Source organism: Streptomyces sp. ISL-1 (assembly GCF_018614585.1).
Taxonomy (GTDB): domain Bacteria; phylum Actinomycetota; class Actinomycetes; order Streptomycetales; family Streptomycetaceae; genus Streptomyces; species Streptomyces maoxianensis.
The window spans coordinates 1-56,622 of sequence record NZ_JAGGOI010000010.1; the positions used below are offsets into that span (position 1 = coordinate 1).

Sequence of the window (56,622 nt, forward strand, 5' to 3'; positions counted from 1 at the left end):
GCTTTCGATACAGGCCCTAGGGGGAAACCGTGGCGCTGAAGCCCGAGCCGACCGCGCCGTTCCACTCGGTGCAATATGTCTTGCGTGTCCTGGAGACGATCTCGAAGCACGGTGGCGGTGTCACCGACGTCCAGATCGCACGCGAGACGGGTCTGCCGACCGGCCACCTGGCTCCCATGCTGTCGATGCTGCGCCGCGAGGGCTATGTGGAGCAGGTCGCGGACGGCGCCTATGTGATCGGCGACTCTCTGATCCTTCTCGGCTCAGGGGTCACCCGCCAGCAGGCGCTGGAGGCGAAGATCCAGGAGACGCTCACCGAGCTGCGGGACTCGGTCGGTGCCGCGGTCTACATCAGCCGGTACATCGACGGCGAGGTCAAGATCACGCAGTACGCCGACGGTCCACGCGCCCCCAAGGTCAACGAGTGGGTCGACTTCCGCTCGGCCGCACACGCCAGCGCGGTCGGCAAATGCCTGCTGACCCAGCTGGACCGGAACGGCCGGCGTGACCACCTCTCCCGCCACAAGATCGCCCGCCTCACCTCGCGGACGATCACCAGCGAGAAGCTGCTCTTCTCCAAGCTGGACAGCCAGCCCCCGACGGTCCCGATCCTGGACCTCCAGGAGTACGCGGTGGGCACGGTCTGCGCCGCGGTCCCGCTTACGGCGGGCTCGGCGGTGGGATGCCTGGCGCTCTCGCTCCCGATCGAGCATGCCCACCGGCTGCGCGCGGCGGCGGACACGCTGAACCGCAAGGCGGCCCCGGTGGTGCTGTCGCTGGCGATCTAGCCGGGCGTCGGCGGGTGTCACGAGCACCGCTGCGGACCAGGTAGTATTTTCGAGTCGGCAGGCGCCGCTAGCTCAGTTGGTTAGAGCAGCTGACTCTTAATCAGCGGGTCCGGGGTTCGAGTCCCTGGCGGCGCACAGACGGGAAAAGCCCCTCGCGGGAGCGAGGGGCTTTTTCGTGCGCCTGCCGCGCTTGCCACGGCGGCCCCGGCCAGAGCCGCCGCGCCGAGCCGAGCCGTAAGAGTCCCGCCACGGTCATCGTCCTGGCATCGCCCTACAGCTCTCCATCTGTCAGAACTGGACGTCCGAGCAGGCGTAGAAGGCGTTCCCCGTGTCATGCACGGTCCACACCGCCAGGATCAGATGCCTCCCCGAACGCTGCGGGAGATTGCCGGAGTGGGACAGGGTTTCCGGCGGCTGGTTGCCGCCGTACGGGACGGTCAGGAACGGCTGCGACTCGAGCGCCGCCCTGGTCAGCGGCTGGTTGGGATTCCAGCCGCTCTTGGTGATGAAGTACTTGAAGTCGGTCGTCCGGTGCCTGGCCGTGAAGCGCCAGCTGAACGTGTAGTTCTGGCCCGACGAGACCTTGGTGGTGGGCCATGCCCCGCCGCGCGGATCGTCGAGCTGCGCGAACTGGCCGAGGCCGCCCGCGCAGATCCTTCCGTCAGCGGGACCCGCGCCCGGGAAGCCCTTGGGGCCCTCGACGCTCTGCGGTTCCCACTGGATGGGGCCGCAGTTGGTGACCGTACCTTTGGCACAGAGCTTCTGGCGGCTGATGGGGGACTCGGTGTAGCCGTGGCTGGTGGCGCTGCCGCTGGCGAGCACGGTGGTGCCCGCCACGACGAGGCCGACCACGGCCGCACTTATCTTCTTGCGCATGCTTCGCTCCAGGAGAACGTGGGGGTGTTCTGTGAGCCGTGCTGCACGCGTGCCTGTTGTGCGGGAGTACTCATTCCGGTCTAGACCAAGTCCCAATGTATTGACGCGAGTTCACCATGTCCAGACCAATAGCTATCCCTCCGCGGCCCCGGAGCGCCCGGTGCAGAAGGCGACGGTGAGGTCCCTGACCAGAGCCTTGCGCTCGTAGTCGTCGAGCTCGACGAGCCCGCGCGCGGTCAGCCGGTTCACCGTGTCGTCCACCGCGTCCACCACCGAGGTGAGCACGCTGTCCCGCTGCTTGGCGTCGATCGCCGCGATCCGCCGGCGCTGCATCGCGGACGCCACCTCCGGCCCGTACTCGATCACCGTCGGCTGCGCCGAGAAGACCTCGATCCCCGCCGGCACACACTCCGCCCACACCATCCGGGTCAGTGCGTCACCGAGCGCCTCGGCGTCGCGCAGCGTGGGCGTCCCCCCGGCGGAGCCAGGGGGAACGTCCTCGTGAAGCGCGTCGGCCGGCAGCTGCGAGACCACCCGCGCCATCGCCGCCTCGACCTGCTGGTTCAGATAGGCCTCGTGGTCCTCGACGCCGAGCACCGCCCGGGCGGTGTCCTCGACCCGCCACACCACGACCACGACGACGCGCAGCGCGGTGCCGTCCGCGTCGGTGACGGGCATCGGATCGCTGCGCCAGTGCCGCAGCCTTACGTCGACCCGGCGGCGCAGCATCAGCGGGCTCACCCACACCAGTCCGCTGCGCCGCACGGTCCCGCCGTAGTCGCCGCAGAGGGTGAGCACCCAGGCGTATCCGACGTGGCCGCGCCCGAGCCCGCCGAAGGCGAAGAGCGCGAGCATCACGCCGAGCGTGAGCAGACACCACAGGCCGATCCCGATGCCGTGGTACGGGTACGAGGTCAGCCCGAGCATCCTGGTCAGCCGGCCGGGCAGCGCCCCGGCACCCCACAGCAGCGCGCCGATCCCGGCGAGCGAACACGCCCCGGCGACCGCCCCGGTCCAGCCGGGCAGCGCGGGCGCGGCCCGCTCAGCCAGGTAGGGGTCGGCCGGCGGAGCGGACCGCTGCGGGAGGGGGCGGGCCGGCGCGGGTCTGCGGACCCCGATCTTCGGCTGCTCGCCGGTGCCCTGCCGCCGCGCCACGACGGCGGGGCGCAGGGCGACGGGCTGGGAGTCGTCGTCACGGAAGAGGAGATGCACCGGGATTTCGGTCGTCACCTCCTGGGCGATGACGGGGGTGCGCCGCGGGATGTCGGACGGCGCGCCGCCGTCCGGTTCCGACGTCGTGGGGTTCACTGCGATTCACCTCGCGAGAGTGGTCTGTTCAGCTCCGCCGGCCTGCTTTCGGCCGGGGGTCCGGCTGCTGCCTCCGGCGTTCGTTCCGTCATGCCGTCGCTCCGTGGATCCGTCATGCCGACGAGCGCCCCCGGGGCGCCGGGGGCTCAGGCGAAGAGCCGCCGCCAGGTCTCGGGCCCGGGAAAGCCGTCGGCCGCGCCGCCGCGCCAGCCCTGGGCCCGCTGGAATGCCTCGACATTGCGCCGGTCCTCCTCGCTCCAGCCCGGCACGGGGGTCGATGTGTAGTACTTGCCGAAGCCGCGCTTCACCAGCTGCCGGCCGAGCTGGGTGACGTACTCGTTGGACTGGCCGGGCCTGAAGAACTCGCGCCCCGGATACTTCGGCGCCGCCGCCCCAGTGGCGCCGGGAGCAGCCGCCCTCGTGCCGCTGGAAGCGGCCGCGGCCGGGATGTTCCCGCCCTGCTGGGCCGCCAGCCGCCGCCAGGTCTCCGGTCCCGGCAGCCCGTCCGCCTCCTTGCCGCTCCAGCCCTGGGCTAGCTGGAAGGCCCGGGTGGCCAGCCGGTGCGACTCGCCCCACTGCTGCACGGGCCCCGTGGGGCGGAAATGCTCACTGACGTGCGCGGCGAGCATCTCGGCGAGCTGGGCGATGTACGCGTTACTCGCTCCGGGGCCGAAGGCGGTCAGACCCGGATAGGTGCCGGCGGACGCCAATGCGCTCGCGGCGGCTGCGGCGGCGGTCCCACTCGCGGCTTCGGTGGCAGACCCGGTCGCGGTGGCAGACCCGGTCGCGGTTGCGGTCGTGCTCTCGGTGTCGCTCGTGGTGAGGCCCTTGTAGCGGTAGGGCAGATACCGGTCGGCGTTGGTCCAGTACCCCGTGGGCGTGGCCTGTTTACGGGTGTGCGGCTTCGTCTGCTCGTACGCGATGTAGTAGTCGTGCGTGTAGTCGGTCCAGCCGCCGAAGATCGTGACGTGCGAACCCTTGGTCGGATTGTCCGGGTTGTGGAAGAGCAGGATGTCGCCGGGCTGCAGCTCCTCGCGCGTGATCCTGGTGGCGAATGACGCGAGGCTGCCGGTCCACTCGTTGCCGGCCAGATTCCAGGCCATCGAGACATAGCCCGAGCAGTCCTGGCGGTACCCGTCGGACCAGTACTTCTCCATGCTGTACGGGACCTTGGCGGTCACCCATCGCTTGGCGCGGTTGATGATCTGGGCCCGGGTCATCTTGCGGAGCTGAGTGGGCGCCGTGCCCTGCGTGCCCGCGGAACCGGCAAGCGGCCCGCCGTGCAGCGGCTCGGCGCCTCCCTGCTCGGTGGCCGGCTCCGGGTCGGCGGCGCCGGGCGTGGGCGCGACGGCAGCCCCGGAAGCGGCGGTGGACGCGGGCGCAACGTTGTCGGCGGTCGTGCGCGCCGGGACAGTGGCCTCGGAAGCGGTGGTGCGCGCGGCCGGGGACTCGGCCGTCGTTGGAACGGGGGCCGGCGTGTCGGCGATGGCGTGCGGGCGCGCGTGCCCCGCCGGAAGGCCGGCCGCGGCGGCCACGCCCGTCCCCCCGCCACCGAGCACCATGCCCGCCGCTGTGAACAGAACGAGCGCGCGGCGGCAGCCGTGCGCCGTGGGGTGCCCTCCGGCGGCAAGAGCCCGTCGCTGCTGGGCGCACCCGGCGCAGTCGCAGTCGGCGGCAGGCTCGAACTCCTCGAATACCGGCACGGTCATGCGTAAACCCTTCGCAGTAATATCCCAACTGTCCCGTCTTGGCACATTTTGACGTTATGAAGGTAATAAAAGAGGATCCGACAGGCCGGAACGATCAGATAATGGTCAGGAGCACGCGTCGCCGTCCGGTAAACTTCTCCAGGTCAGCAGGCGCCGCTAGCTCAGTTGGTTAGAGCAGCTGACTCTTAATCAGCGGGTCCGGGGTTCGAGTCCCTGGCGGCGCACGCAGAGCCGAGGCCCCCTCACCACAGGTGAGGGGGCCTCGGCCGTTTCCGCGGTGATTTCCGCCCGCCGCCCCGCACTCCCGCACACCCCTTCGGCAAGGGTCTGGTAAATCGCTCTTTTGACCGATTACGTCCCCGTTTCACCCTTGCGGTCACAGCGGGGGTCGGAGAACCTGTCTGGGGGCCAATGCCACCAATAGGGCATCCGTTACGCGCAGTTGGGGGTGTTTGTGAACTACGCGGAATCGCTGCAACCGGCAGCGATGCGTTCCGTGTCTGTAGGGATGCCGGCCCGCAACTGATGCGTCCGCGGCAGCGGCTCCAGGGGGACCGCGGCCAGGACGGACCGACCGACCACATCACACGCAGACAGCATGCGTGCGGGGGGATGACTCATGACGTCGACGCGACGTGGCGCCCGGCAGGCCGACAACCCTTCCCTGACGGTTCAACTCCCGATACCCGCGCATCTGCGCACCGGCGGCCACCGGCCGCGCCCCGAGAAGGCGCTGTCCCGGTACGACTACGAGCATTACAGTCGGCTCGCCGGACCTCTCACCAAGCCCGACCCGGCCAAGCCGTACACCGTCCAGTACCGCTCGCTGCTCTCGCAGGAGCCCCACCGCATCCGGGCCGCACTGCTGCTCTGCGCGGCACCGCTGGTGTCACTGGGCCTGTTCGCCTGGCTGATGCAGCCCCAGCACTGGACCGAGCGCGACCCGAACCTCAAGAACGACACACTGCTCGTCCTCGACATCGTCATGCTCGTCTCGATCGGCCTGATCGAGCTCTTCCGCACCATGAACGTCCTGTCCAACGCGCACGCGACGCTCGTCGCGCGTGACCCCGTCCCTGTGGTGCCCGAGACCGGCACCAAGGTCGCCTTCCTCACCTCCTTCGTACCGGGCAAGGAGCCCCTGGAGATGGTGACAAGGACCCTGGAGGCGGCCGTCAAGCTCCGGCACCGCGGGCTGATGCACGTCTGGCTGCTCGACGAGGGCGACGACCCCGACGTCAAGGCGGTCTGCGCGCGCCTCGGCGTCCACCACTTCTCCCGCAAGGGTGTCCCGCACTGGAACCAGGCCAAGGGCGCGCACCGGGCCAGGACCAAGCACGGCAACTACAACGCCTGGCTCCAGGCGCACGGCGCCGACTACGACTTCTTCGCCTCCGTCGACACCGACCATGTCCCGCTGCCCAACTACCTGGAGCGGATGCTCGGTTACTTCCGCGACCCGGACGTGGGCTTCGTCATCGGCCCGCAGGTGTACGGCAATTACGACACGTTCGTCACCAAGGCCGCCGAGTCGCAGCAGTTCCTCTTCCACGCCCTGATCCAGCGCGCGGGCAACCGGTACGGCGCGCCCATGTTCGTCGGCACCTCCAACGCCGTGCGGATCAAGGCGATCAAGCAGATCGGCGGTCTGTACGACTCGATCACCGAGGACATGGCCACCGGCTTCGAGATGCACCGCGCCCGCAACCCCGAGTCCGGCAACAAGTGGCGCTCGGTCTACACCCCGGACGTGCTCGCCGTCGGCGAGGGGCCGACCGCCTGGACCGACTTCTTCACCCAGCAGCTGCGCTGGTCCCGCGGTACGTACGAGACGATCATCAAGCAGTACTGGAAGGGCTTCTACTCGCTGCCGCCGGGCAAGCTCTTCAACTACACGATGATGATCATCTTCTATCCGATGTCGGCCCTCAACTGGATCCTGGCCGCGCTGAGTTGCGCGCTGTTCCTGGGCGTGGGCGCCTCGGGTGTGCAGATCGACCCGGTGATCTGGATGATGCTGTACGGCAACGCCTCGGCCCTCCAGATCGGCCTCTACGTCTGGAACCGCCGCCACAATGTCTCGCCGCACGAGCCCGAGGGCTCCGGCGGACTCGCGGGCATGATGATGTCCGCGCTCTCGGCGCCGGTCTACGCACGCTCGCTGCTGGACGCCGTACTGCGCCGCAAGAGCTCGTTCGTCGTGACACCCAAGGGCGACTCGTCCAGTCCGGACACCCTCTTCGGCACCTTCCGGATCCACCTCTTCTTCATGCTCGTCTTCGGCGGATCGCTCGGCTCCTCCTTCTGCTTCGGCCACGACCATCCGGCGATGATCACCTGGGCCACGCTGGCGCTGCTGATCACGGCGGCGCCCATCGTCGCCTGGCGGCACGGCATCCGCGCGGAGAAGCGCGGCGAGCGGGAGGCCGACAGGCCGCCGCCGGCCGGCCACCCCCAGGCCCATGTGCCGCAGCAGCGGCAGGGCGACGCTGCCGAACGGACCATGCAGACCGCCCTTGGGGGACTCAAGAAGTGAACTCCTACCCTCCCAGCCGCCGCCGCGCCCGCCGCGTCGCGACAGTCGCGGCGGTGGTGGCGGCGCTGACCGCGTTCAACGGGCCCGCGATGTGGCGGTTCGGCTCGGAGAAGTACCACGACTTCAAGATCAACCAGCCGGACTACAAGGCCTCGAACGGCCATTGGGACTATCTCGACGTCCCCTCCGAGTACCGGATCAACACCATCCACGCGGCCCTGCTGCACACCGGCAAGGTGCTGCTGATCGCCGGATCGGGCAACGACCAGGAGAACTTCGACGCGAAGAAGTTCGAGTCGGTGCTGTGGGACCCGGAGACCGATGAGTTCAAGAAGATCCCCACGCCGAAGGACATGTTCTGCGCCGGGCACACCCAGTTGCCCGACGGGAAGCTCCTCGTCGCGGGCGGCACCAAGCGGTACGAGAAGCTCAAGGGCGATGTGACCAAGGCCGGCGGCCTGATGATCGTCCACAACGAGAATCCGGACGAGCCCAGGACACTGCCCGCGGGCACCAGGTTCACCGGCAAGAAGAACGGCAGGACCTTTGTCTCAAGGGACCCCGTCCTGGTGGAGAAGGCGAAGAAGATCTTCGACAGGAACACCGGCAGGTTCCTGCGGACGAAGGCGGGGCTCGGCCGGATCTACGTCGAGGCCGAGCAGTCGGGCAAGGAGTACGAGACCGGCACCGAGGACAACTACCGGGTGCAGGGCCTGAAGGGCTCCGACGCCCGCAATGTCTACGGCATCGCGCAGAAGCTCGCGCTCGACAAGAAGGACTTCCAGGGCATCAAGGAGGCTTACGAGTTCGACCCGGTGGCGGAGAAGTACATCACCGTCGACCCGATGAACGAGGCCCGCTGGTATCCCACGCTGACCACCCTCAAGGACGGCAAGGTCCTCTCGCTCTCCGGCCTCGACGAGATCGGGCAGATCGTCCCCGGCAAAGACGAGATCTACGACCCGAGGACCAGGACCTGGAAGTACACCGGGATCATCCGGAAGTTCCCCACCTACCCGGCGATCTTCCTGATGGACAACGGCAAGCTCTTCTACTCCGGCTCCAACGCCGGATACGGACCGGCCGACGTAGGCCGTGAGCCCGGTGTCTGGGACCTGACGACGAACAAGTTCGACAAGATCCCCGGGCTGAGCGACCCCGACAGGATGGAGACCTCCGCGACGGTCATGCTGCCGCCCGCCCAGGACCAGCGGTTCATGGTCATCGGCGGCGGCGGGGTCGGCGAATCCGAGAAGTCCAGCGAGAAGTCCCGTCTGGTGGACCTCAGGGAGAACAATCCCCGCTTCAGGGACGGCGCTTCGCTGCAGCAAGGCACCCGCTATCCGAGCGCCTCGCTGCTGCCGGACGACTCCGTCCTGGTCACCGGAGGCTCGTCGGACTACCGGGGGCGCGGCGGTTCCAACGTCCTCCAGGCGCGTACGTACGACCCGAGGTCCGGCACGTACAAACGGGTGGCCGACCCCCGGGTGGGGCGCAACTATCACTCGGGCTCGGTGCTGCTCCCGGACGGCCGCGTCATGATCTTCGGCTCGGACTCGCTGTTCGCGGACGACGCCGACACCAAGCCGGGCGTCTTCGAGCAGCGCATCGAGATCTACACCCCGCCGTATCGCTACCGGGGCTCCAGGCCCGAGGTGAGCGGCGGCCCGAAGTCGATCGGGCGCGGGGAGAGCGGCACGTTCAAGGTGAGGACGGGCGGCGCGGTGAAGTCGGCCAAGCTGCTGCGGCCGAGCGCCGTCACGCATGTCACCGACACCGATCAGCGCTCCGTCGCGCTCGGCATGAGGAGGACGGCGGACGGCATCCGGGTCACTGTGCCGGAGAACCGGGCGCTGGTGCCGTCCGGCTGGTACATGCTCTTCGTGACGGACGACAAGGGGACTCCGTCCGAGGGTGTCTGGGTCGAGGTCCCCTAGAACGTTGGGTCGGACAGTGTCAACGTCGGCCCCGCACGGCGACTGAGGAAGCGGGTCCGGGGCCGAGCCAACCCGAGCCCCGCCGGCGATTGAGGCGCGGGGTCCGGGGCGGAGCCCCGGGGGCCCGCCGCAGGCGCCCCCCAACCGCCGTGCACCGTCTCCTACTTCGTGGCGCGGGCCAGCCCCAGCGCGTACTCGGGCCACCACTCCCCCGCCCGCGGACCACCCCGGCACTCCCCGTCCGACTCCCCCGGCCGCTTGACCCACAGATACGCGTCGACCAGCGGGGCACCCGTCTGAGTGGTCGGCGCCTCGCCGAGCGCGCGGCCCGGCGGATTGCACCAGTTCTCCTTCGGATCGCCGCCGGTGTACGGGCCGTTGCCGTTGCGGCTGGTGTCGATGACGAAGTGCTTGCCGCCGACCTTCGCGGAGAGCTTCTGCCCGAACTCCTTGCTCGCGGCGGTCGGATAGAAGTTGGAGACATTGACGGCGAAGCCGTCCGCCTTGTCGATGCCCGCCCGCCGGAGCGGATCGAAGAGCGCGTCGGGCTGGGACCAGCCGGCATTCCCCGCGTCCAGGTACACCTTGGTGTTCGGCTGCCGCTTCAGCCGCTCAACAGCGCCCTTGAGCAGGTCGAACCGCTCCTCGTGGAACTCCTGCGGGGTGCAGGAGTCCACCAGATGCAACACCGCGTCCGGCTCCAGGATCACCGTGGCCCGCCTGTCGCCGATGCCCGCCGCGACCTGGTCGACCCAGGCACGATAGGCGTTGCCGTCGGCCGCGCCGCCCTTGGAGAACTGTCCGCAGTCGCGGTGCGGGATGTTGTAGAGCACCAACAGCGCGTCCCGGTCGGCCTTGGCGGCCGCCTCGGTGTAGCCCTTGGCCTCTGCCCGGGGATTGTCCGGGCCGATCCACTCGCCGACCGGCCGATCGGCGATCTTCTTGATCAGTTCGGCGTTCTTGTCGTCGCCGTCCTTGCGGTAGGCGGCGGCCTGCCTGGCGGCGTTGCCCTCGGGATTGACCCAGTACGGATCATCCCCCCCGGGCTGTCGGCTCACCGCTGGTTTCTCGTCCTTGCCGTCGTCGGATGAACAACCGGCGAGCAACAGCACCGCGCCCGCCGCGACCGCCCCCGCCCTGGCACGTCGGCCGGACCAACTGCCGTACATCCACTCCCCCTTGCAGCCGGACAAGTCAGGTCGAATCCATCGTGGCACACACTGACGGACGGTCACGAGCCTCTCCGGGAGCACCGTGGACAGGCTGTGACAGCGCGCCGGGCGGGGCTGTGGAAGAGGGCGGACGGGAGCGGACCGGACGGAAGGCGACGACTTCGCGACATGGCGTCACTCATCCTCTGGGCCCGGCCCGTTCGCGGCTCTAGAGTGTCCGGCAAACCGCCCCGCCCCCGGCGGGACCGCAACCGGATCTTCCCGCACCTCCCGCGCCGGCGTCGGGCTTCTCCCGCAGCCCGAGCACCCGCGGTTGAGGACCCGGCCCGGCCGGCGGCTCCGGGGGGAGCATGTCGTCGGCCGGGTCAGGTTGCGGACAGCGCCCCTGCGACGACGCACAACACCCGCTAGTCCTTGGTGACTCCGGTCAGGTAGGCGGACACGACCACATTGGCGGTGTACGCGCGGGCCGCACGGTCGAAGGTGCCGCCGCAGGTGATCAGCCGCAGCTCCGCGCGCCCGTCCTCGCGCGGGCCGTAGACCTTCTGCGGGTCGAACCGGTCCCGGCCGATGACCTGGACATCGTCGATGGTGAACTCGGCGACCGAGCCGTCGGCCCTGGTCACCAGGACCTTCTCGCCCGGCCGGGCCGCGCTCAGCGCGTAGAACACGGCCGGCTTCGTCTCGGTGTCGACATGGCCCACCAGCAGCGCCGTGCCCGCCGCGCCCGGCTGCGTACCCCTGTCGTACCAGCCGACCGCATGCGGCATGGTGTACGGCGGCGGATCCACGGCGCCCGTGGCGTCCAGGGCGCGGGGGACGACCGGAGCGTTGATCCCTATCGACGGGATGTCCACCTGGTCCGGCTTCACCGGGGCCAGCGGATCATGGGCGGGCGGCAGCTCCACGCCCAGCGGCCGGCCGACCGCGGCCACGTCGCCGGTGGTGGGTGCGGAGCTTCCGCCGGGGCCGGTCATCCCGCGGCCCCAGAGCCAGAGCGCGAGCAGGAGTACCGCCCAGGCCACTCCGGTGAGCAGCCGGCCGGACCCCGCCGGGCGATCAGTGGAGGGCATGTCAGTCCGAATCCGATCGGCGCCGCCGTGAGCTGCGGAAAGCCACGGCGACCGCTGCCACGCCCGCGAGGACCAGGCCGATCACGGCGTGCGGGATGCTGGGGCCGGCATCGGCCGAGTGCGCCGGACCATCGGCCGCGAGGGCGGCCGTACCGCCGCCGCCCGCGCGGACCGGGGCGTAGGGCGTCGAGTCGTCGGCCGGCTCGTACGGCTCCTCCGCGGCCTCGTCCGACTCGTCCGTCGAATGGTCCGACTGCTCCGTCGGATGGTCCGGCCGCTTGGTCGAATGATCAGGCCGATCCGCCGGGCGGTCCGCCCGCTTGGTGGGCTGCTCCGGACGCTCCGGCCGCTTCTTCGGCTCCTCCGCCCGCTTCGTCGGCTGGTCCGGCCGCTCCGCCGGACGCTCCGCCCGCTTCTTCGGCTCCTCCGCCCGCTTCTTCGGCTCCTCCGGACGCTTGGTCGGCTCCTCCGGACGCTTGGTCGCCTGGTCCGGGCGCTCCGCCCGCTTCGTCGGCTGGTCCGGCCGCTTGGTCGCCTGGTCCGGGCGCTCCGCCGGACGTTCCGCCCGCTTCGTCGGCTCCTCCGTCGGCTGGGAGCTGACGACCTGGACTCGGGCCGATCCCGCGTGCTCTCGGCCGTCACAGGTGACACCGATGTCGTACGTACCGGGCTTCACGGAAGTCTTCACGGTCGTCTCGCCGAACAACTGGGTGCCCGCGCCATTGCGGCTCGCGAGCGCGGCGTTCGCGACGAACCCCTGGGACCTGGCGCCCCCGGTCATGCCCGTGCAGCCCGAGACGCGGACCTCCACCTCGCCGCCGGGCGCGACCGTGGCCGGGACGACCGTGACCTTCACGGAGTCGGCGGCATACGCGGCCGTGGCAGCGGGCGCCAGGACGAGTACGACAGCCACCCCTGCGGCACGGAGAGTGATGAAGCCTGAACTCATCGTGAACCTCCTGATACGGAAAGATTCACGCGTCCGGGCCGTTTTCGCATCCGCAGGAGCGGTTCAGTAGTCCGATCGGGCCCTCTGACGTGCTCAGATGCGGTCGACGAGATCCGCGATCGAGTCGACGACGGTGGAGGGCCGGAAGGGATGCCGGTCGATGTCGTCGGGGCCGGTGAGCCCGGTGAGCACCAGGAAGGTCTCCATACCCGCTTCCAGTCCGGCCAGGACGTCGGTGTCCATCCGGTCGCCGATCATCGCGCTGGTCTCGGAGTGCGCGCCGATGGCGTTCAGCCCGGTCCGCATCATCAGAGGGTTCGGCTTCCCCGCGAAGTACGGTTCCCTGCCGGTCGCCTTGGTGATCAGCGCGGCGACCGAGCCGGTGGCGGGCAGCGGGCCCTCGGCGGAGGGGCCGGTCTCGTCGGGGTTGGTGCAGATGAACCGGGCCCCGGCGTTGATCAGCCGGATCGCCTTGGTGAGCGCCTCGAAGCTGTACGTACGGGTCTCGCCGAGGACCACATAGTCCGGGTCGAGGTCGGTCAGGACGTAGCCGATGTCGTGCAGCGCCGTGGTCAGACCCGCCTCGCCGATGACGTACGCCGTGCCGCCGGGACGCTGGTCGTCCAGGAACTGCGCGGTGGCGAGCGCCGAGGTCCAGATGTTCTGCACCGGCACGTCCAGACCCATCCGGGCCAGCCGTGCGTGCAGGTCACGAGCGGTGTAAATGGAGTTGTTGGTCAGCACCAGGAACGGCTTCTCGGTCTCCCGCAGCCTCTTGATGAAGGCGTCGGCGCCCGGGATCGGCACGCCCTCGTGGATCAGGACACCATCCATGTCGGTGAGCCAGGATTCGATCGGCTTGCGCTCTGCCATCAGATGGACTCCTGCCATACGCAGTGTGCTGGGGACGCCGGAGGCACGGCTCTGTGGGTCTCCGGCGTCCCCAGCCTAGTCAGGCTGCGCTGATCTTGACCCCGTCGGTGACGGGACCGGGTCAGCTGCCCGTCGCGGACTTCCAGGCTTCGACGTACGACTGGAGGTTGGTGTCGATGTCCTTCCAGTCCGGCTCGAAGACCTCGACGCCCTCGATCAGCTTGGCCAGCTCGATGGCGTTGGCGTCGGTGGCCTTGACGTCCGTACGGGCGGAGAAGCCGCCGCCGACCGCGCTGACCTGCTTCTGGGCCTTCTCGCTGAGCATGTAGTCGAGCAGCTTCCTGCCGTTCTCGGTGTGCGGGGCCTTGTTGACGAGCCCCGCGGCGTACGGCAGCGCGAAGGTGGTGGGCTTGCCGCCGTCCTTCGCCGGGAACCAGATGCCGAGGTTGGGCATGGACTTGGACTGCGCGAAGTTCATCTGCACGTCACCGTTGGCGACCAGGATCTCGCCCTTGTCGACCTTGGGCGCGAGCTTGGAGGTGGAGGGGGACGGGCCGACATTGTTGGCCTGGAGCTTCTTCAGATAGGCCATCGCCGGCTCCTTGCCGCCGAAGTCGTGCATGGCCTTGATGACGACGGCGGTGCCGTCGCCCGCGACACCGGGCGTGGAGTACTGCAGCTTGTCCTTGTACTTCGCGTCCAGCAGCTCCTCCCAGGTCCGGGGAGCCGTCTTCAGCTCCTTCTTGTTGTAGACGAAGCCGAAGTAGTTGTTGACGACAGAGGTCCACTTGCCGTCACCGGACTTGTCGGCGCCGTTGACCTTGTCGGCGCCCTGGGGCTCGTACGACTGGAGCAGCCCCTTGGAGTCGGCCTGCTGGATGAAGGGCGGGAGGGTGACGAGCACATCGGCCTGGGTGTTGGACTTCTCGCGGACGGCGCGCTGCACCATCTCGCCGGAGCCGCCCTCCACGTACTTCACCTTGATGCCGGTCTCCTTCTCGAAGTCCTTGAAGAGCTGGTCGTACCAGCCGTCGCCGTTCTCGCCCTTGAGGCCGTCGGCGCTGTAGACGGTGACGACCTTCTCGTCGGAGGCGGCGGAGGAGCCGCCGCAGGCGGTGAGGGACGCGGCGAGGACGAGGCTGCCGGTGACGGCGGCGATCGGCTTGAGGTAGCTGGACATGGCGTTGTGCACTCCCAGAGGTGATCAGCGGTAAGAGGCTTTGGTGCGGATACGGGACACGGCGAGGAGCACGAGCAGCGTCGTGCCCATCAGGACGACCGCGACGGCCGAGCCGGTGAACAAGGACCCGCGGTCGGTGGCGGTGAAGATCTGCACCGGCAGCGGCATCCAGTCAGGGGGATAGAGCATCATCGTGGCGCTCAACTCGCCCATGGACAGGGCGAAGCAGAGCCCGGCGGCCGCGTTCAGGGACGGCAGCAGGAGCGGGAGCCTCACCCGGAACAGGACGTACGAGGGGCGGGCGCCGAGGCTCGCCGCCGCCTGCTCGTACATCGGGTCGAGTCGGACGATGGCAGCGGCGACCGACTGGTGGGCGAACGCCGTGACAAGAACGGTGTGCGCCAGGATCACGATCCAGCGGGTGCCGTTGAGCAGCATCGGCGGCTTGGAGAAGGCGACGAGGATCGCCAGGCCGACGACGACCGAGGGGACGGCGACGGGCAGCATGAACAGCGCGTCGAGCGCGCGGCGGCCGCGTTTTTTGAGCGAGGCGGCCGCGAGGGCGGCCCAGCTGCCGACGGTGAGGGCGAGCAGGCTGGCGGTGACGGCGGTGATCAGACTGGTGGTGAGGGCCTGCAGGGACTCGCCGCGTACCGCCGCGCTGTAGTGCTCGGCGGTCGGTCCGGAGGGGAAGGCGCCGGACCAGTTCGTCGAGAACGACGCCGTGACGATGACGAGGAGCGGCAGCGCGAAGAGCGGCAGGAAGAGGACGAAGAAGAGTGCCCAGACGGTCCACTTCCCCTTGCGGCTATGCACCAACACGGCGGCTCACCATCCGGTAGAGGCTGTAGAGACCCACGGAGATCGCGATGTTGACGACGGCGACGACGCAGGCGGCCGGGTAGTCGGACTCGAGGATCGCCTTGCCGTAGACGAGCATCGGCAGGGTGGTGACGCCCTTGGCCCCGGTGAACAGGACGATGCCGAACTCGTTGAGGCACATGACGAGGACGAGGCTGCCGCCGGCGGCGAGGGCGGGCAGCGCCTCGGGCAGGATCACCCGCCGCACGATCCGGGCGGGCCGCGCGCCGAGCGAGGAGGCGACCTCGATCTGGGCGGTGTCGAGCTGTGAGAAGGCGGCGAGGAGGGGGCGCATCACGAAGGGCGTGAAGTACGTGATCTCCGCGAGGAGTACGCCCCAGGGGGTGGTGAGGAAGTGGAACGGGCCTTCGGCCGCGCCGGTGACGTCCGTCCACACGCCGTTGGCCATCCCGACGGTGCCGTAGATGAACAGCAGGGCGAGCGTGATCAGGAAGGAGGGGAAGGAGAGGAAGACGTCGATGAACTTGGCGACGGCCTTGCCGCCGGGGAACGGCACGAAGGCGATGACGAGGGCGAGCGTGAACCCGAGGACAAGACAACCGACGGTGGACCCGACGGCGAGCCAGACAGTGGTGGTCAGGGCGTCCCGGAAGGCCTCGGAGGCGAAGACGCCGGCGTAGGCGCCGGGGGCGAGGGACTCCTGGACGACGAGGGCGAGCGGATAGAGAAAGACGAGCCCGAGGACGGCGACGGGGGGAAGAGCCCAGACGAAGCGGGGCACGTGAGGGCCACGCGGGTGGACGTGCGCCCGCCCGACGGGCGGCGGGTCGCCGAGGACGGCCCCCGGCCGCTCGGGGGTGTGTGTGCCGCCGACGGTCGCCGGCGGCGAGACAGTCACGGCGTCCGGTTGCTCCGGGGGCCGGGAGCCACCGGCCGTCGGGGCACCGCCAACGACGGTCTCCGGCCGCCCCGGGGGCCGCAGGCCACCGGCAGACGAAGACGACGAGCCCGGGCTACCGGCAGTCGTCGACGACAAGGAACCGTCCACGCCGGGCCCCGGCGTTCCGGCCTCCGGTCCGGTCGGTTGGGGCGGCGGGTCGTCCGGGCCGGGGCCGCCCGCCACGGGATCCGCGGGCGTGGTGCCCGAGGCCCGGTGCGCCGGGGTCGCCGGGCCCGCGGGGGTCGCCGGGGTCGCCGGGCCCGCGTCAGGCATCGGACACCCCCGCGGCCAGCAGCACCGCGTCCTCCGGTGCGAAGTGCACCGTCACCTCCGCGCCAAGTGCCGGCGTCTCCCGCAGTTCGCGGACGTCCGCCTTCAGGCGGTGGCCGTCCACGTCCACGTACAGCCGGTGGGTGGAGCCCCGCCACTGGATCTCGGCGATCGTGCCGCGCAGCGCGTTCGGGCCGTCCCCGAGGCCGATCAGATGCGGGCGTACGCACAGCGTCGCGCTCGCGCCGGGCGGGACCTCGGCCGTGGGGACCTTCAGGTCCGCCCCGGCGAAGGACACGGAACCCGAACCGACCGTCACCGGGAGGAGGTTCGCGTTGCCGACGAAGGACGCCGTGAATTCCGTACGCGGCCGCCGGTACAGCTCCTGCGGCGTACCGCAGTCCCGCAGCCGCGCCCTGTCCATCACCGCGATCCGGTCCGCCAGCGTCAGCGCCTCGACCTGGTCGTGCGTGACGTACAGGATCGAGACGTCCGGCAACTCGCGGTGCAGCCGCGCCAGTTCCGCCAGCATCCCGGAGCGCAGCTGCGCGTCCAGCGCCGACAGCGGCTCATCGAGGAGCAGCACGCCGGGCCTGATGGCGAGCGCCCGCGCGATCGCGACGCGCTGCTGCTGCCCGCCGGACAGCTCGCGCGGATAGCGGCGCGCGTACGCCGCCATCCCCGTCATCTCGAGCGCCTCGGCGACCCGCGCCGCTATCCCCCGCTTCGGCGCCTTCTGCGCGCGGAGCCCGAACGCCACGTTCTCCTCGACCCGCATGTGCGGGAAGAGCGCGTACTGCTGGACCACCATCCCGATCCCTCGCCGGTGCGGCGGCAGCCCTGTGACATCGCGGTCGCCGATGAACACCCGCCCGGAGACGGGCTGCACAAAACCGGCGACGGCCCGCAGCGCGGTGGTCTTCCCCGATCCGGACGGCCCGAGCAGCGCCATCACCTCGCCCGGCTCGACGGTGAGGTCGAGGGAGTCCAGGACGACGCTCCTGCCGTACGCGACGGAGACGTTCTCGAAGCGGATGCCGCTGGTCATCGGTCCGCCCCGGCCAGCAGCCCAGGCAACTGGGCGACGGAGCCGAGCACATGGGTCGCGCCGTGAGTCTGAAGCTGCTGCTCGTCGTGCGCGCCGGTGAGCACCCCCGCGACGATCCCCGCCCCGGCCCGTACGCCGCTGAGCATGTCGTACGAGGTGTCCCCCGCCACCGCGATCTGCTGGACGCCGTCCACCGCGCCGGTGCGCAGGAAGGCCGCTAGCACCATGTCGGGGTAGGGGCGGCCGCGCCCCCCGGCGTCGGCCGGGCAGAGGGTGAGGTCCACCAGGTCGCGCCAGCCGAGCGCGTCGAGGATCGCGTCCTGGGTGGCGCGGGCGAAACCAGTGGTCAGGACGACGGTACGGCCCTGCGCGCGCAGCTCGTCGACGGCTTCGCGCGCACCGGGTAACGGCGCGATGAGCCCGCCGTCGACCAGCTCCCCGTACGCCTCCTCGAACGCGGCGTTCGCGGCCTGAGCCCTCGCCTCGTCGCCGAAGAGATGCCGGAAGACGGAGATCTTCGACTCGCCCATCGTGGCGCGGACGTAGTCGATCATCGAGGCGGGGTCCTCGCCCAGACGCTGGGCGGCCGCCGCGAAGGCCTGCTCGACAAGTCCTCCGTCGGCGACCGTCGTTCCCGCCATGTCCAGGACGACAAGGTTCGCCCGGGTCGTCTTCATCGTCGTCATCCTCGTCAACTTCTTCACCAGCCCAGTTCGTTCGCGGTTGTCTCGGCGATGGCGGGCGAGCAGGTCATGCCGCGCCCGCCGGGCCCCGTCACCAGCCAGACGCCGTCGCGCACCTGCTCCCGGTGCACGACGCGGCTCTTGTCGGTGCACTGCGCGTACACCCCGGCCCAGCGCCGGCGGATCTTCGGCAGCGGCCTGCCGAGGAAGGACTCGACGACCGCGGCGACGTGCTCGTAGGGGTCCTCGAGGGTGTCGAAGACGAAGGGATGCTCGTACTCGTGGGTGTCGCCGATGGTCAGCCCGCCGTCGCTGCGCTGCACCATCAACAGCTGCATCTTGTGCGCGGCGGCGGTCGGCGTCTGCGGCTGCCCGGAGTTGAGGAAGTCCAGGGCCTCGCTGGCGTACGCCGGGTAGTAGCGGAAGCTGTCGGCGTCGGCGACGGAGGTGGTGAGCGGCTCGCCGAGCGGCTCGGTCTGCATCATCTGCAGGCGTACGCGGCGCACGGGGAGGCCGGGGGCGAGTTCGCGGACGAGGCCGGAGAGCGATGCGCCCGGGCACAGGACGACGGCGTCGCCGGTGTGTACGTCGCCGTGGTCGTCGCGGACGGATCCTTCACCGGTCACCTCGCGGACCTCGCGCCCGCCGAGGTAGGTGTACCGGCCGGACGCCAGCAGGGCCTGCTTCAGGGCGAGTTGGGCGGGGCGCGGCTCGACGGCGGCGTCCCGCTCGCACCAGAGCGCGGCGGTGAAGGCGCCACGCAGGGCGGGGTTGATCTGCCGCGCCTCGGCGGGGGTGACGAGCTTGTAGCCGCGGGCGGCTGCGTCGGGCCGGGCGACGGCTGCCTCGGCGACGGCGAGCTCCAGGTCGCCTCGTACGGGAGTGAGCGAGCCGATGGCCCGGAAGCCGAGCTCCGGAACGCGCGCCCCGATGGACTCCCACAGCTCACGGGCGCGCAGGGCGGTCTCCAGCTCCTCGCCGCCCGCGCGGCCGCTGACCCATATCTGGCCGAAATTACGCAGGCTCGCGCCTCGTGCCTCGCTCTCGCGCTCGATCTGGACGACCTCGTGGCCGCGTTCCACTGCGTGCCAGGCGTGCATGGTTCCCACCACGCCGGCTCCTACGACGATGACTCTCACGGCGGCAACGCTCCTGGGGAGTGGTGGCCCGGACGAATCCGGGCGGCAACGGGATGGTGAACGAGCACCCAAGCTTGGACTAGACCCGTTACCTTCTCGTTATCAACGTGATGCGTCCAGAGCGCGTCGCGAAGTTGGAGCCGGCCGTCAGCCGCCGTTGCCCAGCAGGTGCGCGGAGAAGCTGAAGCGGTCGCCGCGGAAGAGCGTGCGGACCCGTTCCAGCGGCCTGCCCGCCGTGTCCCGCGAGACGCGGTGGATCAGCAGCATCGGCAGCGCCGGCGGCGTCCCGATCAGCAGCGCCTCGCGCGGCGTCGCCAGCACCGTCTCGATCCGCTCGTCCGCGTCGCCGAACGCGATCCCGAGCCGCTCGTGCAGATACGCGTAGAAGGACGAGTCCGGGTCGAAGTCGGCGTCCAGCCGTGGCACCCGGGCCACGGAGACGTACGTACTCTCCAGACCCACGCGTTCGTCGTCCGCGAGCAGCACCCGCTCCATGTGCCACACCGGCTCGCCGCGCTCCACGCCTGTCTCCGCGGCCAGTGCGTCGGAGCAGGGGAACCGGTCGAGGCTGATCAGCGAGCGGCCCGGCGTGCGGCCCTGGCGGCGTACGCCCTCGGTGTAACTGGCGAGCGACAGCGGCTGCTCCAGCTTGGGGCCGGCGACGACCGTGCCGCGGCCCTGGCGGCGCAGCCTGCCCTCCAGCAGGAGTTCGCGCAGCGCCTGACGCACCGTCTCGCGGGAGACCTCGTACCGTACGGCGAGATCGCGCTCGGTGGGCAGCAGTCCCCCTTCGCCCAACTCCTCGATCAGGACCGAGATATGGGCCTTGACGGCGTAGTACTTGGGGATGCGTCCGTGCTCCGGAATGCCGGAGCGGACAGGGGCGCCGGGCGCCTGGTCGTTCGGGTAGTCCACCTGGGGATGCTCGCAGACGTATGTGAACGATTCAGCGTCGGCCCGTACGCAGCCGCCGGGACGCGAGCAGCAGAACGCCGCCGCCCAGCAGGACCGCGCCGAAGGCGCCGCCGAGGCGCATCAGGGAGCCGTCGCCGGTGCCGGCTAGCTCGTCGGGGGTGACGCCGGCGTCGGTGCGGGTGCCGTCCGTACGGGAGGGGGCGATGCCGGAGGGTTCGGTGCCGGAGCCGTCGGCGCCGAGGACGGCGAAGCTGTAGTCGCCGGACTCCCCGACCCAGTCGCCGTCGTCGCCCTGCCGCTGGACTACCGCGGCGTTGACCGTGACCTGGTTGGGCGGGGCGTCGGCGGCGAGTCTGAACCTGACCTTGGCGGTGACGGACTTACGGGCCGGGACGGCAAGGCCGGGGAATCGGCCGTCGCCGTCGAGTACGCCGACGACCTCGCCCTCGGCGGTCGTCTCCAGGGCGACGGGGCGCCAGAGGGCGGCCTTGTCGTCGTAGAACTCCAGCGTGATCCGGGCCGGGGTGAGACCGGGGTCGTGTCCGGTGATGATGATCACGGGGTGGATGTTCTGGCATGCCTCGCCGGTGATGTTGGCGAGGTCGACGGACCACGTCTCGAAGCCGCCGCCGGCGTGATGGGTGGGCGGGCCGCCGTGGATGCGGGTGTCGATGGGGAAGTCGCGGTCGGGGGCCTTGCCGCAGGCGGGCTGCCGGTCGGCGGGGCGTTTCCCCGTCGGGGCGGGGAGGGTGGCGGCGGCGGACGGCCCGGCGGGCTTGTCGGTGGGCGGGGCGGGGGATACGGCCGCGGGGCGCACTGCCACGGGAGCGACCAGCGTCCGAGTCGTCCCGGCTATCGCCGCCGAACCGGTGAGCACGCCGCCCGCAGGGCGCACGGCCACAGGAGCGACCGCCGTCCGAGTGGTCCCGGCTACCGCCGCCGAGCCGGTGAGCGCGCCACCCGCTGGGGCGACCCCCGTCCGAGTGGTCGCAGCTACCGTCGCCGAACCGGCAAGTGTCGCGCCGCCCGCTGGGCGCACAGCCACCGAGGCCGCCGCCCGCACAGTCTCCATAGACATCGCGGCTGTTGCCGTCGACGCGGTGAGCACCGCCGGCGCGATCGTGGCTGCGGTGACGCCGACGGTGAGGGCATTGCGCAGTCGCATGAGGGGCCTTTGCTGATCGCCTACGGCCGGGGGATCACCCGGCCGTGCCCCAAAAGCCTCGCCCCGCGTGCGCACGACGGCATCGGCTCCAGCTCTCCTTAGGGCCGAACAGCCCCGCGACTCCCCACCATCAGCGTATTTTCGGTGCGGGAGGTGTCACCTCGGCGCGGCCGAACACCGGCGCGAGCACCAGCTGCGCGGCGCCCTCCGCCACGATGTGCGCGCCACCTCCGGCGAGGGTCACGGGGATACGGACGCGCCCGCCGACTCCCCGTACGAACGGCTCGGCCGCCGCCACGACGGCCCGGCCGCCGAGCAGAACCCGGTCGATGTCGAGCAGCTCGACGAGGTTCGCGGCGCCCGTCCCAAGGACACTCGCGGCCCGCTCGAGGTCGCCGCTCCTGACCGCGGCGAGGCAGAGCGCCTCGATGCAGCCGCGTCCGCCGCAGTTGCACTTGGGCCCGTCGAGCTGGATGACCTGATGCCCGAACTCCCCCGCCCCGGTGCGCGCGCCCCGGTACAGCGCCCCGCCGAGCACGAGGCCCGCGCCCAGCCCCGTACCGAGATGGAGATACGCGAACGAGTCGCCGGGCCCGCGCAGGGCGAGCCCCAGGGCGGCGGCGTTGGTGTCCTTGTCGAGTACGACGGGCAACCCGAGCCGCGCACCGAGAGCGTCCCGGACCGGAAACCCCTCCCACTCGGGAAACCCGGTGACGCGATGGGTCACGCCCGCGGCGTGGTCGAGCGGCCCCGGCATGGCAACCCCGACACCGAGCACGCTCCCGGCCGGCAGGACCGCCTTGATCTCCGCCGCGGCCGTCTCCAGCACCGCATCCGCCCCGGCCCCCAGGTCCAGCGGCACGGTGTGCGCCGCAACCAGCGTGCCCGCCATGTCCAGCAGGACCGTCGTCAGCTCGTCGCGGTCCAGATGCAGGCCCACCGCGTGCCCCGCCGACGGGACCAGCCGCAGCAGCGTGCGCGGCTTGCCGCCGGTCGACGCGCGACGGCCCGCGTCCGCCACCAGGCCCGCCTCGCGCAGGCGCGCGGTGATCTTGCTGACCGCCTGCGGAGTGAGCCCGGTGCGCTCGGCGAGTTCGAGTCGGCTGATACCGCCCTCCCCGGCCGTACGCAGCAGATCGAGTACCAGCGCCGCGTTGTGGCTGCGCAGCGCGGGCAGGTTCGCTCCACCGGTGGTTCTGTTCACAGACCCATTGTCACCTGCGCTTGCACTTTGGCAACAGCGTTGCTTAAGTAGAACCATGACTGGTACCGGCACCCGCGGCTCTCTCCGAGTCGGACTCGTCGGCTACGGCCTGGCGGGCTCCGTCTTCCACGCCCCGCTGATCGCCGCCACCGAGGGCCTCGCCCTCGACACGATCGTCACCTCGGACCCGGAGCGGCGGGAGCAGGCCCGCGCCGAGTTCGGCGACGACATGCGCTTCGCGGCCTCGCCCGACGAGCTGTGGAAGCGCGCGGGTGAGCTCGACCTCATCGTCATCGCCTCCCCCAACAAGACCCACGTCCCGCTCGCCACCGCCGCGCTCAAGGCCGGCCTCCCCGTCGTCGTGGACAAGCCGCTCGCCGGCACCGCCGCCGAGGCGCGCGAGCTCGCCGCCCTCGCCGACGAGCGCGGTCTGCTGCTGTCGGTCTTCCAGAACCGGCGCTGGGACGACGACTTCCTCACCGTCCAGCAGCTGATCGCGGACGGCGAGCTCGGCAAGGTGCAGCGCTTCGAGTCCCGCTTCGAGCGGTGGCGTCCGCAGCTCAAGGGCGGCTGGCGCGAGTCCGGCGACCCGCAGGAGATCGGCGGTCTGCTGTACGACCTGGGCAGCCATGTCGTCGACCAGGCGCTGACCCTGTTCGGCCCGGTCGTGCGGGTCTACGCCGAGGCCGACGTACGCCGCCCGGGCGCCGAGACCGACGACGACACCTTCATCGCGCTGACGCACGCGAACGGAGTGCGCTCGCACCTGTACGCCAGTGCCACGGCCGCGCAGCTCGGCCCGCGCTTGCGGGTGCTGGGTTCGAAGGCCGGATATGTGAAGTACGGCCTGGACCCGCAGGAGGCCGACCTGCGCGACGGCAAGCGCCCGAGGAATGGCTCGAGCTGGGGCGTCGAGCCCAAGTCGCTGTGGGGCCGGATCGGCGCGGGCGAGTCCCCGATGACCGGCGGCGGTGGCCCGGTCGAGACGGTGCCGGGCGACTACCCGGCGTACTACGAGGGCATCGCCACGGCCCTGCGCGAGGGTACGCCCCCGCCGGTCACCGCCCACGAGGCCGCGGCCGCGCTGGACGTCCTGGAGGCCGCGCACCGCTCCGCCCGCGAAGGCATCACCGTGGAGGTCTCGGCATGACCGCGCCCACACCCGCGCCGCTCACCGTCGACGAGCTGGTCGACCAGGAGCGCAGGCTGACGATGAAGCGGTTCACGCACGACGACGCCTGGCGGCTCGGCAGCATGCTGGTCGAGATGGCCTATTTGCGCCAGGCGCCGGTCGCCATCGACATCCGCCGCGGGGCGCAGCAGCTCTTCCACTGCGCACTGCCGGGGTCGAGCGCCGACAACGACGCGTGGATCGACCGCAAGCGCCGGGTCGTCGAGCGGTACGGCGAGAGCTCGCTGCTGGTCGGCGCCCGCCACCGCGCGAAGGGCACGACGTTCGAGGCCTCCTCGCGCCTGGACCCGAATCTGTACGCGGCCCACGGCGGATCGTTCCCGATCGCGGTCGACGGCCTGGGCGTCGTCGGCACGGTCACGGTGTCGGGCCTGCCCCAGGCGGAGGACCACGCGATGGTGGTCGACGCGCTGGAGCGGTTCATCGCCGTCTGAGACCAGGGGTCGCGAGTTCATCCCCCGTACCTCGCGGCCCCTTCCGCCGCATCCCGCAGCTCCCCCGCTGCGGGATGCGGCACCTTCTTCACGGCACCACGCCTCACGGCATGGCACCCCGCTTCAGGGCCCCTCCCGGGGAGGCGGCTACGCGTCCTTGAGCACCTGGCGCTGGCGGCCAAGGCCGTCGATCTCCAGCTCCACCACATCCCCGGCCCGCAGGAAGGGCTTCGGCTCCGGCTGCCCCAGCGCCACCCCGGCCGGCGTCCCGGTGTTGATGACGTCCCCGGGGTACAGCGTCATGAACTGGCTGACGTACCGCACGACCTCCGCCACCGGGAAGATCTGGTCCGCGGTCCTGCCGTTCTGCTTCAGCTCGCCGTTGACCCACAGCTTCAGGCTCAGCGCCTGCGGGTCGGGGACCTCGTCCGCCGTCACCAGCCACGGGCCCAGCGGATTGAACGTCTCGCAGTTCTTTCCCTTGTCCCAGGTGCCGCCGCGCTCCATCTGGAACTCGCGCTCCGAGACGTCGTGGGCGACCGCGTACCCGGCGACGTACGACAGCGAGTCCTCGTCGTCCTCCACATAGCGGGCCGTACGCCCGATCACGACCGCGAGCTCGACCTCCCAGTCGGTCTTGCGGCTGCGGCGCGGCACCAGCACGGTGTCGTTCGGCCCGACCACCGTGTCGGCGGCCTTGAGGAAGACGACCGGCTCGGCCGGTGCCGCCGCGCCCGTCTCGGCCGCGTGATCGTGGTAGTTCAGCCCGATGCACACGACCTTGCCGATCCGGGCGAGCGGCGCTCCCGTACGCAGGCCATCGGCGCCCAGCACGGGCGGCAGCTCGCCGGCCTCGGCCGCGGCCCGTATCCGGGCGAGGGCGGACGCGTCGGCGAGCAGCTCCCCGTCGATGTCCGTGACAAGGCCTGACAGGTCGCGCAGGGTCGTCCCGTTCTGGTCAAGCAGGGCCGGTCGCTCGGCGCCCGGTGTACCGACACGTAGCAGCTTCATGGTCTTTCTCCCCTGGTCGAGAGTGCGAGCCCGGGCGACGGGTAGCGGCCATCGAGGGATCGGAGGGTTGGCTGATCCTCCAAGACGTCGGACCACTCTGCAAGACCCCGTTCACAACCTGGACCTTTACGCGGTGGTAGCTAGCACACCCGCGACCGGCATGTCCCGGTACAGGAACGCCCGCTCGACCGCCGTCCAAGTGGTGCTGGTGACGACATAGAGCGCGGCGGCCAGCGGCACCCACGCCACGGTGAGGAGGGTCGCGAAGGAGAGCAGCGGCATGACCTTCGTCATCGCGCTCATCGCGCCCATGCCGGGAAGCTGCTGGTCCGTCGTGGCGCCCGCCATCTGCCGCTTCGTACGCCGGTAGTTGTACGTCGCCACGGCCGCGACGATCGCGAACAGCGCGACGTACACCAGGCCGGCGCTCCCGAAAGCCCCGCCGTGCGCGAGAGCGTCGGTCCACCGGTCCCCGAGCGGCGCGGCGAAGAGAGTATGGCTGAGCAGACCGTTCGGCTGGCCGCCGATCCGCGCGCTCGAGAACAGGTGGTACATCAGGAAGAACGCGGGCAGCTGCAGCAGGCTCGGCAGGCAGCCGGAGAAGGGCGAGACCTTCTCCTTCGCGTGCAGCTCCATGAACGCCTTCTGCATCCGGTCCGGGTTCTTGGCGTGCTTCTTGCGCAGCTCGGCGATCTGCGGCGAGAGCCTCGCCTTGGCCTTCTGGCCGCGGGCTGCCGCCCGCGAGAGGGGATGGACGGCGAGGCGTACGAGCGCGGTGAAGACGATGATCGCGGCGGCGGTGGCGGATGTGTGGAACAGCGGCTGGAGCAGGTCGGCGAGGTGCGCGACCAAGCTGGCGAAAACGGACATGGGTGAGCCCTCCGAGGGTCTCGTCGTGCCGGGATGAGGACATGGCGGCATGACGACCCGCGAGGGGCTGTGTGGGTGCTGTGGTGCGAGCGGGTGCCTCTACGCGGCCGTCAGGAGGGGACAACCGGGCGCTCGGGGCCTGGTCCGGCCCTTCGCGTCGGGATCGCGCTGCGGCAGGAAGGCCGTGCGCTGCTCACGGTCGCGGATGGCGGTGCGCACCCGTGTGCGGGGCACGGCGGGTGCGCAGCGCGCGCTGATGACGGCGCAGACGACGAGCGCGGAACCGGCGGCAGCGGTGGCGGTCGCGGCGAGCGCGACCGCGGCGGAGAGGCTGCCGCCGTCGATGAGCAGAACTTCGACGAGTTCGACGAGGAGGAGGAGCAGCAGCGCGGCGGGCCGAAGGGACCGCAACAGTCGACGCCCTTCCATGCCCAGCCCTCCTCAGATCGGTTCCTCGAACCCTTCAGCCGTTATACACGACGGGTCTCGGGGGCGGGATCCTCCACAAGTACGGCCTGCATGAGGGCGACGTTCATGCACGTCAGCGGCCCTGGCGCGGGCTCATCGACTTCAGCTTCCCCCACACGACGAGCCGGTACCGGGAGCTGTACTCGGGCGTGCAAGTGGTGAGTGTGAGGTAGTACCCCGGTTCGCCGTAGCCCGCCTCCGGCTTCACGATGCTGCGCGGCACGCGATCGATCACGCCGGTGTCCCGGGGCGAGGTCTGCGACACCCCCTGGTCCACCACGTACACGTACATCCCGTCGCGCGACTCGACCTTGATCTCGTCGCCGCCGCGCAGCCGGTTGATGTACCGGAAGGGCTCGCCGTGCGTATTGCGGTGCCCGGCGACGGCGAAGTTCCCGGCCTCGCCGGGCTGGGCGGTCTGCGGATAGTGCCCGATGTACCCCTTGTCGAGGACACCCTTCTTACCGATGCCCTGAGCGACGGGCGCGACGACGCCGAGGCGGGGGATGCGCAGGACGGCGTAGGCCTGGTCCCAGCGGGGCGCGGCTTTCCGCGCGGCGGGCTGATCACGGGCGGACGGCTCGGCGTCTTCGCCCGGCGCGGTCTCATCGACAACGTCCCCCGTGCCCTCTGAAACGTCCTCCCCGACATCGCCGGCAGGGCCCTCCCACTCCTGCTCCAGAGCCTCAACCCTGTGCTCGGCACCCTGCCGGGCCTGCCGGTTGGTCCACCACAGCTGATGTACGACGAGGAGGAGTAGGACGACCCCGAGGGTCACGGTGACCTCGGCCCCGGCCCACAGTCCATGGGCGAGCGTGGCCCGCCGCCGCGAGCTGCGCCCCTGCACCACGACCGGTATCCGCTCCCGCTGCCGCACGGCGGCACCATAGGGGCTGCCCCGTCAACTCACCAGACCCAGGACCTCCTACGACTCATACGATGGCGTCCCATGAGTCCCTTCTGGTTCCTGACCCTCGTGCCCTTCCTCGCAGGCCTGGCGATCTGCGCCGTACAAGGCACGAACTACATCCTGGCCGAGCTCGTCCGCAGCACCGGCCGCAGCGCACTGGGCACGGTGACGGGCCACATAGCCACGCGTGAGGCGTCGTACTCCACGGCCCATCCGATCGTGCGCTGGACCACGGACGAGGGCACGGAGGTCGAGCACCCGCTGATCGACAACTCCGGCAGCCCGCACCGGCTCCCCGAGGGCTCGCGGGTCCGCGTCCTCTACACCCCGCACAACCCGCAGCACGCGCAGGTCGACTCACCGGCCGCCCGCTCGAACGCGCTCCTCACGCTGGCTCTGGGAACGACGCTCTGGGTCGGATCGCTGGTGGCGGTACTCGTGAGAATCGGCTCATCCCTCTGAACCCCCGTACAGCAGTACGGTGTCCACCATGCGCCCCGACACGCCTGCCGATCACACCACCGAAGCCGAGCGCCTGCTGCGTACCGCCGCGCAGTACCCCGAGGACCATGAGCCACTGCTCCTCCAAGCCGTGGCCCATCTGGAGCTGGCGGGCGACCGCGAACGCGCCTCGACCCTCTACGACCGCATGCTCGCGGCCGGCCCCGAGCACCCGCTGCTGATCAAGGCCCTCCAGGCGGCGAACCTCTGGGAGTACGGCCACGAGGCGGAGGCCCGCGCCCTGATCAACGGCATCCGCACGGCGGCCCCGGCGGACGCGGCACCCTGGGAGATCATCGCCGAGACGCTGGAGTCACACGACGAGCTCGAGGCGTCCCACGACTGCTTCACGACAGCGCTCACCCTGCTCCTCCCCGCGGGCGACGACGAGCCAGTCCCGTACAACATCCAGTCCCTCCTCACGGGCCGCCACCGCGTCCGCCGCCTGCTGGGCCTGCCCCACGACGAGTGGGACGCCCTGGCCGACCGGGGCCACGCGTCGAACATCTCCCTGGACGAACTCCACGACCCGAATCGCCTGTGGGCCCTGGGCTCCGACAACCCGACCGAACTGAAGGCGGAAATCGCGCGCCTGCGCTCCGAACTGGGCTCGTACCGCTCGGCGTTGTCCCGCCCGTTCCCGGTGGCGGTCCTGCACTGGCCGGCGAACGAACTGACCGAACTGCTCACGGCCTACCCCGAGTTGGAATCGGAGTACCCGACCCAGAGGGCGCACCTGACGGACATCGAGGCCTCGCTGCGGGACCTGTCATCCACGGGCACGGGGAACCTGGGCATCGTGACGGCGACGGTGCCGTCGTACGAGGCGTTCGCAGCCTCGGAACAGTCATCCCCGGCAAACGCGGACCTGCTGCCGCAGTACGCAACGACGCTGGCGGCGAGGGGCAGGGCGGTGGCGTGGCCACCGGCGAGGGGGGCGGCTTGCTGGTGCGGGTCGGGGAGTGTGTACCGGGACTGTCACGGAGGCGCGGCTCAGGAATGAGCCCTCACCACCTCGCCGTGCGAGTTCATGGTGGAGACTGGTTCCATGCGCCCCACCGCATCGTCACCGGCCGTCGCCGCGCGCATGAGTCGTCAGGCGTCGCGTGACACGACGCAGGAGCTGGCCGTTCGTCGATTGCTGCACGGCGCCGGCCTGCGCTATCGGCTGCACGTTGCCGTCCCGGGAATGCCGCGCCGGAACGTGGACATCGCTTTCCGCAAGCTGAGGATCGCGGTGTTCCTCGATGGGTGCTTCTGGCACGGCTGTCCGGACCATGCCACGAGTCCGCGGGCGAATGCGGAATGGTGGCGCTCGAAACTCGACCGGAATATGGCGCGTGACCGCGAGACGACCGATCGCCTGCTCTCCGAGGACTGGTCGGTCCTGAGGTTCTGGGAGCACGAGTCGGCCGAGGACGTCGCGCGACGGATCACCGCCGCGGTGGCGTCCAAGCGGCGCCCCTCGGCGGAGCCTGACTGAAGGCTTTGGCAACGTTCGGGCTGTCCCCGGCCGTGTGTCGGATCGGCCAGCGCTAGCCCTCTCCGCCACGAATCGCACATCCTGTCGCGGTGCAGCCGATCGTGACGTTGTTTCGCTCACCAGCGCGCATGTCACCCAATAGTGTGTAGGCACTGCATATGAGGGGTGTGCCGGTCCCAGTCTGCATGCGTCGTTCACGGAGCAATCCGGGGTGACATCGTGGCCTGCGGAAACCGGTCTGGGCGAGCGAGGGCGGGAGACGGTCGACTTCCATGACCGAAGAATTCGACGAAATGTACGGGACGTTCAAGGCGCTCTTGGACTCGTTTCCCCCTGCCGAAGCAGTCAAGCGACTCGAACGACTCGGTATCAGCCCGGAAATCATCCAGCAGATCCGTGGACGCCACGAGCAGCAGACCATACGGATCAAGGAGCTCGAGGAACCGCACGCGGTGGTTCTGGGCAACCGCGACACCTGGTACACCGGTCCGCACGCCAAGGACAAATGCTGGCCCGCGATCGTGGATCTGCTACACAAGGACGGATGGCCTCAGGAGCCGGCGATCAAGAGCCTCGACGATTCCTCCACCCGCGTCGTCTCGCTGCTCAACCATCCCAAGGAGAAGGCATTCTCCACCCGAGGCCTCGTCGTCGGATACGTACAGTCCGGCAAGACGACCAACTTCACCTCGGTCATGGCCAAGGCGGCCGACCGCGGCTACAAGCTCTTCATCGTCCTGGCCGGCATCCACAACGGCCTGCGGCGTCAGACCCAGGCCCGACTGGTGCAGCAGCTCGTGGAGCCCAATCCTTCGATGTGGTCCCAACTGACCGGACTCGACAAGGACTTCACCCCGCAGGAGAACCCGGCATCGTACTTCGGGCGGAGCAACAAGACGCACGTACTGTGCGTGGTCAAGAAGAACGCCACGGTGCTCCGAAAGCTCGCCCGATGGCTCGACAAGGCGTCCGACTACCTCGGTGACTGCCCCGCACTGATCATCGACGACGAGGCCGACCAGGCCACCGTGGCGACGAAGTCGATCAATCCGTTGATCCTGAACATCATGAGCAGCCTGCCGCGAAGTGCCTACGTCGGCTACACGGCCTCGCCGTTCGCAAACCTGCTGATCGACCCCAGCGCCGAGGACCTGTACCCCAAGGACTTTGTCGTCAACCTGCCCAAGCCCGCAGGGCACTTCGGCACCGAGGTCCTCTTCGGTCGCTACGCCCTCGACGGTGAGGACCCGGAGCAGGTCGACGACGGATACGACATGATCCGGTCGGTGCCCGCGGACGACGTGTCGTGCGTACGCCCAGAGACGAGGGCCGACGTCGAAGGCTTCGAACCGATCATCACCGAGACCCTTCGCAAGTCGGTCGAATACTTCTGGCTGGTCACTGCCGCGCGGCGAGTACGCGGTACTGGCACCTCGCACAGCACGATGCTGATCCACACAAGCGTCAACACCGCCGTGCACAACAGCTTCGAGAGGCCTCTGAAGCATCTGCGCGACCGAACCGCGCGGTCCCTGACAGACGCCGAGCTCCTCGCCCGGCTCCGTGGTCTCTGGGAGCGGGAGACCGACCGCGTCCCGGCCGAGGACTTCGGTGAAGCGAAGGTGTCGTTCGAGCAGTTGGTGCCCGAACTCCCGGGTGTCCTCGACAGCTGCCGCGTCATCATGGACAACTCCAGCAGCGAGGACCGCCTCGACTACGAGAACGGTTCCGTCGTGGCGATCGCCGTGGGCGGCAACACACTCTCGCGGGGACTGACGCTCGAGGGCCTCTCGGTCAGCTACTTCGTCCGCGCGGTCTCGGCATACGACACCTTGCTGCAGATGGGCCGTTGGTTCGGCTTCCGGAACGGCTACGCCGACCTGCCTCGGATCTGGATGACGGACGAGCTGGCTGAATGGTTCCGGCACCTGGCCACGGTCGAGTCCGAGATGCGCCGGGACATCGACATCTACATGACCGAGGACGAGACTCCTCTCACCTTCGCTGTGCGGCTGCGCACACACCCGGCCCTGCGTGTGACCGCGGCTGCCAAGATGCGCGACGCCGTCACGGCGTCCTCGTCCTATGGCGGCAAGCGGGTCCAGACCCACTACTTCCACACCAACGCCGACTGGCTGCGCGGCAACATCGACGCCGCACGCGCTCTGGTCGCTGCCTCTGTCGCGAACGCAGTCAGGGTGTCGGAGCGGTCTGCGGAGGGCCGGTACGTCTTCCGTGGCGTCCCGCACGAAGTCGTGACCGACTTCTTGTCGAGGTACAAGTTCCACGAGGAATCACCGGAGAACGACGCGAAGCTGATCATCGACTACATCCGGAAGCGAGTTTCCCAGGCCAGATCGTTGGGGCGATGGAACGTCGCGGTCGTCGGCCTCCCTCCCAAGGGGGACGAGTTCACCTTTGCCCCTGGGGTGAGCCTCGGGCGGAACAACCGCGCCCGCCTCGATCTCCCCAATCCCGCCCCGGACTTCGCGGACATCAAGACTCTGATGAGCCGTCGCGACGCCGCGGTGGATCTGGCCGGGGACACGGCGAAGCTGAACGAGCAAGAAATCATGGACGAGCGTCGGAAGCACCTTCCCGACACCGGCCTGCTGGTCCTGTACCCGATCGACAAGGTGTCCGCGCCGAGCCCGTCGAAGAGGCTGCGTGCACCTTTGAACGCGGAGGAACACGTGATCGGCGTCGGCCTGGTCTTCCCCGCGCCGCAGCATGGTGACAGCACGGTGGAGAGTTACATCTCCGCGGACCTGTCCAGCGTCCGGATCGAGGAGGAGGACTTCAGCCTCCTCGACGGCGAGGGCGCATGAACGACGATGAGCTCCGCAGTCTCGTCGAGGAGCAGTGGACCGCGCTGGAGGCCGAGCAGACCACGGGGGAGCGTCGCCTGCGGGTCGCCGAGCTGACTGTTGTCACCGAGAGCGGGCCGTTGGCGGTGGCTGTCGACCATGACGGGCACCGCCACGTACTGGTGCCGATCCATGCACACCGCAAGGTCCGCCCTGGCCTGAACGGCCCAGTGCTCCGGTTGCGCAAGCGGCCGCTGGAGGACGCGGAGACCTACCAGACCTACGCCGATCTTGCCTGTCTGCGCGACGACCTCAGTGATCTGTTCACAGAGCTGTGCGTGGACGTATTGGGTGCTGTCGCAGAGCTTCCCAAAGATCCCGTCAAGGCGCTCTACCTTGTCCTGGACCGGTGGAAGGCGCTCTTTCGAACGCAGGGAACGCCGCTGGGGACCGAGCAACTCGCCGGACTCTTTGGTGAATTGACAGTGCTCCACCGGCTTCTTGAGCAGGATCCGAGTGCGCACCTGCTCTGGCGCGGACCTGAGGGCTACCGCCACGATTTCTCGGCCACGACCAACGCCATAGAAGTGAAGGCGAGCACCAATAGCGAAGGGCGAAGGCCCCGGATTCATGGGCTCGACCAACTCGAAGCGCCGGAGAGCGGGATGCTCTGCCTGGCCTGGTTCCGCCTGCACCCCACCGGCGTGAACGGTGTCGGCACCGCATTCACGGAGTTGGTCGAGCAGGCACTTCGGCTGTGCGACGACGAGGCCGCGTTTCTCGAACTGCTCGCGCAGGCCGGTTACCGCCTCTCCGACGCCAACTGCTACCACGGCGTGCGCTTCGCGATCGACGAGGAGAGGTGGTACCGGGTCGACGCCGACTTCCCCGGATTGACGAGCGGGGCACTCGTCGCGGCCGGCGTGCCGGTGTCGGTACTGGACGTCGAGTACACCATCGACCTCTCCGGTCAGACCCCCACTCCCCTCGCGCCCGGCCAGGTGTCCCGGTTGATCGACAGCATGATCCAGGAGTCCGCGTGACGGAGCCCCGCTGGTTCTCCCAGCCCTACCCCCCGGAAGGCGCGAGCGCCGCCGAGGGCATCCGTAATCAGCTCGGACGCCCGGAGCTCGACCTACTCACCATCCTGGTGCGCGAGTCCGCCCAGAACAGCTGGGACGCACGTCTGAGGACATCCTCCGCTCCGGTCGACTATCGCATCGACATCTGGACGGTCGGCCCGGCGCACACCGGCGTGTGGCGAGAACTTCTGCTCGACGGCGCACCCGTGGGCGCGGAGAAGTTCCCACTGCGCGAAACGCTCAAGCGCGGCCCTGCCCGGGTCCTGGCCATCTCCGACCGCTGCACCCGAGGACTCGGAGGACCCACGCGCGCCGACGACGCCGTGGGCCCCGACCGCGACTTCGTCTCCTTCATCCGCAACATTGGTGAGCCACGCGAAACTGCGCTGGGCGGCGGCACCTACGGTTTCGGCAAGGGCATCTTCTACTTGCTGTCCAAGTCCGGAACCGTCCTCGTTCACTCCCGCTGCCGCACCGCGCAGGGAGGCCACGAGACCAGGCTCATCGGCTGCACCCTCTGGAAGAGCTACGTAGCCGCCGAGCCCCAGGGGGACCGCCGGTACACCGGTCGACACTGGTGGGGCGACACCTCGGGAGACGTCGTCGCACCCCTGGTCGGCACTGAGGCGGAGGCCACGGCTCAGCGCCTGGGCCTCAGGCCCTTCGGGCCCGAGGAGACCGGGACGACCGTCGTTGTCATCGATCCGAACGTGGGCGAGCTCGAGCCTGCCGAGGTGGCCGACTATCTGGCCGAGACCATCACCTGGCACCTCTGGCCAAAGATGATCACTACGGGCGGCAAGCCTCCCGCCATGCGTTTCTCCGTCACCTGCGACGGCATCGACCACCCCGTGCCGGATCCACGGGAGATCCGTCCGCTCAACATGTTCGTCGCCGCCTACGAGACTATGAACGGCCCGGACGGCAGCGATCTGGAGTGCAAGAAACCCAAGCGCCATCTCGGTCGCCTCGGGCTGGTGAAGCGAATCATGCCGGCGCTCGAGCCGACCCGCGCCTCACGCATGCTCGACATCGAGGACGTCGTCCATCACGTGTGTCTGATGCGACCCGCAGAGCTCGTCGTCGCCTACCGTCCGGGGCCGAAGCCGCCGAGCGCGAACCAGGGCTACGCCGGCGTGTTCAGAGCCGACGAGGCCATGGACGAGATCTACGCGAGGGCCGAACCGCCCACGCACGACGCCTGGAACCCGCAGTCGCTGGAGAAGCCCGAGAGCACCTTCGTGCAGACGACGTTCACCCGCATCAGCGAAAGATTGGACGGACTGCTCTCCCTCGGTGGGATCACCCGTCCCGGGGCCAGCAATGTCGCGCTGGGCGCCGCCAGTTCGCTGTTCGCCGGGTTGGTCGGAGGAGCCTGGGGGATCGGCGGTGCCACCGCCTACTCCAAGCCAGGCAGCACTGCCGCCCGTGCCTCAAAGGATAAGGACGAGGAACAGAGCTTGCCCCGTCCCGACTCGGGCCGTCCCGTTCCGAACGGTGCACCCTCCGGAACGGAAGGGCCCGCCGCCGAAGGAACAGCCGGCCGGGGCGACTTCGGTGCCGACCGGGGGTCGTTCGGCGAAGGACCGGGGAACGGTGGAACCGGCACGCACCGTCGACCGCGCGTGCAATACGTCGGCGAGCCGTACTACGACGATCGCGGCGACGATTCGGTGCTCGTCCAGGAGTTCCGGCTACCCGTGGCCGGTCCGCAGCGGGTCCGGATCGATCTGGCCGTCACTCTCCCCGGCCACGGTGGGCGCGAGACCGATCCGCCCATCGGGGCGAGCATGCCCGTGCTCGTCGGCTGGGAGGACGGAGACGGCCGCCTGTACGCCCCCGAGGCATGCGTCATCGAGGGCGGCGAGTCCGTCTGGCGTGCTGTCGTACGTCCGGCTCCGGACACCATGACCGAGATCGGCGTCAAGGTCGAGGCGGTGAAGGGCCCGTGACTCGACGCGTTCTTCCGTATCGCATTCCGTCCGAGGACGTCGTCGCCACCGAGCCGTGGCGGCTGGTGACCGAGGACGGCGAGGTCGCCATGCCCGAGGCGCTGCCGGACTGGGACTACAAGATGGACCTGCACCTGCGCAGGACCGTCCGTGTCGAACTCGATCGAGCGCGATCGCAGTCGGGCCTTCCGACCGATGCAGCGCTCACGCTCGCCGTGGTGTGGACGGCCACCGGATCCAGCCTCAGCGGGCCGGCGGAACATGCGCGCTTGACCGACAGCGGCGTGATCACGGCAGAATTCGATGTCCTCCTGCGCGGTGCCGACCTCGGCGGGCTGCTCCTCCTCGACACTGCCCTCGTCTTGGCCGAGCGCCGCACCGACGCCCGCCCCTCCTCGCCCCGCCGGGCCGGCTCCGTGCTGTGGAGCGATCGAGAGTCACTGCGTCTCCAGGGCGACGCGCCGCAGTTCCCCATGACGGTGATCGACTTCGCCCGAACCTCCTTCCCCGACGGCGCGGCCTGGCATCTGCAGATCAGTGGGGGCCTGGAGAGCGCCACCATGGGGTCCCTGCTCCTGCTCGTCAACGAGCGAAACACGGTCACCGCCAACGCATTCGAGAATGCGGGGAGGCCACGTCCGGTGGACCGCATCGTGCTCTCCGCGGTGTATGCGGATGCCGCCCGAATCATGATCGAGCACGCACTCGGCAACGACGACTTCGCCGAGGACGCCGACTTCCCCGACGGCTCGCTGGGCGCCACCCTGCTGAGTCTGTTCGACCAACTCTTCCCGGGGCAGTCGGTCACCGACATCCGCCTGCGTCAACGACAGTCACCCGCCCTGTTCGCCTCGGATCTGCAGGCGGCGGTCAAGATCTTCGAGGTGTCGTGATGAGCTTCCTCTATCCCCGGTTGCTCTCCGAACAGGCCGGACCACTTTTCGCGGAGTACCGGCAAAGGACGATCGTCGAACTCGCCGATCGAGTAGCCGTCACCCATGAGTCGTCGGTGTACGTGGCCACGGGTGGCGACCGTGTCTCAACCGGTCAGCTCCAGGAACTGCGCGGTGGCGTCCTCGGACTCGCCGCTCGTGCAGGCTTCCCGGACAACTCCGACCGCGCACGCAACGCCGACTTCGACCTCGAGCTCGCCGCTCTGCTGCACGCCGAGATGGGGATGGTGCCCGCAGAGGCCGCTTCCCGGGACGTCTGGGCCTTCCTTGCACTGGTCCTGCTCCCGGACGTCGCCTTCTGGCGCTACCCCCAGCCGCCGAAGGACCGCGTCCTCGGCACGGACCTCACCCGGCACGTCTTCGGCAGGCTGTGGTGGCGGGCCCAGCTCGTACGCTCCCCCGACGCCCCGGAGCCGTACGGCACTCTCGAGATCCTTGGCGAGGCCGCGTTCGATCAGATCTACGCACGCCGCGCCGCGCTCGGCGGAAGTCCGCACATGGTTCGAGCCATCCTCCGCGTCTGGAACGACCTCGACCTAGCGGGCCTCAACGAGCGCGAGACCCTCCGCGACTTCCTCAAGAGACTGCTTCGGCTCGCCCCGTTCGTGCTCTTCGACGGCATCGAGGAGCACGCCCTGGACGATGAACTGCGCGCGGTTGCCCAGGAGTCCGTCGATGCCCAGCGCCGTCCGTCCGCGCCCGTCGGGGACGACACCACGCGGACAGGGCAGGACATAACCCGGAACGACGATGCCCGTGAACGATCCGCGACCGCGTCGCAGGACAAAGAGTCACCGACTCCCCAGCCTGCTCCGGTCACGTGGGCCGATCCCCGTCGATTCCGCTCGGTGGAGATCTGTGCGGGGGCCGGAGCACAGGCCCTAGGTCTCGAGCGTGCCGGATTCGACCCCGTGCTCCTCATCGACAGCAAAGCCGATGCCTGCTTCACGATCGACCTCAACAGGCCGGAGTGGGATGTGGTCTGCATGGATGTCGCACATTTCCACTCCGGCATGCGCCCTGACACGCTTGGCATCGATCTCCTCAGCGGTGGACTGCCGCGCGTGAAATCCTCGGCCACGGTCGGTCGCGCCGAGGACACGGAAGAGCGCGGCGTCCTCAGGGCGGCGATCGGTCTGGCACGCGACATCAAGCCGAGGGCCCTGCTTCTGGAAAATGTCCCGGGCCTGGTCGAGAGCCCGGACTTCGACGCTGACCGCTCGTGGATCGAAGCCGAGCTCCTGAATGCGGGCTACCAATCGAGCTGGCGAATCCTCAATGCCGCGGACTTCGGCGTGCCACAGAACCGCAGCAGTGGTTTCCTGGTCGCTCTCCAAGCCCCCTACTACTCCCGATTCTCCTGGCCCGAGCCGGACAATGTGCCGCCTCCCACCGTCGGCCAGATACTCGGCCCCTCAATGTCGGCAGGCGGCTGGACCGGCGCAGAACACTGGATCAAGGGAGCTGACCGCATCGCGCCCGCGCTTGTCGGAGGCTCCGAACGGCGGGGTGGTGCCGACCTCGGTCCCACCGGCAGCAAGAAGGCATGGGCCGCGCTCGGCGTGAACGGCAACAGCCTCGGCGACACCCCACCGGACGCGGACTTCCCCGCGGACGGCCTGCCCAAGTTGACCGTCGACCAAACCGCGTTGATCCAGGCGATACCCCTGGATTGGCGCTTCGCCGGCGGCAAGACCTCCCGATACCGGCAGATCGGCCACGCGATGCCTCCGCCCCTGGCGGCAGCCGTCGGACGGGCAATCGCAGCAGCTCTCCGAGGCTAGGATCACCACATGCACACGCCCCACCCCCTCGATCTCGAGCCCATCACCGTCGTCGACCTGTTTGCCGGCTGCGGTGGCTTCACCCAGGGGTTCCACGAGTTTCGACCGGAGGGGGCTCCGGACGGCCGACCGGTCTTCCACAGCATCGCGGCCGTCGAGCACAACGCCGCTGCGGTTGCGACGTACGCCGCGAACTTCGGAAGTGGCCGGCCGGACAAGGAACTCCCGCCCACGCGCATCCACTGCGGGGACATCGAGAAGTGGGAACCGACACCGGACGCCCTCCACGCGGACGTGGTGGTCGGAGGACCGCCGTGCCAGGGCTTTTCGGCCCTGAACCGCAAGAAGAAGGGCAGCGAGCGCAACCGCCTCTGGGAGGAATACGTACGGATCGTTGCTGAAATTCGCCCGAAGGTCTTCGTCATCGAGAACGTCGACCGCTTTCTCAAGTCGGACGAATTTCGTAATCTTCTGGCGCAGGTTGAAGAAGGCGGCCTGCTGGCCGAGTACCGGCTCGTCGATCCTCCCGGCCACGATCCGAACGAGACGGACGAGGAGAAGAACAAACGCTATCTCCTCAACTCCGCCCATTACGGTGCAGCCCAAGCACGACGACGAGCCATCGTCATCGGTGTGCGTCGCGATATCGATAACGCTCGTACGTTGACGTACCCCGCCCCGACACACGTCCGGCGCCCGAAACAGCGCACCGGCACCTCCCCCCAGCCACTGGAAGTCTTCGAGGCTGTGCAGCCCTCGTACTGGGAAGCCGTGGACAGCGTGTTCGACGAGTCTGCTGGGCTCGTTATCCGAGGCACCGAACTGCCAGACGCCAAGGAGTACATCGCTGAGATCGACGCCGTGGTCACGGGTGTTTTCACGACCTCCGACCTCCACTTCGGCCGTAATCCGAAGCCGCTGTCCATGGCGCGCTACAAGGCCATCCCCCCGGGCGGTAACCGCAAGGATCTGCGCGACAAGTGGTTCACGGAGGACGAGTACGGCGAGATCCACATCTTCGACAACCCGAATCCCCCAGGCGTGCGGACTTCCGTCGAGTACCTGTCGACCGAGAGCTGGGACAACCACAACACCGGTACCGGCGACGTGATGGGCCGGCTGCGTCTGGGCGAGCCGTCGGTCACTATTCGAACCGAGTTCTTCAAGCCCGAGAAGGGGCGCTACCTCCATCCGACAGCCGCCCGTCCGATCACTCATTACGAGGCCGCTCGGATTCAGGGCTTCCCCGCCGGTTTTCGCTGGTGCGGCTCGAAGACCGACATCGCGACCCAGATCGGCAACGCGGTACCCATCCCACTCGGCACGGCCATCGCCTCGGCGATCCACTCCTACCTGCGCCCCTGATCAAAGCAGTCTCAGAAATCCTGTGAGGTCGGTTGTTCCGCAACGGAATTTCTGGGTCACGGATCGGTGATGCCCAGCGAAGGAAATCCTGGTGGTGGGGAATCAGACGCCCTCGGGTCCGAGGCCGCGAAATCATCGACCTCGCTGAACTCGTAATCGATGGAGTGGGCCTCAGCGCCCCATGCCCCTCGACTGACAGTCCAATTCGGTAACGAGGGTTGACAGCCCTGCAGTCGACAGCCAGATCTCTACGGGACGGATCCCAGCGCCTCGTTCTCCGATCACTCCTCCGCCTCAAAGTGCGTCTGCGCAAGGTCAAGCGCCTCGTCCGGGTCGCAGCCGTGAGCCCTGAGCCAGTGGAGGAGGTCGGCGATCACGTCGATCACCACCTCCTCCACGACGGCCACCGCTAGCCGACCCGACCAGGCCGGGCGCGGGTGCCGGACCATTCCGTACAGCGTCATGAACTCCTCGACGCGCGCCATCCTCGGGCCCCCGGTGTGGCCGTTCGGCCCGGTCAGGCCCGTGGACAACTCGCACCACACCACCTTGGAGTCCGCCCGGAGGATCACACCCCACCGGTCGGTGACCGCGTCGACGAGCATCATTCCACGACCCGACTCCGCCTCACACTCCGCGTTGAGCAGAGTGGGAAGCGCTCGCGTGTCCGGGTCGTGCAGCTCAATGCGGAGGTACGTACCGCTCATCGAGACAGCGAGCGTGGTGGGCGTGCCGGCACCCACGTGACGGATGACGTTCGAGGCCAGTTCCGTGACGCAGATCTGAGCCGTCTCGACCAGTCCGGGCAGGCCCCACAGAGTCAGGTGCAGCCTCATCACGCGCCGCAATCCCGCCAGTTCGCTCGGCTCGGCGGCGAAGAGCAGCTCCCAGGGCTTCCGCGTTACGCAATCCATGTCGTAGATCATCTCGATCCGCCTCCCGAGCATTTCTCCGTGCACTGCGTGACCAGCGGTCACTCCCAGTGAGATGATTGCAGCGGCCATTCCCTTCATGCAACGTGCACGAAGAGATTCCCTCCATCGGGTGATTGGCCTTTCTCGGTACTTCCGATGGGATGGAACATCCGCTACAGCACAAGGAGTTGGGATGGCAGGCTCCCCCACCGCTCGCCGCCGTCGGTTGGCGATCGAGCTCAGGAAGCTCCGCGAGGACCACGGCTTCACCTGCGTTCACGTGGGCAAGGAGCTGGACTGGAGCAGCTCCAAGGTCAATCGCATGGAGACCGGCCAGGGACGGGTTCAGCCGTCCGACGTGGATGCGCTGTGTCGCTTCTACGGGACCTCGGACGATCTCCGCGAACTGCTCAAGTCCTTGGCCAAGGAGTCGAAGACAAAAGGCTGGTGGCACGCACACGGCGATGCCGTCCCCGGATGGTTCTCCGTGTACGTGGGCCTGGAGCAGGCCGCTTCGACTCTCCGCAGCTACCAGGGGGAGTTCATTCCGGGGCTGCTGCAGACTCCCGAGTACGCGACGGAGATGAGCCGCGCTTGGGTCGATCACACCGCAGAGGGCATTGCACGCATGGTCGACGTACGGATGCGACGTCAGCAGTTGCTGACGGGTGACAACGCTCCGGACCTGTGGGTCGTGGTGCATCAGAGCGCGCTCATGCACATCGTCGGAAATCGTCAGGTCATGACGGGCCAGCTCGAACGTATGCTGGAAATTGCGAAGTTGAGGCACGTGACGGTCCAGGTACTGCCCTTCGATGCCGGGGCATATCCCACCACAGGCCCCTTCACCGTCCTCGGCTTCCCGGAACAGGAAGACCCCGACGTGGTGTATCGGGAGGGACTGACCGACTCCGTCTATCTCGAGCATCCCACGGACGTGACCCTCTATACGAAGGCGTTCGACCACCTCAGGGCGCTTGCCCTGAGTCCGCAGCGATCGACACTGCTGATCAAAAGAGTTCTGGAGGATCACTTCTGATGAAGCCGCACCCCACGACCACATGGCGCAGGAGCAGTTACAGCAACGGCATGGGTGGCGAGTGCGTCGAGGTAGCCGCGTCTGCAGAGGACGTGGCCGTACGAGACTCCAAAATCCCACACGGCCCGCGGCTCACCCTCGGCTCAGCCGCCTGGGGGGACTTCGTTGGTGCCCTGCGTCTCGGGCGGATCAGCTAGGAGGCCCCGTCTCAGTCGGCTCACTTACACCGCCCCGCGGGATGTTCAGGCCAGAGCCTCGATGGCTTTCACTATCAGCGCCCGCGCCTCGGTGCCGTACACGGCAAGCTCTGTGAGTCTGGTGAACGCGCGTAGGTAAACGTCCAGTTCGCTGGGGGCCGTTACCGTAACGCGTGCCGCGAGCAGCTCCACATGGATCCGTATGTCGTCGAAGGCCGTGAACTGCTCCAGAGGCCACATGACCTGTTCCCGAGGAGCCTCGGCGGGGATGACCCCGAGCGACATGGACGGCAGAGCCATGGAAGCCAGCAGACTGCCCAGCTGGCCGGCCATCACCTCCGAGTCACCGATGCGGTGGTTGAGGACGTTCTCCTCGACGAGCGTTGCGAAGCGGTGTTCCCCTTCGTAGACGACATGTGAGCGGCGCATGCGGGCTTCGACCGCCTCGCTCACGTCGTCTGGGGTGCCCCGGAAAGCCGCGATGGTACCCATGAGAGCTGTCGCGTAGCCGGGCGTCTGGAGGAAGCCCGGCACGACGCGGGATGCATACACGCGGAACAGGCGGGTGCGTTCGTACAGGGGCGTTGACGCTTCCTGAAGGCGTTTCATCCCCGTGTGTTGGAGCCGTCTCCACTGGACGTACATGGAGTCGGCCTGGCGGTTGGCTGCGACAAGGTCAGCCGCCTGGCCGTCTGCCCCGCAGGCGGCGCACCAGGCTCGTATGTCCGCGTCGGACGGTGCTGTGTGCGCGTTCTCGATCCGGGACGATTTGGCGACGGACCAGCCGCAGCGCTTTGCCAGCTCCTTGCCCGTGATCCCCGCATCCAGGCGCAGCTCCCGCAGACGTTCGGCGAGAGCTGCACGTGCTTCCTGCACGCTGGACATGGGGAAGTGGGGCATGGCCGCCTATTTGATCTCGTACTGGTCGTGCGGGATGGCGCGCTCCCAGATCTTCTCGAAGGCGGCAGAGTACATGTCCACCACTCCGGGGTCGTCCCGCAGCTCCTTGTCCGCCCAGTCTCCATCGCCGGAGAAATGGTGTACCCGAATCAGGCGATCGTCGAAGATCCAGAAATCATTTCCCGGCAGTAGCAGTTCCGTCGCTTCCCGGCGGGGCAGCCACTTCACCCGCTCGCCTGCGGTCACGTTGGAGTGGGTGACGTAGTGCTCCCAGCGAATGTATTCGGTCACCGGCTCGGAGACGACCCTCGCGCGGCGGACGCTCACCCCGCGGGCGACGGCGTCGGCGATCTGCTGATGGAACGGCCGCCACCACGAAGCCCTGTCGTCCCAGTCGGTGCGGTGCCCCTGCTGCCACTCCTCGAAGCGCGGGTTGCTGTAGTAGCTGTCCCGCATCTCGAGGTGGACTGCCGACCGCTCAGCGTCGGCGAGGAGTTCACCGAACTCCGGGATCGAGCTCATCGCACGCCTTCCTGATGATGGGCACCATGCGCTTGGGGATCCTGACGACCGTTTCGGTGGGCGGGATCGGCGCCCTCGCCGGAGACAGTTCGTCGCACCGGGCGGTCGACTCTGCGTCGGCCGTATAGCTCTGGATCAACAGATCCGATGTGTCCGTGTCCACCCACACTGTTGGGCATCCGTCGTCGTCCGTGTCGGGGTCGATCCCGACGAACCGTAAATTCACAGCGGTTGACCTCCCGCGCTATTGCTTACAGCGATTTGCACCACGGTCACGCCTCAGGGCTCCGTCGGTCAAGAGCGCATACCCGTCTCGAACTGCGAGCATCAACTCACCTGTAATCTTGTGCAACTTTGTGGCGGACGCAGGGTTCCGGTTCCTACGGTCGTGCGCATGGACTCACGAAGCCCCTCGGGGGCCTGCGACGCGGGAACGGCCAACTGGTGCAACTGGCACCGTGGCCCGTCCGGGACTGCCAAGGTAGTCCGAGCCGATGAGCGCGTCTCGGGCACGCCGTATCCCCTGCGGGCGTGCGCGCCGTGCCGCGAGCAGCGCGGCCTCGTCGCTGTGCCCGCGGGGCTGGCGTCATGAAGCCGTACACCACCCTGGGTCGTGTATCCCCTGCTCTGAGTCAAGAAGCCCGGCGCAGAGACCCGCTGCACGCTGTGCCCGCACGCCAAGGGCAATCACTTCAACATGTTCTCGCGCACGAAGTGGCCCAACGGCGGGCCGGAGCCACAGTGACCACCGCCACCCGGCCACGCCCCGTGATGACGTTGAAGGTGTACCGGGTGGACGCCGCGACCCGCCGACGGCGGGAGGTCTGGAGGCTCACGGTCCCGACGGGCGACCCCGAGCGGCTCGTGGATTCCCTCGCCTTCCCGCGGTGCTCGTGCCCCCGCTGCAGGGCCGTCCGTTGACCGCGCCCACCGCCGACGCGCGCGTGCTGCCCGCGGCCGGAGAGCTGAGCTGGGAGCAGTACGCGGGACGAGCCTGCGTCTGGTGCGACCAGCCCCTCACGACCGGCGCACGCAGCGTCGGAATATCGCGCGGCCGGCTCGGCGCCCACGTCCTCGACATCGAGGTGTACGCGGGCCCGTGCTGCCCGTAGCCCTCACCTGATGAGCCCCGCCTCGGCCGACGACTCCGGCCAGGAAACCCCGGCCGAGGCGGTGACGGGCACTTGAAGGCCCCGACGTGCACGACGGCGTGAGGGAAGGCCTCGCGCCGAGGACACATCAAGGAACGTTGCATGACTGCTCTCGCGACAGAACAGACCAGCGGCCGCCGACTCCTCGACCCCGAACTCTTCGAACGGCTCGTCACCTTCCTCGAGTTCGAAGAGGACATGGATCGGCCCCAGGCCGAACGCGTGATGGATCAGGCCCTCGCCTTCATCGACATGGCCGGGCACCGCAACGACGTACCGCTGTCCCCGTCACGGAAGGTCGACCCGGGCTGGCACGCGTTCATCCTGCACAGCCGCGAGTACGCCGACTTCTGCCACCGCCGGTTCGGCACGTTCCTGCATCACAACCCGCTGGGGGGCCGGCGCCTGCGCGACGGTATCGCCATCGAGCGCACCGTCCAGGCCATCGAAGAGATGGGCTACGCCGTCGACCACGAACTGTGGGGCACCGCGGCGGAGTGCAACCCGCCGGCCTGCTGCGGCGACGGCGACGGCTGCTGACCCGATCCCCCGCGCGGCCCGTCTCCCCCAGCGGGCCGCGCGTCCTCGCGCGCAGAACGGAACCCGACCATGGCCGCCCTTCTCTCCGCCTGCAGCCGCCTCACCGTCTTCCCACTGGAAGGCCTGACCGTCGCCTACACCACACAGTCCAGCGACTCCCGCAACCTCGGCGACATCGCCATCGTCGGCGTCACCGACCCGGACACCGCCACCGGCGACCACTTGTTGCGACTGGCCGCGAGCATGTACAACAACCCGCCCACCAGCCAGACACAATCCCGGTGGATCCTCACCCAATGCACCCGGGCCCGCGCCGTCAAAGCACCCGCCCACCGCGACCTGCCAGACGCCAAGTGGACTGCCGACCTGAACCGCGAGTTCCACCTCGACGGTCTCTTCGCCAATCACGCCATCCTGCGCACGGGGCGTCTCACCATCGAGTGACGGCTTGAGCAATCCGCCAACCCCGGTCTGCCTACGTCCCCCGTCGCGGACAGGCCGGGGCTACCCCGAGTCCACAGCAGCGGCGAACCCGAAACCCGTTGGGCAGCGATGAAGTGGTGAGGTCTGCTGCGCGGTCGAACAAGACCGACGCGGGGCACTCGGAGGCGTTCCAACAGCGATTGCGCAGGTTGGGTTCGTCGCGGGCCGGCGACGGCGGGGCCCGCAAGGGGGACTCGAGTCGTCCGTTTGGCCCGCATTAGTAGGTTTCGAGCAGAAATGGCCGATCGCGGCAGTTAGCGTCGGGCGCGGCGATCATCAGCGCCGCGGCGATCCCGGAGGTCCATGACGGGGCATCAGTCGCCGAGTCCGTTCGGATCACTCGCATACACCTCGGTGTCGTGCGCTGCAGGAGGTCTTCATGTCGGGTATCGCGGTACTGGGCGCATCGGAGCAGGGGAGTGGGGGGCGAAGTCGCGGGGGCGGAGGTTCGTGGTGGGTGCTGGTGCGGGCCTGGGTGGCGGGAGTGGCGGTCCTGGCCGGCCTGGCCGTCCCGATCACCCTGGCCACACCCGCCGCCGCACAAACCGGAACCTTCGCCTACGTCGCCAACGAAAGCTCGGACACGGTGTCGGTGATCGATACCGCCACCAATACCGTCTCGGCCACTGTCGCCGTGGGCGACGCCCCCCAGGACGTGGCAGTCACTCCGGACGGCTCCCGCGTCTACGTCACCAACTTCAACGATGACACCGTGTCGGTGATCGATACCGCCACCAATACCGTCACGGACACCGTCACTGTCGACGCAGGCCCCATTGGGGTGGCGGTCACTCCGGATGGCTCCCGCGTCTACGTCGCCAACTTCATCACGGGCAGCGTGTCGGTGATCGATACCGCCACCAATACCGTCACCGACACCGTCACCGTCGGCAACGGCCCCCGCGGGGTGGCAGTCACTCCGGACGGCTCCCGCGTCTACGTCACCAACTTCAACGATGACACCGTGTCGGTAATCGATACCGCCACCAATACCGTCACCGACACCGTCACCGTCGGCGACGTCCCCATTGGGCTGGCGGTCACCCCCGACGGCTCCCGCGTCTACGTCGCCAACCTCAACTCGGACACCGTGTCGGTGATCGATACCGCCACCAATACCGTCACCGACACCGTCACCGTCGGCAACGGCCCCTTTGACGTGGCGGTCACCCCGGACGGCTCCCGCGTCTACGTCACCAACTCCCTCGATGCCACCGTGTCGGTGATCGATACCGCCACCAATACCGTCACCGACACCGTCACCGTCGGCAACGGCCCCACCGGGGTAGCGATCACCCCGGACGGCTCCCGCGTCTACGTCGCCAACACCAACGATGACAACGTGTCGGTGATCGATACCGCCACCAATACCGTCATCGACAAGGTCACCGTCGGCGACGGACCCATTGGGGTGGCGATCGGGACCATCGATGCGGAGCGGATCCCGACCAAGCTGACGCTGAAGGCGAAGAAGAAGGACAAGGACCACCCCGAGGGCGGGGACGGTCTCACGCTGACCGCCAAGCTGACCGCCGAGGGCAAGCCCCTGGAAGGCAAGGACATCGACTTCACCAACGCCGTCCTGCTGTGCACCGACACCACCAACGTCCAAGGCAAAGCCACCTGCAAGGTCCCCGGCAAGCAGGACAAGGACACCTGCTACACCGCCTCCTTCGCCGGCGACGACACCTATCTGCCCTCCACCGTCACCCTGTGCAAGAAGCGCGACGACTACAAGCCCGACCTGTCGTCAGTACTGCCCGGCCAGAGCGACATCCGTATCCCGGTGCTGTCGTCCGGGAAGGGGTGAGCGCGCCCGGCCGAGACACGGCGATCTCCCGCCGCCTCTCGCGGTCCGGTGACTGATCCGCCTTGAAGAGCACTCCTGCTCGTGCAACTCCCGCCCAGACCCGTCGCTTCCTCCACCACGTTGTGGCCCTGACCCCGTTCGAGGTCAGGGCCACAACGTCGCCTGGGCTGTGGCGGTTTGATCGGCTGCGCCTGGCACATCGGCCGCCTTCGGTGAACAGGTCCGGAGAAGACCGGCCAGCAGCGACACCGGCAGAACCGCGGCAGGCTCAGTGGCCGGCCACCGCGCCAGACCGCCACCTCCTACGAAGCAGCGGTCAGCTTGGCGTCGTTCCCGTGTCAGCGGAGGACAGGCACCCCACCTGAATCTGCCGATTACTCCGAGTTATTGATAATCAGCGCGTGCCGACCGGCTGTGACGATCGATCGGCTGCGCGCGGGTCAAACTCGCCCTTGGGATCGGACGTGGAGTCCCCAACCGGTCGAAACGAGGAGCGCGCACATGAGTCCTGCCAACAGGACAGGGTCCCGACTGGGGCCGCTGGCTCGTCGGGCCAACTGGACCGCGGGCGGCGCGATCGCCTCACTCGCGCTGGTCCTGGCGGCCGGGCTCGTCAGTCCGGTCGGGGTCGCGGCTCAGAGCATGGGCGAACGCGTGAGCGTGTCGAGCGGCCCGGGCGGAGGAGACGACAAGTGCCTGGACGGGTCGGACCGCGGTGGTAAGGACGAGTGCAAGAGAGGCCCGAAGGGCGCGACCGGTGCGACGGGGCCGACGGGGGCGACGGGTACGGCGGGGGCGACGGGTACGGCGGGGCCAACGGGGGCGACAGGTACGGCGGGGCCTGCCGGGCCCACGGGCGGGCTGGGCGCGACGGGCGCGCAGGGCGTGCCGGGTGACCCGGGTGCGACGGGCGGGCCGGGACCGACGGGCGGGCCGGGACCCAGCGGCCCGACGGGATCGACCGGGGCTACGGGGTCGACCGGGGCTACGGGGTCGACCGGGCCCACGGTCAATGTCGGTGCGAGCATCTTCGCCAGCGAATCTCAGACCATCCCGACCAACGCCGAGACCCCGATCACTTTCAGTGGCGCCGCCTACGACACGGACACGATGTTCAACTCGACGAACTCGACGCTGGAGGTCAACACCGCCGGGCGCTACCTCCTCAAGGGAAGGATTCTCTGGAACTTCACTGCGAATGTCGCGGGGCAGCGTCAACTTCGTATCTCCGTCAACGGCAGTGTCGTCGCCTTTGACGGGCAGGACACCGCGGACGCCCCGGTCGGCATGGGCACCTCGCAGGACGTGTCAACGATTGTTCAGCTGAATGTCGATGACGTGATCTCCCTCAGGGCCTTCCAGACCACCGGAAGTGCCGCCACCTCGAACTGGCTGTTCACAGGAGAGACCAACGTGGCTCCCCAGCTCCAGGCGGAGTGGCTCGCGCCGTAGGCCACGCCCTCGCTCCGACCACATCCCCACACGTCCACCGCAGCCGAGAACCCCTCTCGGAGAAGTCGGGCAGGGGCTCTTCGGCGCGCGGCGCGGAACTGAACCCGGGGCGGCCGGGGCCGGGGCTACTCCATGTACAGGCAGTGGCGAGCCCGAGACCTGTTCGCACGCGAGCCCGGCAAGATCCGAGAGAAAGGCCCTGCCGGCCTGCGGCCAGTGGGCGACAGAGCGGGGGCGGCTGACGCAGCCCGTGGTTCCATGGGGACCATGGCAACCAGGACTGTCGTCGTCGAGCGCGTGATCCGGGCGTCTCCCGAGCGGGTGTGGGAGGCCCTGACCGACCTTGAGGGCACGGAGCGCGTACTCAGCGGCGTGGAGCGGATCGAGGTCCTCACCGAGGGCGGCTTCGGAGTGGGCACACGGTGGCGCGAGACCCGGCGGATGCTGGGCAAGGCAGCCACCGAGGAGTTGTATGTGACCGCCAGCGAGCCCCCCGAGCTTTTTTGGTGGAGGCCGACTCCCAAGGCGCCCACTATGTGTCGGAGTTCGCGCTGGTGACCGCCGGCCCGGAGGCGACGACCGTGCGGATGACATTCTCGGCCGTCCCGCCCGGCGGCTTCATGGGTCTGCTCGCCAAGCTGCTCGGCGGCCTCGGCGTCAAGGCCGTGAGCAGGGCGATCGCGAAGGACCTCGACGATGTCGCCGCCGCGGTGGAAAGCCGCAGCAGCTAGAGATCTCTAAGGGTGCGGCTTACAATGCCGCCCAGTCCTCAGGGCCGCGATGAAGGCGGTCGCCGCCAAGCGGGATCACTTCTTGACGCGCGAAGTCCGATAGAGCTCGGCGGTGAGGTCGGCCAGCTCCGACGGAGACGTGTCCGCGAGTTCGGTGGCGGCCACGGTGCTGTGGTCGGCCCAGACGCAGACCACGCGCGGTGTCCTCGTCACGGTGCCGTCGTACACGTCCTTGAATGTGTACAGGGTCTTCCGGCACTTCATCACGGCGCCCTTGAAGCCCTCCAGGTCGAACGTCCTGGGGCCGCCGACCCACTTCGTGTGGCCGAAGCTGAAAGGGAGCTGCTCGCTCTTCTCGATCGAGCGGAACATGCGGGCGACCGCCTTGTCGGGGTCAGGAATCCGGCCCTGGAGTCCTCTGAAGACCAGGTAGCGGGCACCTTCCGCGTCAACGTCGCCCAGCACGTAGTCGGCGCCCGTGCCAGTCGCTTTCTCGACGATCCTGTTGGCGTCCTTCGGTTCGACACCGATACCCCAGACTTCCGTCTTGGCCGCATAGCAGTCCGCGTCAGAGGGCTGACCCGCGCAGTCCACGATCCCGACATAGGTGTTCCCGTATCTGCGATGCTCCTTGTACTCGCCGACCAACCGCGGCGGGGCAAGCTTGTACCCCCTGGTGTCGGCTCCCTCGGACGCCGCCGTACAGCCCGAGCCCGCGAGCACGAGGAGCGCCCCCACGCCCACCGCGATCAGGGCTGTTTGCAGTCGTCCGGTACGCATGGGCTGTGTTCCTCCATCGTCGGTTCAGGCGGTTCGACCACCGTGAGCCGCAGAAGGTTGCCCCGAGGCACCGGCGTACGTAGAAGCGCAGCGGCCTGTCCGTCTGACGCGGCCGATGGTCCGTCAGCCACCAGTGACCACACCACGGTCGATCTTTCGACGGCCTCATCACCAAGACCGGGCTCGACCTTCAACCGCCGTAACCCCAGCCATCGAAGATCTCTAGAGCCCAGCCCTCGGCTCTCCGGCCTGGGGGAACTTCGTCGCCGCCCCGCGCGAGGGCCGGCTCGGCCAGGGGCACCCAGGTGTACGGCCGGTTGGGGCCTCGCCCTGCCCACCGCCGGCGCGTCTCGAAGCGCGGTGGAAATCTCCTCCGGTTAGTCCCGCAGTTGAGTCGGCGACGCCGCGAGCCCCGTCACGCCATGGCGCACCACGCGGTTTCGGCGGGTCATCGTGCGCTCCCAGTGGCCCGGGCCCAGGTGCCATTCCCGGGAACCGATTTCGAGGGCGACGCCCGCGTCCTGCGGCACGACTGCGGCGGCCGGGGAGTGGTCACGGCCGCCGCAGGTTTTGTGGAGCAGGAGCAGATACGGAATTCGATTACCGATAGACCGTTCCCGCTTTTTATGAAGGACCGGTGAATTCCGCGATACGCACGGATGTCACTGTCGTCACATCGTCAGGACGCCTTCTTGATGAGCTTGCCGTCCGCCGCGATCACGAACCACTCCCCGTCCAGCCCCTGCCCGTTCACGTCCCCCGCCGTCGCGTCGCCCACGTAGTAGTACAGCGGCCAGTCCCCGTAGACCGCCTGTTCCGCGCCCTCGCCGAGCTTCGTCTCCTTCAGCAGGGCGGCGTCGGTCCCCGCGCCCGCCTTCACGTCCTTCGCGGAGGTGAGGGCCGGCCAGACCGCGACGCAGTCGGCGTCGCACTTGCTGGCGCCGGGCTTGTCCTTGGTGAATCCGTACAGCGTACGGCCCGAATCGTCGACGAGGATCTTGCCGAGCGACGAGTCCGCCGCCCTCACGGACACCGTTGCCCCGGGCTTCGCCGCCGGCTTCCCGGCGCCGTCCTTGCCGCCGTCCTTGGAGTCCTCAGCCGAGCCGCCGCAGCCGGCCAGAGCCAGCAGCGCGAGCGATGCCAGCGGTGCGGCGAGCAGAGCTGTCGTACGGGTGCTGCGCATGATTGTTCCCCCGGTGTGGTGTGGTGACGGTTACGTCGAGTGGTACGGCGTCAACTGAACCGGGGTTCAACCGAATTCAAGGAATTTTCCATTGAACGAGCCGACTGCCGGGCGCGTACTTCATCGCGACCGGCCCCGTAAGGAGTCGGCCTCAACGGGAGGATCAAAACAATGCAGAAGCGTCATGTTGCCGTATCCGCCGCCGCAATTGTGCTTGGTGTTGCGGGTGTTACTCCGGCCCTCGCCCATGGCAGTCACGACGGCCATGAAGGCGGGCACAGCGGCGGGATCGACAGTGGGCAGGGATCAACCGCGGGCGGCAACGCCGGCGCCACCTTCAGCAAGGCCTCCAGCGCGCCCGCCGTCACCTTCGCCGCCCAGCTCTCCGGCGCGGGCGAGGTCGCCGTCCCCGGCGGGCCCGCCGTGAACGACCCCGACGGCAAGGCCGTCGCCCTCGTCAAGGTGAAGGGCGACCGCGTCACCTTCGCCCTGCAGTGGAAGGGCTTCGTGCCCAGCCTCGGGCACATCCACGAGGGCGTCGCCGGGAAGAACGGCGCCGTCAAGGTCCCGCTCTTCGGGACCGCGATGCCCGACACGGTTCACTCTGCGGCCGGTCAGGTGGCCATCACCGACGCCAAGCTGGCCAAGAGCATCCGTACCAACCCGTCCGGCTTCTATGTGAACCTGCACAGCACGGAGTTCCCGGGCGGAGCCGTACGGGGGCAGCTGAAGCCCCTCCACAAGAACATCAACCCGCTCAACATCATCAAGGGCGGCAAACTGCGGGCGCTGTCCAACGGCGACCAGGAGGTCCCGAAGAACGACGCGTCCAAGGTGGGCGACCCGGACGGGCACGCGGTGACGTTCCTGCACCCGAAGGGTACGAACGTCGACTACTCCCTCGCCTGGGTCAACATCAAGAGCCCTTCCAAGGGCCACATCCACAAGGGCGCGTTCGGCAAGAACGGCGACGTCGTCTTCGACTTCTTCAACCGGCCCGTGCCGGACGGGATCTTCGCCGTCTCCGGGAAGCTGGCGGGGCAGAACCCCGACGTGGTCAAGCGAGTCCACGCCAACCCGCAGAACTACTACTCCAACATCCACACCGCCGAGTTCCCCGACGGCGCCGTCCGCGGCCAGCTCTTCCGCTGAACATTCGGCCACGGAGGTCGTGGCCGCTGAACGCGTACGGCATGTCGTACGTATTCCACGACACCTCCCCCAGGTGGTTGGGCGCGTGACCGGGCCGGCAGGGACCGGTCACGCGCCCAGCGCTTGTGCCACCGTGTAGATCAGCAGGCCGGCCAGCGCGCCGACCACCGTGCCGTTGATCCGGATGAACTGCAGGTCGCGGCCGATGTTCGCCTCGATCTTGCGCGAGGTGCTCTCCGCGTCCCAGCTCGCAACCGTCTCCGAGATCAGCGAGGTGATCTCTTCGCGGTACGTGGTCACCACGTACACCGCCGCGTCCTCCAGCCACCCGTCCACCTTCCCCTGCAGCCGGCTGTCCGTCGCCAGCCGCGAGCCCAGCGAAAGCAGCGAGGCACGGGCGCGCAGCCGCAGTTCGCTCCGGTCGTCCTCGGCCGCCGAGATGATCATGGTGCGTACGGAGGCCCAGGCCGAGGCGATCACGTCCTGCACCTCCGAGCGCGCCAGCAGATCCGACTTCATACGCTCCACCCGCGCCCGGGTGTCGGTGTCCGACTGGAGGTCGGCCGCGAAGTCCGCCAGGAAGCGGTCGATCGCGCCGCGCGCCGGGTGGGCCGGCATGTCGCGCATCTCGGTGACGAAGCGCAGCAGCTCCTTGTAGACGCGCTCGCCGACCTTCCTGTCCACGAAACGCGGGGTCCAGCCGGGCGCCCCGCCCTCGACCGCGTCCATCACCGAGTCCGAGTGGAGCACCAGCCAGTCGGCCGCGCGGGCGCAGACCAGGTCGACCGCGCGGTGGTGGGCGCCGTCGGCGACGACCTTGTCCAGGGTCTTGCCTATGCCGGGGCCGATCTCCGCGCTGTCCGCGCGGCGCGTGATGGCCTCGCCGACGACGGCCTGAACGTCGGAGTCGCGCAGCACCGTCAGCGCGCCGCGCAGCGCGGTGGACAGCTCGGCGGTGACCCGGTCGGCGTGGGCGGGCTCGGCGAGCCAGGCGCCGAGGCGGGCGCCGATGCCCAGCGCGTGCAGCCTGGCACGTACGACATCGCCGGACAGGAAGTTCTCCCCGACGAACGAGCCGAGGGTGGTACCGAGCTGGTCCTTCTTGGTCGGGATGATCGCGGTGTGCGGGATGGGCAGGCCGAGCGGATGGCGGAAGAGCGCCGTGACGGCGAACCAGTCGGCCAGCGCGCCGACCATGCCCGCCTCCGCGGCGGCCGCGACATAGCCGGTCCAGCCGCCGAGACCGGCGTTCTTCCCCCAGGTGGCGAGGATGAAGATCAGCGCGACGAACACCAGCGCGCCGGTCGCCGTCGTCTTCATTCTGCGGACCCCGCGCTGCTTCTCGGCGTCCGCCTCGGTGAACGCGAAAGAGGGCAGGGGCGGGCGGGCCCGCGGCGCGTGATCGGCGGACCGGGCCCGGGCAGACCGCTCCTTGGCAGACCTGTCCTGGGCAGAACTGTGCTGCGCAGAGCTGTCCTGGGCAGAGCTGTCCTGGGCAGAACTGTGCTGCGCAGAACGGTGCTGCGCAGAACTGTCCTCGGCAGACCGGTCCTCGGCAGACGGGTTCGCCTCAGAGCGGCCGCCCTCTGCCAGCGCCGGCCGTTCCGAACCCGGCTGTTCCGATCCTGGCCGTTCCGGTCCTGGCTGTTCCTGTCCTGGCTGTTCCCGTCCCGGCTGTTCCCGTCCCGTCCCTTCCGGCCCTGTCTGCTCCGGTTCTGTCCGGTCCCGTCCTGTACGTTCCATCGGCTCCACCCGTCCGCGCGCGGCCCCGTACGCAATAGTCCCTACCTCAGGTACTCCCGGGGTGCACATCGAGTTCCCCGGGACGTGTCGGATGATGTGCACATGCATAAGCGCCGCGGGTACGCGACCATCGCTGCCCTCACCACCGTCGTCGTCCTCATCTGCGGCGCGATATACCTCGGAGTCGGAGCCGCGCAGGGCCGCACAGCCGTCCGTACGCCCGCCAACGCGCCCGCGGTCTGGGTCGGCACCTGGTCCGCCGCCCCCGTCATGGCGGCGGCCACCGAACCCGGCACGGCTCGCATCGCCGCCGGCCGCTCCATACGCAATGTCGTCCACACCAGCATCGGCGGCGCCGCCGCCCGAATCACCCTCTCCAACCTCCTCGGCCGCCGTCCGCTCGAGATAGCCCACGTCTCACTCGCCGTACGCGCGGGCCGCGGACCCGCCGCCGTTCCCGCCACCCTGCGCCGCGTGACGTTCCGGGGCGCCGAAGCCGTCACGATCGCGGCCGGCGGACAGTCGGTCAGCGACCCCGTCGTGCTGGAGATCCCGTACGACAGCGATCTGCTGGTCACGGTGCATGCCGCCGACGGGCCCGTCACCATCCACCCCCGCGCGCGCCAGACCTCGTACATCGCGGACGGCGACCGTACGCAGGACGCCGGCGGGGACGCGTACACCGGGCGGACCCGCGCCTGGCACCACCTCACCGCCGTCGACGTACTGACCCGCGACGCGAGCGGCGCGGTGGTCGTCGTAGGCGACTCGATCACCGACGGGGTCACCTCCACCCCTGACGCCAACCGCCGCTGGCCGGACGCCCTCGCCGACCGGCTGGGCCACCGGGGCGCGAGCCACTACGGCGTCCTCAACCAGGGCATCAGCGGCAACCGCCTGCTCGCCGAGGGCCGCGGCCCCAGCACCCTCGCCCGCTTCGACCGCGATGTGCTCGGCCGGTCCGGGGCCAGGACCGTGATCGTCGCGATCGGCATCAACGACCTGCTGCACACCCCGCGCACCCCCACCGCCGACATGATCACGGCCGGGTTCGCCGAACTCGCCCAGCGGGCGCACGCACACGGCCTGCGCGTCATGGGCGCGACGCTGCTGCCCTGTGGCGGACACCGCCGCTGCACGCCCGCCGTCGAGTCCGTACGCGACCAGGTCAACGCGATCGTCCGCGCGGGCGGGGTCTTCGACGCGGTCGTCGACTTCGACCGGGCGCTGCGCGATCCGTACGCACCGAACAGGCTGCGCCCGCGCTACGACTCGGGCGACCATCTCCACCCCAGCGACGCCGGCTACGCCCGGATGGCCAACGCCGTGGACCCGGCGCGCCTTTGACGGCGCCCGCCCGCCGACCCCGGCTCGTCCTCCATGGCCCCCCGGCCCGCCGACGTACGGACGAGGCTCAGACTTACGGACGAGGCTCAGTCGAGCTCCTTGCGGTCGCCCTTCTCCAGCCGGCCCCGCCGCTCCTCCTCGCGCTCGGCCCTGAGCCGCTGCTTCTCCGCCCGGGTGCGCTTGCGCTCCACGTTCACGCCGCCCATCAGCGCGAAGCCGGTGACGATCACGCGCGGGGCCGCCGGGTCCGAGTTGCCCTCGCCCTGTTCGGCAAAGCCGCCCATGAAGCCGATGCCGTTGACCTCGACGTTCAGATCGGGCGGCACGACGATATTGACCCCGCCCATGATCGCGATGCAGCGGATCACCGTCACCCGGTCCTCGAAACGGGCTTCGCGCAGGTCGAGTTCGCCGCCGCCCATCATCGTGAATGAGGTGAACCTACGGGCCACCGTCCAGGTGCCCTTGCGTCCGAAGCCGCCCCAGAAGGCGAAGGCCCACTTCGAGGTGGCAGGCCCGCCGACGCGCTGGGCCCAGCCGCCCGAGCCGGCGGCGACCGCCGGTGACGCCGATACGGTGCCCGCCGCGGGAAGGTCGCTGACCAGTGGCTCCAACTCGCCGTGCGTACGCGCCTCGTAGGCGTCGTCGAGGCGCTGCCCGAACTCCTCCATGTCGAGCCGCCCCTCCGCCACCGCATCGCGCAGCCGCTCGGCCACCCGTTCACGCTCGGCGTCCGATGCGCGCATTTCAGGGAGTTCGCTCGTCATGGTCAGCAGCCTAGTCAAGGCCGCGCCACGCTTACAGCCCCGGTCCGTGGGCCGTGGCCCCGGTCCGTGGGCTACATCCCAGGCCGCTCCGCGTACATTTTCGCGATCACTGCCTCGATGTCCGGTTCCCGCACCGACAGGTCCACCAGCGGGTAGGCGTCGGCCAGCGCGGCCACCAGCGGAGCCGCCGACTGGGAGGCGGGGAAGGCCAGCCACTGGCGGGGGCCCTCGACCTTCACCGTACGAGCGGAGTCGAGGACGATCGGCGGCAGCTCGCACTCCAGGTCCACCACCAGCGTCCGCTCGCTCTCCCCCACCTCATGCAGCCCGGCGAGCGCCCCGTCATACATCAGCCGACCGTGGTCGATGACCATCACGCGCTTGCACAGCTGCTCGATGTCGGTCAGATCGTGCGTCGTGAGCAGCACCGTGGTCGCCCGCTCGGTGTTCAGGTCCCGAAGAAAATCCCTGACCTTCGCCTTGGAGATCACATCGAGCCCGATGGTCGGCTC

General features: G+C 69.1%; 50 protein-coding genes, 2 tRNA genes and 2 pseudogenes (1 of these 54 only partly in view). 26 read left to right on the forward strand and 28 right to left on the reverse strand.

What is annotated here, in order from left to right; genetic code table 11:
• Positions 1–29: 29 nt before the first annotated feature.
• Positions 30–788: an IclR family transcriptional regulator gene (locus J7E87_RS09150; protein ID WP_215091920.1), complete on the forward strand. Its 759-nt coding sequence runs from the start codon at positions 30–32 to the stop codon at positions 786–788.
• 61 nt (positions 789–849) lie between these two features.
• Positions 850–923: transfer RNA gene (locus tag J7E87_RS09155), tRNA-Lys, on the forward strand.
• Between the two features lie 153 nt (positions 924–1,076).
• Here the strand turns inward: J7E87_RS09155 and J7E87_RS09160 are convergent.
• The 3 genes from J7E87_RS09160 to J7E87_RS09170 all read right to left on the reverse strand — a co-directional run bounded on the left by J7E87_RS09160 (position 1,077) and on the right by J7E87_RS09170 (position 4,681).
• Entirely contained in the window at positions 1,077–1,664 is a 588-nt protein-coding gene (locus tag J7E87_RS09160) for a lytic polysaccharide monooxygenase (protein ID WP_215091921.1), read from the reverse strand.
• A gap of 132 nt (positions 1,665–1,796) precedes the next feature.
• The gene (locus J7E87_RS36100) at positions 1,797–2,972 is read right to left on the reverse strand and encodes an SPFH domain-containing protein (RefSeq protein ID WP_215091923.1); all 1,176 of its coding nucleotides are present in this window, start codon (positions 2,970–2,972) and stop codon (positions 1,797–1,799) included.
• Between the two features lie 146 nt (positions 2,973–3,118).
• The gene (locus tag J7E87_RS09170; protein ID WP_215091925.1) at positions 3,119–4,681 is read right to left on the reverse strand and encodes a peptidoglycan-binding protein; all 1,563 of its coding nucleotides are present in this window, start codon (positions 4,679–4,681) and stop codon (positions 3,119–3,121) included.
• A 150-nt stretch (positions 4,682–4,831) separates the two neighbouring features.
• Between J7E87_RS09170 and J7E87_RS09175 the strand changes: the two genes are divergently transcribed.
• The 3 genes from J7E87_RS09175 (at position 4,832) to J7E87_RS09185 (ending at position 9,154) form a co-directional block, all read left to right on the forward strand.
• A tRNA-Lys gene (locus tag J7E87_RS09175) sits at positions 4,832–4,905 on the forward strand.
• 395 nt (positions 4,906–5,300) lie between these two features.
• Entirely contained in the window at positions 5,301–7,217 is a 1,917-nt protein-coding gene (locus tag J7E87_RS09180; RefSeq protein ID WP_215091928.1) for a glycosyltransferase family 2 protein, read from the forward strand.
• Positions 7,214–9,154 carry a kelch motif-containing protein gene (locus J7E87_RS09185; RefSeq protein ID WP_215091930.1) on the forward strand — a complete coding sequence of 647 codons (1,941 nt, stop codon included), beginning with the start codon at positions 7,214–7,216 and terminating at the stop codon, positions 9,152–9,154. The genes J7E87_RS09180 and J7E87_RS09185 overlap by 4 nt, the downstream gene beginning before the upstream one ends.
• 161 nt (positions 9,155–9,315) lie before the next feature.
• Here J7E87_RS09185 and J7E87_RS09190 read toward each other — a convergent pair whose 3' ends face one another.
• The 13 genes from J7E87_RS09190 to J7E87_RS09250 form a co-directional block, all read right to left on the reverse strand.
• Entirely contained in the window at positions 9,316–10,323 is a 1,008-nt protein-coding gene (locus tag J7E87_RS09190) for a glycoside hydrolase family 6 protein (RefSeq protein WP_215092135.1), read from the reverse strand.
• Between the two features lie 410 nt (positions 10,324–10,733).
• On the reverse strand, positions 10,734–11,399 hold the full coding sequence (locus J7E87_RS09195; protein ID WP_215091931.1) for a class F sortase: 666 nt from the start codon (positions 11,397–11,399) through the stop codon (positions 10,734–10,736).
• A 1-nt stretch (position 11,400) separates the two neighbouring features.
• Positions 11,401–12,348 (reverse strand): hypothetical protein, encoded by a 948-nt coding sequence (locus tag J7E87_RS36410; RefSeq protein ID WP_374195154.1) that lies wholly within the window; start codon positions 12,346–12,348, stop codon positions 11,401–11,403.
• A gap of 93 nt (positions 12,349–12,441) precedes the next feature.
• A complete protein-coding gene (locus J7E87_RS09205) occupies positions 12,442–13,221 on the reverse strand; it encodes an HAD-IIA family hydrolase (RefSeq protein ID WP_215091933.1) in 780 nt (259 codons plus the stop codon).
• Positions 13,222–13,342: 121 nt separating this feature from the next.
• A complete protein-coding gene (locus J7E87_RS09210) occupies positions 13,343–14,401 on the reverse strand; it encodes a 2-aminoethylphosphonate ABC transporter substrate-binding protein (RefSeq protein WP_215091935.1) in 1,059 nt (352 codons plus the stop codon).
• A gap of 24 nt (positions 14,402–14,425) precedes the next feature.
• A complete protein-coding gene (locus J7E87_RS09215) occupies positions 14,426–15,223 on the reverse strand; it encodes an ABC transporter permease (protein WP_215091937.1) in 798 nt (265 codons plus the stop codon).
• Positions 15,210–16,121: a 2-aminoethylphosphonate ABC transporter permease subunit gene (locus J7E87_RS09220; RefSeq protein WP_374195155.1), complete on the reverse strand. Its 912-nt coding sequence runs from the start codon at positions 16,119–16,121 to the stop codon at positions 15,210–15,212. The genes J7E87_RS09215 and J7E87_RS09220 overlap by 14 nt, the downstream gene beginning before the upstream one ends.
• Positions 16,122–16,428: 307 nt before the next feature.
• Positions 16,429–17,481 (reverse strand): ABC transporter ATP-binding protein, encoded by a 1,053-nt coding sequence (locus J7E87_RS09225; protein ID WP_215091939.1) that lies wholly within the window; start codon positions 17,479–17,481, stop codon positions 16,429–16,431.
• Positions 17,478–18,167: a phosphonatase-like hydrolase gene (locus J7E87_RS09230; protein ID WP_215091941.1), complete on the reverse strand. Its 690-nt coding sequence runs from the start codon at positions 18,165–18,167 to the stop codon at positions 17,478–17,480. Before J7E87_RS09230 ends, J7E87_RS09225 begins: the two co-directional genes overlap by 4 nt.
• A 14-nt stretch (positions 18,168–18,181) precedes the next feature.
• A complete protein-coding gene (locus J7E87_RS09235; protein WP_215091943.1) occupies positions 18,182–19,303 on the reverse strand; it encodes a TIGR03364 family FAD-dependent oxidoreductase in 1,122 nt (373 codons plus the stop codon).
• 147 nt (positions 19,304–19,450) lie between these two features.
• Positions 19,451–20,218, reverse strand: a complete 768-nt coding sequence (locus tag J7E87_RS09240) for a GntR family transcriptional regulator (protein WP_215091944.1) — start codon at positions 20,216–20,218, stop codon at positions 19,451–19,453.
• Positions 20,219–20,249: 31 nt separating this feature from the next.
• Positions 20,250–21,383: a hypothetical protein gene (locus J7E87_RS09245; protein WP_215091946.1), complete on the reverse strand. Its 1,134-nt coding sequence runs from the start codon at positions 21,381–21,383 to the stop codon at positions 20,250–20,252.
• Between the two features lie 130 nt (positions 21,384–21,513).
• Positions 21,514–22,587, reverse strand: coding sequence for an ROK family transcriptional regulator (locus J7E87_RS09250; RefSeq protein WP_308312883.1), 1,074 nt, complete (start codon positions 22,585–22,587; stop codon positions 21,514–21,516).
• Positions 22,588–22,642: 55 nt separating this feature from the next.
• Between J7E87_RS09250 and J7E87_RS09255 the strand changes: the two genes are divergently transcribed.
• Both J7E87_RS09255 and J7E87_RS09260 read left to right on the forward strand, forming a co-directional pair.
• Positions 22,643–23,737 carry a Gfo/Idh/MocA family oxidoreductase gene (locus J7E87_RS09255; RefSeq protein WP_215091950.1) on the forward strand — a complete coding sequence of 365 codons (1,095 nt, stop codon included), beginning with the start codon at positions 22,643–22,645 and terminating at the stop codon, positions 23,735–23,737.
• Positions 23,734–24,213, forward strand: a complete 480-nt coding sequence (locus J7E87_RS09260; protein ID WP_215091952.1) for a heme-degrading domain-containing protein — start codon at positions 23,734–23,736, stop codon at positions 24,211–24,213. The genes J7E87_RS09255 and J7E87_RS09260 overlap by 4 nt, the downstream gene beginning before the upstream one ends.
• A 147-nt stretch (positions 24,214–24,360) precedes the next feature.
• Here the strand turns inward: J7E87_RS09260 and J7E87_RS09265 are convergent, their stop codons facing one another.
• The 4 genes from J7E87_RS09265 to J7E87_RS09280 form a co-directional block, all read right to left on the reverse strand.
• Positions 24,361–25,224, reverse strand: a complete 864-nt coding sequence (locus J7E87_RS09265) for a fumarylacetoacetate hydrolase family protein (protein WP_215091954.1) — start codon at positions 25,222–25,224, stop codon at positions 24,361–24,363.
• Positions 25,225–25,350: 126 nt separating this feature from the next.
• Complete coding sequence (locus J7E87_RS09270) at positions 25,351–26,094, reverse strand: YidC/Oxa1 family membrane protein insertase (RefSeq protein WP_215091956.1); 744 nt, start codon at positions 26,092–26,094, stop codon at positions 25,351–25,353.
• A 99-nt stretch (positions 26,095–26,193) separates the two neighbouring features.
• On the reverse strand, positions 26,194–26,523 hold the full coding sequence (locus J7E87_RS09275) for a DUF6412 domain-containing protein (RefSeq protein ID WP_215091958.1): 330 nt from the start codon (positions 26,521–26,523) through the stop codon (positions 26,194–26,196).
• A 112-nt stretch (positions 26,524–26,635) separates the two neighbouring features.
• Positions 26,636–27,439 carry a class E sortase gene (locus J7E87_RS09280; protein ID WP_215091960.1) on the reverse strand — a complete coding sequence of 268 codons (804 nt, stop codon included), beginning with the start codon at positions 27,437–27,439 and terminating at the stop codon, positions 26,636–26,638.
• Positions 27,440–27,511: 72 nt separating this feature from the next.
• Here J7E87_RS09280 and J7E87_RS09285 point away from each other — a divergent pair, with 72 nt between their 5' ends.
• The 9 genes from J7E87_RS09285 (at position 27,512) to J7E87_RS09325 (ending at position 39,399) form a co-directional block, all read left to right on the forward strand.
• Positions 27,512–27,934, forward strand: a complete 423-nt coding sequence (locus tag J7E87_RS09285; protein WP_215091962.1) for a DUF3592 domain-containing protein — start codon at positions 27,512–27,514, stop codon at positions 27,932–27,934.
• A 28-nt stretch (positions 27,935–27,962) separates the two neighbouring features.
• A complete protein-coding gene (locus tag J7E87_RS09290; protein WP_215091964.1) occupies positions 27,963–28,976 on the forward strand; it encodes an SEC-C domain-containing protein in 1,014 nt (337 codons plus the stop codon).
• A gap of 45 nt (positions 28,977–29,021) precedes the next feature.
• The gene (locus J7E87_RS09295) at positions 29,022–29,456 is read left to right on the forward strand and encodes a very short patch repair endonuclease (protein ID WP_215091966.1); all 435 of its coding nucleotides are present in this window, start codon (positions 29,022–29,024) and stop codon (positions 29,454–29,456) included.
• Between the two features lie 272 nt (positions 29,457–29,728).
• Positions 29,729–32,284, forward strand: coding sequence for a Z1 domain-containing protein (locus tag J7E87_RS09300; protein ID WP_215091968.1), 2,556 nt, complete (start codon positions 29,729–29,731; stop codon positions 32,282–32,284).
• The gene (locus tag J7E87_RS09305; protein WP_215091970.1) at positions 32,281–33,306 is read left to right on the forward strand and encodes a PD-(D/E)XK motif protein; all 1,026 of its coding nucleotides are present in this window, start codon (positions 32,281–32,283) and stop codon (positions 33,304–33,306) included. Before J7E87_RS09300 ends, J7E87_RS09305 begins: the two co-directional genes overlap by 4 nt.
• A complete protein-coding gene (locus J7E87_RS09310; protein ID WP_215091971.1) occupies positions 33,303–35,297 on the forward strand; it encodes a hypothetical protein in 1,995 nt (664 codons plus the stop codon). Before J7E87_RS09305 ends, J7E87_RS09310 begins: the two co-directional genes overlap by 4 nt.
• Positions 35,294–36,190, forward strand: a complete 897-nt coding sequence (locus J7E87_RS09315) for a hypothetical protein (RefSeq protein WP_215091972.1) — start codon at positions 35,294–35,296, stop codon at positions 36,188–36,190. Before J7E87_RS09310 ends, J7E87_RS09315 begins: the two co-directional genes overlap by 4 nt.
• Entirely contained in the window at positions 36,190–38,034 is a 1,845-nt protein-coding gene (locus tag J7E87_RS36105; RefSeq protein ID WP_308312884.1) for a DUF6339 family protein, read from the forward strand. The genes J7E87_RS09315 and J7E87_RS36105 overlap by 1 nt, the downstream gene beginning before the upstream one ends.
• Before the next feature lie 9 nt (positions 38,035–38,043).
• Positions 38,044–39,399: a DNA cytosine methyltransferase gene (locus J7E87_RS09325; RefSeq protein ID WP_215091973.1), complete on the forward strand. Its 1,356-nt coding sequence runs from the start codon at positions 38,044–38,046 to the stop codon at positions 39,397–39,399.
• Positions 39,400–39,680: 281 nt separating this feature from the next.
• Here the strand turns inward: J7E87_RS09325 and J7E87_RS09330 are convergent, their stop codons facing one another.
• Entirely contained in the window at positions 39,681–40,346 is a 666-nt protein-coding gene (locus tag J7E87_RS09330; RefSeq protein WP_251017196.1) for an ATP-binding protein, read from the reverse strand.
• A 160-nt stretch (positions 40,347–40,506) separates the two neighbouring features.
• On the opposite strand from J7E87_RS09330, the gene J7E87_RS09335 reads away from it, so the two are divergent.
• Together J7E87_RS09335 and J7E87_RS09340 are read left to right on the forward strand one after the other, a co-directional pair.
• On the forward strand, positions 40,507–41,352 hold the full coding sequence (locus J7E87_RS09335; RefSeq protein WP_215091974.1) for a helix-turn-helix transcriptional regulator: 846 nt from the start codon (positions 40,507–40,509) through the stop codon (positions 41,350–41,352).
• Entirely contained in the window at positions 41,352–41,549 is a 198-nt protein-coding gene (locus J7E87_RS09340) for a DUF397 domain-containing protein (protein ID WP_215091975.1), read from the forward strand. Before J7E87_RS09335 ends, J7E87_RS09340 begins: the two co-directional genes overlap by 1 nt.
• A gap of 45 nt (positions 41,550–41,594) precedes the next feature.
• On the opposite strand, the gene J7E87_RS09345 is transcribed toward J7E87_RS09340, so the two are convergent.
• Together J7E87_RS09345 and J7E87_RS09350 are read right to left on the reverse strand one after the other, a co-directional pair.
• Positions 41,595–42,449, reverse strand: a complete 855-nt coding sequence (locus J7E87_RS09345) for a helix-turn-helix transcriptional regulator (protein WP_215091977.1) — start codon at positions 42,447–42,449, stop codon at positions 41,595–41,597.
• Between the two features lie 6 nt (positions 42,450–42,455).
• Positions 42,456–42,971, reverse strand: coding sequence for a DUF6879 family protein (locus J7E87_RS09350; protein WP_215091979.1), 516 nt, complete (start codon positions 42,969–42,971; stop codon positions 42,456–42,458).
• An 887-nt stretch (positions 42,972–43,858) separates the two neighbouring features.
• On the opposite strand from J7E87_RS09350, the gene J7E87_RS09355 reads away from it, so the two are divergent.
• From J7E87_RS09355 to J7E87_RS09380, 6 genes and pseudogenes are all read left to right on the forward strand, one after another.
• On the forward strand, positions 43,859–44,083 hold the full coding sequence (locus J7E87_RS09355) for a hypothetical protein (protein ID WP_215092163.1): 225 nt from the start codon (positions 43,859–43,861) through the stop codon (positions 44,081–44,083).
• A gap of 141 nt (positions 44,084–44,224) precedes the next feature.
• Positions 44,225–44,662, forward strand: a complete 438-nt coding sequence (locus J7E87_RS09360; RefSeq protein ID WP_251017197.1) for a hypothetical protein — start codon at positions 44,225–44,227, stop codon at positions 44,660–44,662.
• Between the two features lie 69 nt (positions 44,663–44,731).
• Entirely contained in the window at positions 44,732–45,106 is a 375-nt protein-coding gene (locus tag J7E87_RS09365) for a hypothetical protein (protein WP_215091981.1), read from the forward strand.
• 418 nt (positions 45,107–45,524) lie between these two features.
• Complete coding sequence (locus J7E87_RS09370) at positions 45,525–46,955, forward strand: beta-propeller fold lactonase family protein (RefSeq protein WP_215091983.1); 1,431 nt, start codon at positions 45,525–45,527, stop codon at positions 46,953–46,955.
• 501 nt (positions 46,956–47,456) lie between these two features.
• Positions 47,457–48,407 (forward strand): hypothetical protein, encoded by a 951-nt coding sequence (locus tag J7E87_RS09375; protein WP_215091985.1) that lies wholly within the window; start codon positions 47,457–47,459, stop codon positions 48,405–48,407.
• A gap of 267 nt (positions 48,408–48,674) precedes the next feature.
• A pseudogene (locus J7E87_RS09380) lies at positions 48,675–49,138 on the forward strand (SRPBCC family protein).
• 75 nt (positions 49,139–49,213) lie between these two features.
• Here the strand turns inward: J7E87_RS09380 and J7E87_RS09385 are convergent.
• Both J7E87_RS09385 and J7E87_RS09390 read right to left on the reverse strand, forming a co-directional pair.
• The gene (locus J7E87_RS09385) at positions 49,214–49,918 is read right to left on the reverse strand and encodes a hypothetical protein (protein WP_215091987.1); all 705 of its coding nucleotides are present in this window, start codon (positions 49,916–49,918) and stop codon (positions 49,214–49,216) included.
• Positions 49,919–50,597: 679 nt separating this feature from the next.
• Positions 50,598–51,101, reverse strand: coding sequence for a hypothetical protein (locus J7E87_RS09390; protein WP_215091989.1), 504 nt, complete (start codon positions 51,099–51,101; stop codon positions 50,598–50,600).
• A 171-nt stretch (positions 51,102–51,272) separates the two neighbouring features.
• Between J7E87_RS09390 and J7E87_RS09395 the strand changes: the two genes are divergently transcribed.
• Positions 51,273–52,253, forward strand: a complete 981-nt coding sequence (locus tag J7E87_RS09395) for a CHRD domain-containing protein (RefSeq protein ID WP_215091991.1) — start codon at positions 51,273–51,275, stop codon at positions 52,251–52,253.
• Between the two features lie 108 nt (positions 52,254–52,361).
• Here the strand turns inward: J7E87_RS09395 and J7E87_RS09400 are convergent.
• A pseudogene (locus J7E87_RS09400) lies at positions 52,362–53,633 on the reverse strand (DUF445 domain-containing protein); the annotation flags it as partial.
• 465 nt (positions 53,634–54,098) lie between these two features.
• Between J7E87_RS09400 and J7E87_RS09405 the strand changes: the two are divergent.
• Complete coding sequence (locus J7E87_RS09405) at positions 54,099–55,343, forward strand: SGNH/GDSL hydrolase family protein (RefSeq protein WP_215091993.1); 1,245 nt, start codon at positions 54,099–54,101, stop codon at positions 55,341–55,343.
• Between the two features lie 86 nt (positions 55,344–55,429).
• On the opposite strand, the gene J7E87_RS09410 is transcribed toward J7E87_RS09405, so the two are convergent.
• Positions 55,430–56,110, reverse strand: coding sequence for a DUF1707 domain-containing protein (locus J7E87_RS09410; RefSeq protein WP_215091995.1), 681 nt, complete (start codon positions 56,108–56,110; stop codon positions 55,430–55,432).
• Between the two features lie 71 nt (positions 56,111–56,181).
• On the reverse strand, positions 56,182–56,622 hold the final stretch of the coding sequence (locus J7E87_RS09415) for an ATP-binding cassette domain-containing protein (protein ID WP_251017199.1). The gene runs 543 nt beyond the window's last position; the window shows 441 of its 984 coding nt (coding positions 544–984); the start codon falls outside the window, past its right edge; it ends in the stop codon at positions 56,182–56,184.

Coding starts and splice junctions, on each gene's coding strand:
- J7E87_RS09275 (WP_215091958.1), bottom strand. CDS start 26,523: ATGGAAGGGCGTCGACTGTTGCGGTCCCTTCGGCCCGCCGCGCTGCTG.
- J7E87_RS09325 (WP_215091973.1), top strand. CDS start 38,044: ATGCACACGCCCCACCCCCTCGATCTCGAGCCCATCACCGTCGTCGAC.
- J7E87_RS09255 (WP_215091950.1), top strand. CDS start 22,643: ATGACTGGTACCGGCACCCGCGGCTCTCTCCGAGTCGGACTCGTCGGC.
- J7E87_RS09335 (WP_215091974.1), top strand. CDS start 40,507: ATGGCAGGCTCCCCCACCGCTCGCCGCCGTCGGTTGGCGATCGAGCTC.
- J7E87_RS09305 (WP_215091970.1), top strand. CDS start 32,281: ATGAACGACGATGAGCTCCGCAGTCTCGTCGAGGAGCAGTGGACCGCG.
- J7E87_RS09405 (WP_215091993.1), top strand. CDS start 54,099: ATGCATAAGCGCCGCGGGTACGCGACCATCGCTGCCCTCACCACCGTC.
- J7E87_RS09180 (WP_215091928.1), top strand. CDS start 5,301: ATGACGTCGACGCGACGTGGCGCCCGGCAGGCCGACAACCCTTCCCTG.
- J7E87_RS09260 (WP_215091952.1), top strand. CDS start 23,734: ATGACCGCGCCCACACCCGCGCCGCTCACCGTCGACGAGCTGGTCGAC.
- J7E87_RS09350 (WP_215091979.1), bottom strand. CDS start 42,971: ATGAGCTCGATCCCGGAGTTCGGTGAACTCCTCGCCGACGCTGAGCGG.
- J7E87_RS36105 (WP_308312884.1), top strand. CDS start 36,190: ATGAGCTTCCTCTATCCCCGGTTGCTCTCCGAACAGGCCGGACCACTT.
- J7E87_RS09385 (WP_215091987.1), bottom strand. CDS start 49,918: ATGCGTACCGGACGACTGCAAACAGCCCTGATCGCGGTGGGCGTGGGG.
- J7E87_RS09270 (WP_215091956.1), bottom strand. CDS start 26,094: ATGTCCGTTTTCGCCAGCTTGGTCGCGCACCTCGCCGACCTGCTCCAG.
- J7E87_RS36410 (WP_374195154.1), bottom strand. CDS start 12,348: ATGAGTTCAGGCTTCATCACTCTCCGTGCCGCAGGGGTGGCTGTCGTA.
- J7E87_RS09225 (WP_215091939.1), bottom strand. CDS start 17,481: ATGACCAGCGGCATCCGCTTCGAGAACGTCTCCGTCGCGTACGGCAGG.
- J7E87_RS09360 (WP_251017197.1), top strand. CDS start 44,225: ATGACTGCTCTCGCGACAGAACAGACCAGCGGCCGCCGACTCCTCGAC.
- J7E87_RS09365 (WP_215091981.1), top strand. CDS start 44,732: ATGGCCGCCCTTCTCTCCGCCTGCAGCCGCCTCACCGTCTTCCCACTG.
- J7E87_RS09390 (WP_215091989.1), bottom strand. CDS start 51,101: ATGCGCAGCACCCGTACGACAGCTCTGCTCGCCGCACCGCTGGCATCG.
- J7E87_RS09230 (WP_215091941.1), bottom strand. CDS start 18,167: ATGACGACGATGAAGACGACCCGGGCGAACCTTGTCGTCCTGGACATG.
- J7E87_RS09295 (WP_215091966.1), top strand. CDS start 29,022: ATGCGCCCCACCGCATCGTCACCGGCCGTCGCCGCGCGCATGAGTCGT.
- J7E87_RS09245 (WP_215091946.1), bottom strand. CDS start 21,383: ATGCGACTGCGCAATGCCCTCACCGTCGGCGTCACCGCAGCCACGATC.
- J7E87_RS09265 (WP_215091954.1), bottom strand. CDS start 25,224: ATGAAGCTGCTACGTGTCGGTACACCGGGCGCCGAGCGACCGGCCCTG.
- J7E87_RS09290 (WP_215091964.1), top strand. CDS start 27,963: ATGCGCCCCGACACGCCTGCCGATCACACCACCGAAGCCGAGCGCCTG.
- J7E87_RS09190 (WP_215092135.1), bottom strand. CDS start 10,323: ATGTACGGCAGTTGGTCCGGCCGACGTGCCAGGGCGGGGGCGGTCGCG.
- J7E87_RS09160 (WP_215091921.1), bottom strand. CDS start 1,664: ATGCGCAAGAAGATAAGTGCGGCCGTGGTCGGCCTCGTCGTGGCGGGC.
- J7E87_RS09285 (WP_215091962.1), top strand. CDS start 27,512: ATGAGTCCCTTCTGGTTCCTGACCCTCGTGCCCTTCCTCGCAGGCCTG.
- J7E87_RS09375 (WP_215091985.1), top strand. CDS start 47,457: ATGAGTCCTGCCAACAGGACAGGGTCCCGACTGGGGCCGCTGGCTCGT.
- J7E87_RS09345 (WP_215091977.1), bottom strand. CDS start 42,449: ATGCCCCACTTCCCCATGTCCAGCGTGCAGGAAGCACGTGCAGCTCTC.
- J7E87_RS09195 (WP_215091931.1), bottom strand. CDS start 11,399: ATGCCCTCCACTGATCGCCCGGCGGGGTCCGGCCGGCTGCTCACCGGA.
- J7E87_RS09410 (WP_215091995.1), bottom strand. CDS start 56,110: ATGACGAGCGAACTCCCTGAAATGCGCGCATCGGACGCCGAGCGTGAA.
- J7E87_RS09370 (WP_215091983.1), top strand. CDS start 45,525: ATGTCGGGTATCGCGGTACTGGGCGCATCGGAGCAGGGGAGTGGGGGG.
- J7E87_RS09300 (WP_215091968.1), top strand. CDS start 29,729: ATGACCGAAGAATTCGACGAAATGTACGGGACGTTCAAGGCGCTCTTG.
- J7E87_RS09205 (WP_215091933.1), bottom strand. CDS start 13,221: ATGGCAGAGCGCAAGCCGATCGAATCCTGGCTCACCGACATGGATGGT.
- J7E87_RS09395 (WP_215091991.1), top strand. CDS start 51,273: ATGCAGAAGCGTCATGTTGCCGTATCCGCCGCCGCAATTGTGCTTGGT.
- J7E87_RS09330 (WP_251017196.1), bottom strand. CDS start 40,346: ATGCTCGGGAGGCGGATCGAGATGATCTACGACATGGATTGCGTAACG.
- J7E87_RS09210 (WP_215091935.1), bottom strand. CDS start 14,401: ATGTCCAGCTACCTCAAGCCGATCGCCGCCGTCACCGGCAGCCTCGTC.
- J7E87_RS09340 (WP_215091975.1), top strand. CDS start 41,352: ATGAAGCCGCACCCCACGACCACATGGCGCAGGAGCAGTTACAGCAAC.
- J7E87_RS09170 (WP_215091925.1), bottom strand. CDS start 4,681: ATGACCGTGCCGGTATTCGAGGAGTTCGAGCCTGCCGCCGACTGCGAC.